This window comes from Streptomyces sp. CA-135486 (assembly GCF_050936555.1).
GTDB lineage: Bacteria > Actinomycetota > Actinomycetes > Streptomycetales > Streptomycetaceae > Streptomyces.
The window spans coordinates 1770258-1825325 of record NZ_JBNJMM010000001.1 but is presented as its reverse complement, the minus strand read 5'-3'; the positions used below and the strand labels follow the sequence as shown (position 1 = coordinate 1825325).

Below are 55068 nucleotides of genomic sequence, written 5' to 3'. Positions count from 1 at the left end.
CGCTCCGCGACCCGCGACCCGATGATCACCTTCTGCCCGGCCCTGGCCAGCCGGTACGCGAGCCCGCGGCCCTGGTCGCCGGTGCCGCCGAGGACGCCGACGACCAGGCCGGACACGTCGGGGAGGTCCCAGGGGTCCTTGGCGGGGGCCTTCGGCGCGGTGCCTGCACTGTCACGAGAAGTCATGGGCTCGACCTTACTTCCTGGTATCGGGCACCCGATCGGGTGAGCGGGCGGCAACCGTCCCCGTCCGGTCCGGCGGTGGTGCAGTATGCGGGGCCATGGATGCCGTACGCGTCGCGCTGCTGCGCGAAGTCCTGGCGGGTACCCAGTGGCCGGCGGCGACCCGGCGGTTCGCGGGGGTGCTGCGGTCGTCCGTGGTGCCGCAGGGCGGCGGGCTGCTGCTGGTGGGGACCGAGGAGTACGAGCCGTGGCATCTGGCCGCGCATCTCGTGGACGAGGCGGCCTGGTCGGGGCAGCCGGAGCTGACGCCGACGCTCGTGCGGCACCGGGTGCGGCCGGCCGATCCTGCGCAGCTGGCGGTCGGCCTCGGCAGGCTGGAGGCGGCGCGACGGGGCGAGACCCTGCTGGTGGTGGCGCCGACGCGGCCGGACGCCGGGCTGCTCGAGCGGGTGCACGACGCCCGGCGGGCCGGGGCGACGGTGCTGGCGCTGGACGGCGGGGACCCGGAGGTGCACGGGCTGGCGCACGAGGCGCTCACGGTGGCCGAGCGGGTGGACGAGGTCGACATAGACACGGTGCAGCATCTGGTGAGCGCGGCGGCCGGGGAGAACAGCGTGCCGGTGGCGCGGGGGCGGCGGCGACTGAAGGACCGGCTGTCGCGGCTGGCGGACCAGCTGACGTCACCGCCGCCCGCGCGCTGGTAGTCCGGGGGCGACCAGCGGGAGGGCCCCAGGGCCCTCGGTTACGCCACGTCGTCGCCGTCCGACCGGGGCGCGTCGTGCCACTTCGGGTCCGTCTCCCACTCCAGGTTCCGTTCCCGCGCGGTCTCCATCGCGTGTTCCGCCTCCTCACGCGAGGCGTACGGGCCGAAGCGGTCCTTTGCCGGGCACTCCGGGCCCTCTTCGACCTTCTGGTGCTCCAGGCAGTAGTACCACTCGCCCGGCTTTGCGACCGTGCGCTTCTTGAACAGGGCCATCGTCGGCTCCTTCCTCTCCCGCCATGCTGCCCCATCGCCCCTGGTTAGACTCGCTGGCATGTCTGGCCAGTCGCTGCTCGTACCAGGGGAGCTCTCTCCCACCCGCTCCGTTCCCGGAAACATCCGGCGCCCCGAGTACGTCGGGAAGCCCGCGCCGACGCCGTACACCGGGCCGGAGGTCCAGGACTCCGAGACCATCGAACGGATGCGCATCGCGGGTCGTATCGCCGCGCAGGCGATGGAGGAGGCCGCCAAGCACATCTCGCCCGGCGTGACCACGGACGAACTGGACCGGGTCGCGCACGAGTTCATGTGCGACCACGGCGCCTACCCCTCCACGCTCGGCTACCGCGGCTTCCCCAAGTCCCTGTGCTCCTCGGTCAACGAGGTCATCTGTCACGGGATCCCGGACTCCACCGTGCTGCGCGACGGTGACATCGTGAACCTCGACGTCACCGCGTACATCAACGGCGTGCACGGTGACAACAACGCCACCTATCTCTGCGGCGACGTCGACGAGGAGTCGCGGCTGCTGGTGGAGCGGACCCGCGAGTCCCTCAACCGTGCCATCAAGGCTGTCAAGCCGGGCCGCCAGGTCAATGTGATCGGCCGGGTCATCGAGTCGTACGCGAAGCGCTTCGGATACGGCGTGGTGCGCGACTTCACCGGGCACGGGATCAACTCGTCGTTCCACTCGGGGCTGATCATCCCGCACTACGACGCGGCGCACGCGACGACCGTCATCCAGCCCGGCATGACGTTCACGATCGAGCCGATGCTCACGCTCGGCACGCACGAGTACGACATGTGGGAGGACGGCTGGACCGTGGTGACCAAGGACCGGAAGCGGACGGCGCAGTTCGAGCACACGCTCGTGGTCACGGAGACGGGCGCGGAGATCCTCACCCTGCCGTGATTCCCACGCTGGCGTGATCCTCTTGCGGCGGCCGCCGAGGGGCGTAGGGTTTTACCGACAGGACGTCGGGAACACATTGACTTAGGTAAGCCTAAGCCGGAAGAGTGGCGTCGGCGACAGCCAGTGCCCCACCGCTTCCGTTCCCGTCCCCACCGGTCCCCTGGAGGCACGCCTTGGACGCCACCGCCACGACCACCGGTACGCCCTTCTCGACGGTCATCCGTGTCGCCTCGCACGCACAGCACACCGAGGCGGAGACCTCGTCCTTCATGAGCGACCTGCTCGGCGACCGGCTGGGGGTGGAGGCCTATGCGCGCTACACCGAGCAGCTGTGGTTCGTGTACCGGGCGCTGGAGGAGCCGGCGGAGGCACTGAGGGGCGACGCGGTGGCGGGGCCGTTCATCCGGCCGGAGTTGATGCGCACGGCGGAGCTGGAGCGCGATCTGGCGCATCTGCGGGGGGCGGACTGGCGCAAGGGGCTCACGCCGCTGCCCGCGACCGCCGCGTACGCCGCGCGGATCGCACAGTGCGCGAGCGACTGGCCCGCGGGCTATGTCGCGCACCACTACACCCGATACCTCGGCGACCTGTCCGGCGGCCAGATCATCCGTGACAGGGCGGAGAGGATCTGGGGCTTGGGGCGCAAGGGCGACGGGGTGCGGTTCTACGTCTTCGAGCAGATCCCGAACCCGGCGGCGTTCAAGCGGGACTATCGGGAACTACTGGACGCGGTGAACGCGGACGACCTGGAGAAACAGCGGATCGTGGACGAGTGCAAGCGGGCATTCCACCGCAACGGAGCGATGTTCCAGGAGCTGGGCGCGGCCACCGCGGCACACCGAAGGGGCCCGCTCAGCGCGTAGGCGGTAGGTGGGCGCGGTGCTCGGCGCGTAAGCCGTACGTGGCGCGCCGCTCAGCGCGAGGCGGGAACGGGGGCCGCGAGGCGTACGCGGCCGCCGATTTCGATCGTGCCGTCGGGGCCCGGGGCGGTCAGGATCTGCGACCCCCGGCCCTGTGTGATGTTCAGGGCCCGCCCGAGCCGGTCGGTGAGCAGCAGCGCGGCGGCACCGGTCGCCTCGTCCTCGTCGATGCCCTCACCCCTCCCGGGGAAGGCGCGCGCCCGGACGCGGCCCGCGGCCTCGTCCTCCCACCCCCACGCGTACACCCACTCACCGGGCGGCGGCACCTCGAGAGCGTCGACCTCGGCGGCCGAGGCGTACTGCCGCAATGTGCGCGGCGGCGCCCACTCAGCGCGTGCGGTGATCCAGGTGAACTCCCCGTCCTGCCGGACCCACACCTCGCCCGCCGGCGGATTCACCGCCTCCAGATCGAGCAGCCAGGCGGCGCCGACGAGCGGATGCCCGGCGAAGGGAAGCCGGAGGCCGGGGGTGTAGATGTCGACGACCCCGCGCTCGGGGTCGTCCACGAACACGGTCTCGCTGAACCCGAGCTCGGCGGCGAGAGCCTGCCGGGACGCCTGGTCGGGATATGCCCGGGGGTCGCGTACGACACCGAGGGCGTTGCCGTACCGGCCGTCGCCCCCGCAGAAGACGTGGAGCACGTCGAGCACGTCACGTTCATTCACTCCAGCATTCAAGCACCAGGCAGGCCTACTTGGTGTTTTCGGCCAACATGGCGGCCGGCGCGGAGGCCGACACGGAGGCGGCGCGGCCCGCGGCAGTCGCACACCGCAGCGCTCCTGGCGGGCCCGAAACGGGCCTTTTGACGCTTCCTTTACCTTTCCATGGGATTGCCACAAGCATACCGCGACCTGCGCGTGACCCTACGAACGGTATGAGAGCTGAATCACTGGACGGGCGGGTATCAGTCAGGTAAGCCTCGGTTAAGTTAGGTCCGCCTCACTTCCTCACCCGTGGAGTCCGCATGCGAGCCGTCCGTCTGTCCGTCGTCACCGCCGCCGCAACCGCTGCGGCCCTGACCGCCGTCACAGGCTGCGCCGAGAAGAGCGATGCCAAGGGCAGCGACAGCGCGATCAAGGTCACCGCGAAGGACGACTCCTGCGAGGTGTCGAAGAAGGAGTTCCCGGCCGGGCACGTCCAGCTCGACGTCGAGAACAAGGGCTCCAAGGTCACCGAGGTCTACGTCCTCTTCCCGGACGATCGCATCGTCACCGAGCGCGAGAACATCGGCCCCGGCACCAAGGCGAACATCACCGCCGAAGTGAAGGCCGGTGACTACGAGATCGCCTGCAAGCCCGGTATGAAGGGCGACGGCATCCGCCAGAAGGTCACCGCCACCGGCAACGGCAAGGCCGCCAAGCGCAGCCCGCAGATGGACGCCGCCGTCGCCGCGTATCGCCAGTACGTGCAGCAGCAGGCCGACGAGACGCTGCCCAAGGTGAAGGTCTTCACCGACGCCGTCAAGGCCGGCGACATCGAGGCCGCCAAGAAGGCGTACGCCGACTCCCGTATCGGCTGGGAGCGCACCGAGCCGGTGGCCGAGTCCTTCGGCGACATCGACCCGAAGGTCGACCTGCGTGAGGACGGCCTGGAGAAGGGCCAGAAGTGGACCGGCTGGCACACGCTGGAGAAGGCGCTGTGGCAGACCAAGAAGCTCGGCCCCGCCGAGAAGGCCCTCGCCGACACGCTCATCAAGGACCTGACCGACTGGCAGAAGAAGGTCGGCAAGGCCGAGATCTCGCCGACCTCCATGGCCAACGGCGCCAAGGAGCTGCTGGACGAGGTCGCCACCGGCAAGGTCACCGGTGAGGAGGAGCGCTACAGCCACACCGACCTGGTCGACTTCAAGGCCAACGTCGAAGGTGCGCAGAAGTCCTTCGAGCTGCTGAAGCCGGTCGCCACCAAGAACGACCCGAAGCTCGTCGCCGAGCTGGACAAGCAGTTCGCGACGCTGAACGCGCTGCTCGACAAGTACCGCAAGGACACCACCTCGTACGAGTTCACCTCCTACGACAAGGTCGGCAAGGACCAGCGCAAGGAGCTCAGCGACGGCGTCAACGCCCTCGCCGAGCCGTTGTCCAAGCTCGGCGCCGCGGTTGCGAAGTAACGGGGGGATCGGCATGTCCGAGAAGACGAACGAGACCAACCAGATCAACGAGACCAACGAGACCACGGAGACCGGCGGCCAGTCCCAGGACCAGGCTCCGTCCCGTCGTTCGGTGCTCGGCTGGGGCGGTGCGGGCCTCGCGCTCGGCGCCGCCGCGGCCGGCGGCGCCGTTGCCCTGAGCCGCGGGGACACGACCGAGCCCGCCGCCTCGGCCGGCGCGGCCGTGCCCTTCCACGGCCCGAACCAGGCAGGTATAGCCACCCCCGTCCAGGACCGGCTGCACTTCGCGGCTTTCGACGTGAAGACGAAGGACCGCGCCGAGCTGGTGCAGCTGCTCAAGGACTGGACGCGGGCCGCGGAGCGGATGACGGCCGGTCAGGCGGTCGGCGAGGGCGCGTACGGCGGTCTCGCCGAGGCTCCGCCGGACGACACCGGCGAGGCGCTCGGCCTCAAGCCGTCCCGGCTCACGCTCACCATCGGCTTCGGCCCGTCCCTGTTCGCCAAGGGCCGCTTCGGCCTTGAGGGCAAGCGCCCGGCGGCCCTGGTCGAGCTGCCCGCGTTCCCCGGCGACAACCTCGACCCGGCCCGCAGCGGCGGCGATCTGTGCGTCCAGGCCTGCGCGGACGACCCGCAGGTCGCGGTGCATGCCATCCGCAACCTCGCCCGCATCGGCTTCGGCAAGGTCGCGGTCCGCTGGTCGCAGCTGGGCTTCGGCAAGACCTCGTCGACGACGCCCGAGGCGCAGACCCCGCGCAACATGATGGGCTTCAAGGACGGCACCCGGAACATCGCCGGTACGGACACGGCCGCACTCGACAAGCATGTCTGGGTCTCCGAGAAGGAGGGCTCGGGCTGGCTGGCCGGCGGCTCGTATCTCGTCGCGCGCCGGATCCGGATGAACATCGAGACCTGGGACCGCACTCCGCTCAGCGAGCAGGAGGACATCTTCGGCCGTGACAAGGGCGAGGGCGCGCCGGTCGGCAAGGCCAAGGAGCGCGACGAGCCGTTCCTGAAGGCGATGCTGCCGACCGCGCATGTACGGCTCGCGCACCCGGACACCAACGGCGGTGCGAAGATCCTGCGCCGCGGCTACTCCTTCACCGACGGCACGGACGGTCTGGGCCGACTGGACGCCGGGCTGTTCTTCCTCGCGTACCAGCGCGACGTCAACAAGGGCTTCGTCCCCGTGCAGCGTTCCCTCGCCGCCAGCGACGACCTCAACGAGTACATCCAGCACGTGGGTTCGGCGCTGTTCGCCGTCCCGCCGGGCGTCCGGGACAAGGACGACTGGTGGGGCCGGGCGCTGTTCTCCTGACCGAAGGGACCCAACGTGTTCGGTAACTATCTGATCGGTTTGCGCGAGGGCCTCGAGGCCAGCCTGGTCGTCTGCATCCTGATCGCGTATCTGGTCAAGACCGGGCGCCGCGACGCGCTGCGTCCGGTCTGGATCGGCATCGGGGTCGCGGTCGCGCTCTCCCTCGGCTTCGGCTTCGCGCTCGAATTCGGCTCGCAGGAGCTGACGTTCGAGGCGCAGGAGCTGCTCGGCGGATCGCTCTCGATCCTCGCGGTCGGCCTGGTGACCTGGATGGTCTTCTGGATGCGGCGCACCGCGCGGCATCTGAAGTCCGAGCTGCACGGCAAGCTGGACGCCGCACTTCAGATGGGCACGGGCGCGCTGGTCGCCACCGCGTTCCTGGCGGTGGGGCGCGAGGGCCTGGAGACGGCGCTCTTCGTGTGGGCGTCGGTCCGGGCGGCCACCGACGCGGGCGGCCCCCAGGGCCCGTTGGCCGGTGTGCTGCTCGGTATCGCCACCGCGGTCGTGCTGGGCTGGCTGTTCTACCGTGGCGCGCTGCGGATCAATCTGGCGAAGTTCTTCAAGTGGACCGGCCTCATGCTGGTGATCGTGGCCGCGGGAGTCCTCGCGTACGGCGTGCACGACCTCCAGGAGGCGCGCTTCCTCGGCGGTCTGGCGAACAAGGCCTTCGACATCAGCGCGACGATCCCGCCGGACAGCTGGTACGGCACGCTGCTGAAGGGCGTCTTCAACTTCCAGCCCAACCCCACCGTTCTTCAGGTCACGGTGTGGGCGCTGTATCTGATCCCGACGCTCGGCCTGTTCCTGGCCCCGGTAGGGTTCGGACGGTCAGTGGGGGTCAAGGAGCAGAAGGCAACCGATGAGAAGGCCGATGCGGGTGGGAAGGCTGCGCCGGGCGGCGACGGGGCTCGCGGCGACAACAGTGCTGTCTCTGACGGCGAGCGCGTGCGTGACAGTGCACGGGGAGCTGGAAGTCGTTCCGTCCGCGACGAAGGCTGAGGCCGCGCAGGCTCTCAAGGAGTTCACCGACGCGTACAACGAGGCCGACAAGGCGTACGACCCGGCACTGGACGCGGAGCATGTCACCGGTGCGCTCGGCGCTATCAACCAGGCCGGCCTCAAGGCGCGCAGCGTCAACTACCCGGACGGCAACCCGCAGCATGTGCCGCTGGAGCTGACCGACGCGAAGTTCACGATCCCGAAGAAGGCCGGCTGGCCGCGCTTCTTCCTCGCCGACGTGGACTCCAACCGCGATGTGGACAAGGGCGCCGGGGACAACCGCTGGGTGCTCGTCTTCGTACGGGGCGGTGCGGACCAGCTGTGGGAGGCGGCGTATCTCACGATCCTGTCCCCCAGCCGGATCCCGGCCCTGAAGACCGACAAGGACGGCTGGGCCGAGCCGGTCGCCCCCGACAGCACGGCGCTGGCGGTCGCTCCCCGCGATCTGAGCGAGGAGTACGCCTCGTACATGCAGAACGGGAAGCCGCCGCACTTCAAGGACGGACCGCACACCTCGGGCTGGCGCACCTCCCGCAAGAAGGACGCGAATCTGCCGGGGATGACCACGCAGTACATCGACCAGCCGCTGGACTCGGACGACTTCGCACCGCTGGGTCTGGCCACCGAGGACGGCAACGCGCTGGTCTTCTTCACCGTGCGCAACTACGAGCGGCAGACGGCGGCGAAGGGTGTACGGCTGAAGGTGCACCCGGACGTCAAGGCGCTGCTGACCGGGCAGGTGACCTCCACGATCACCAAGGAACGGGTCTCCAGCCAGGCGGTGACGGTGCCCACGGGCGCGGTGGGCAGCGGGCAGGTCGAGGTACTGGGCCGCCTGACGGGTCTGACCTCGGCGAAGGGTTCGTAGCGGGGGCTGCGCCCCCTCCCTCCTGCTGCCGGAGATGGCCTAGCGACCGAGCGGCCAGGCCACCTCGTGCTGGTCCAGCCGCTCGTTCTCGCCCGCATACTTCGCGCACGCGTCCGTCAGCGTCTCGAGCAGCGTCAGCGGATCCGGCAGCGGATGCTCGGGGCCGCGCACCCAGCTCACTTCGAGATCACCGGGCAGCCTCGCGGGCGGTACGAGGACATAGCTGCCGCGGCAGTGCCAGCGCAGCCCCGGGTGCTCGTCCATCGTCTCGGGGTGACAGTCGAGCTCACAGGGCCACCACTCGTCCTCGTCCTCGGGGGTGCCGCGCGTGCCGGTGAAGAACAGCATCCTCCCCTCGCTGCCCGCGCCGCCGGACTCGGCGACCGGGCCCACCTCGATGCCCTGCTCGAGCAGCCGGGCCAGGGCGCCGCGGCCCGCCTCCAGGGGGACGTCGAGGACGTCGTGCACCATGCCGGTCGCGGTGATGAAGTTGGCCTGCGGCTGGCCCTGGGCCCAGCGCTCGATCTGGGCGCGATCGGTCGTGGACTGTGTCTGCCAGGCGAAGGAGACCGGGTGCCTGCCCGGGGTCGGACAGCCGATGCGTTCACAGGAGCAGCGGTACGAGACAGGGTGGGCGGCGGGCGCGAGCGGCAGGCTCGCTGCGGCGGCGGCCAGCAGGAGGGTCTCGCGGCGGGAGTCCTCGGCCTCGGTGTTCTTGGGGCGCCGGCGCAGCCACTGGGGCAGCCGGCTCTCCCGGGAGAGCCTGTTCTCCGTACCGCGGTAGCGGCCTTTACCGTCGCCCATCTATCCCCTCACACCTCACGCTCGCCCCAGGTGGACCCTGCCATGGTCCCACCATCCTGCTCCTCGGACGGCCACCGCCCCCAACCGGGGGCTTCTCCGCCTATTCCAGGGGGACTCGGCGCCTCGCCCTGGCACCTTTCGCGTTGAACCACCCGATCGGTTCACAGTGCGCGGGCCCCGCAGACCTCACCATGGGCGGCAGTTGCCCCAGCCCGTCCGTGGTCGGCGCTCCGGGCCTGCACAGCCGGAGGGGTCAGTCCTCCGCCGGCTCCGGCGGCCACGCGTCGCCCCACGCCGCGTCGCGGGCGTCGCGGTACAGCGCGCCCTGGCGTTTGGTGACCGTCTCGCGGCGCAGGCTCTCCGACCGTGTGCACAGGTCGAGCAGCACCAGGCCCTTGCGGATCTGGGGCTTGCGGGTGACCCGGGAGGGGGCCGGGTGGGGCGGGAAGCGGACCGCCGCGACATAGCTGAACTTCTCGTCCTCGTACGGCAGTGAGCCGCCCTTCACCTGGCGGTGCAGCGAGGAGCGGCTGACCCGGGCCGCGAAGTGGCACCAGTCCGCACCGGGCTCGATGGGGCAGTCGGCGCTGTGCGGGCAGGGCGCGGCCACTCGCAGGCCGGCCGCGATCAGGCGGTCGCGGGCCTCGATGACGCGGGCATAGCCGTCGGGGGTGCCGGGCTCGACGATCACGACCGCCTGGGCGGCGCGGGCCGCCTCGGTGACGACGGCCGCGCGGTCCTCGGCGGTGAGCTCCTTGAGGACGTACGACACCGTGACGAGATCACTGCTCTCGATACGGAGCGCCGCGCTGATTCGTGAGCGCTGCCACTGTGCGGCGCGCAGGGCGGGCACCCCCGAGGCGGCGGCCAGTTCACGGCCCAGCGCCAGGGCGGGCTCGGCCCAGTCGAGCACGGTCGTACGCGGACCCCCGGCTTCTCCGGACTCCGAGGCCTCTCCCCCGGACTCCCACGCCTCCGCGACCGCCCAGCTCGCCGCGCCCGTGCCGCCGCCGATGTCGGTGTGCGTGGCCGGGGTCCACCCGGGGGCCGCGGCCCGCAGACCGGCGAGCGCGGCACGTACCGCCTCGAAGGTCGCGGGCATCCGGTACGCGGCATACGCGGCGACGTCGGAACGGTCCCGCAGCACCGGCGCATCGGTCGGGGTCGCCCCCCGGTAGTTGGCGATCAGCCGCTCGACGGCCCGCGCGGCCTGCGTGGGCGGCAGCCCGTCGAGCAGCCCGGCAAGGGTACTGCGCAGGGCTTCCGCGGTGGGGAGTGTGGCGTTCACCGACAAATTCTAGCCAGGTGCGGCTGCCGCAGGCGCAGGCCCCGGGCGTCGGGACCTTCAGACCGCCTCGGGGCGCCGCCGCCAGGGGCGGCACAGACCCAGGAAGCAGCCCAACGATCCCAGGGCACAGATCAGTTGGACCACCGCCATCGGGACGGCCGTCGCCTCGCCCGCGATCCCGACCAGTGGTGAGGCGACCGCGCCGATCAGGAACGAGGACGTGCCGATCAGCGCGGACGCGGAGCCCGCGGCGTGCGGGGTGCGCATCAGGGCCAGGGCGTTGGTGTTGGGCATCGCCAGACCCATCGCGGACATCAGCACAAAGAGACCGGCCGCGACGGGCAGCAGCCCCACCCTCCCGAAGACGCCCGTCGTCATCAGCAGCAGCGCGGTCGCGGCCAGCGTGATCACCCCGAGCCCGAAGCCCAGCGCCTTGTCCAGACTGACCCGCCCCACCAGCACCTTGCCGTTGATCTGGCCGACCGCGATCAGCCCGACGGAGTTGACGCCGAAGAGCAGGCTGAACGTCTGCGGGGACGCGCCGTAGATCTCCTGCACCACGAAGGGCGAGGCGGAGATGTACGCGAAGAGCGCGGCGAAGGCGAGACCGCCGGTGAGCATGTAGCCGGTGAAGACCCGGTCGGCGAGCAGCCCGCGCATGGTGCGCAGTGCTTCGCCGACGCCGCCGCTGTGCCGCTTCTCGCGGGGCAGGGTCTCGTGCAGCCACTTCGCCACGACCAGCGTGAGCAGGAGGCCGACGCCGGTCAGGACGACGAAGATGCCGCGCCACTGGGTGATCCGCAGCACCTGGCCGCCGATCACCGGAGCGATGATCGGCGCGACGCCGGAGATCAGCATCAGCGTGGAGAAGAACCGGGCCATCTCCACGCCGTCGTACAGATCGCGGACCACGGCGCGCGCGATGACGATGCCGGCCGCGCCCGCGAGTCCCTGGAGCAGCCGGAAGCCGATCAGCAGCTCGGCGGTGGGCGCCAGGGCGCAGGTCGCGGTGGCGGCGACGTACACGATCATGCCGATGAGCAGCGGCCGGCGGCGTCCCCATCTGTCGCTCATCGGGCCGACGACCAGCTGACCGAGCGCCATGCCCGCCAGGCACGCCGTCAGCGTCAGCTGGACGGTCGCGGCCGGTGAGCCGAGCGACCTGGTGACCGCGGGCAGGGCCGGGAGGTACATGTCCATGGAGAGCGGCGGGAGTGCGGTGAGCCCGCCGAGTACGAGCGTGACCAGAAAGCCGACGCGGCGGGCTGCCGCGACGGGTGCGGGTGCAGGTGCGACGGCTGCGGCAATGGGTACCGCGGCGGCGGCCGGTATGTGTCCTTCTGTTCTTCCCTGGCCGCTGTCCGGCTTCGGCATTGAGTCTCCATGTCCTTGAATCCCGCCCCATGCTCTCAGAAGGCATTCGCGGATCGGTTCTGCGTCGCCAGGCCCTGTCCGGCCGCACACGGACGCCGACGCGGTCGGGGACCGCATCGGCGTCCGCTCCCGGACGAAGCCGCCGGCTATACCGGCTCGAGGCCGGGGTTACCCGCCTCCGTCACGAACGACGCGACCGTGGTGATCGGCGCGCCCGGCCTGGTGACCGCGCCGACCGTCCTGAAGTCGGCGCGCGCCTGCTGCTCGCCGAGGGTGACGGTCACATAGCCGCGGCGGCCGTTGTAGAACTTCAGGTGCGGGTTGGCCTTGGTGAGGTTGTCCCAGTTGGCGGGCTTGTCGGCGCCGTCCTTGCCGCTGCTGATGGAGGTGGCGACGATCTCGGTGCCGATGGTGCGGGACGCCGGGTCGTTGAAGTCCTTCTTCAGGTCGAAGCCGTAGCCGACGTGCACATCGCCGGTGAGGACCATCAGGTTCTCGATGCCGGCCGCCGCGGCGCCCGCGAGAACCCGCTCGCGCGAGGCGGGGTAACCGTCCCAGGCGTCCATGCTCAACTTGAAGGTGCCGGTGGGGACATCGCGCCGCTGCGCGAAGGTGACCTGCTGGGGCACGACGTTCCAGCGGGCGCGGGAGCTCTTCCACCCGTCGAGCAGCCAGCGCTCCTGCGCGGCACCGGTCAGCGTGCGCGCCGGGTTCTCGGACTCCGGGCCCGGGACCTGCCAGCCGTCGCCGTACGCCTGGTCGGAGCGGTACTGGCGGGTGTCGAGGATGTCGAACTGCGCGAGCCGGCCGAAGTGCAGCCTGCGGTAGAGCTGCATGTCGTGGCCTTCGGGCTGCTGGGGCCTGCGCAGCGGCTGGTTCTCCCAGTACGCGCGGTAGGCGGCGGCCCGGCGCAGCAGGAACTCCTCCGGCGGGACGTCGTTCTCGGGGATGTCTCCCGCGTAGTTGTTCTCGGTCTCGTGGTCGTCCCAGGTGAGGACGAAGGGGTGCGCGGCGTGCGCGGCCTTGAGGTCGGGGTCCGACTTGTAGAGGCCGTAGCGCAGCCGGTAGTCCTCGAGCGTGAGCGTCTCGTGGTTGTAGTGGGCGGGCAGGCGCTGGTCGGTGTAGGCGCGCGCACCGCCGACGGCGTTCACGGCGTACTCGTACAGATAGTCGCCGAGGTGGAAGACGGCGTCGAGCTCTTCCTCGGCGAGATGCTTGTACGCGGTGAAGTAGCCGTCGTGGTACGCCTGGCAGGACACGGCGGCGAGCTTCAGCTCGCTGATGCGGGCCGAGCGGGCGGGGGCGGTGCGGGTGCGGCCGGTGGGACTGATCCACGTCCCGGCGCGGAAGCGGTAGTAGTACGGCCGGTCATGGCCGAGCCCGGCCACCTCGACGTGCACGCTGTGGTGGAACTCCGGGTGGGCGGTGACGGATCCGCGCCTGGCGATGCGGGAGAAGCGGGAGTCATGGGCAATCTCCCAGCGCAGCGGAATCCGGGCGCGGGGCAGTCCGCTGTCGGGCTCGTACGGACGGGTCGCGAGGCGGGTCCACAGCAGTACGGATCCGGGCTGCGGGTCTCCGGATGCGACGCCGAGGGTGAAGGGGTCCTCGGTGATCTTCTTGGCGTCGAGCTCGGCGGCGTGGGCGGAACCGGGCAGATTGACGGCGAAGGCGAGCGCGGCGGCGGCGCCGGTGACGGTGAGAAACCTGCGGCGGCCGATGTGCTGGGCGGCGGCGCGCAGCTCGGGTGCGTGCAGTGCGGGTCTCATGTGCCCCTCCCCTGACGGGTGTTGTCCCTTCGCATTTCAGTAGGGGCCGACGACTCTGCGTTGTCGAGTACACAACATCCGTATGTCGGTCGGATGAGTTCCGCGTACAGGTACGGGGTTACGCTGCGCATCCATGAACGCTGTTGCGAGGATCGCGGTGGTGACGGGAGCGGGTTCGGGCATCGGCCGGAGCGTCGCGCTGACGCTGGCGGGTGCGGGCTGGTCGGTCGTTCTGGCCGGGCGGCGCGCCGAGGCGCTGGAGGAAACGGCGTCGCTGGCGGGTGGGGACGTGCTGTGCGTCCCCACTGATGTGACGTCACCGGCGGATGTCACCACGCTGTTCGCCACCGCGCGTGAGCGCCACGGCCGTGTTGGCCTACTGTTCAACAACGCCGGTACGTCCGGCCCCAGGGTTCACTTCGAGGACATCTCCTACGAGGACTGGCGCTCGGTGGTGGACGTCAATCTGACGGGCGCTTTCCTGTGCGCACAGGCGGCCTTTCGCACGATGAAGACCCAGTCCCCACAGGGCGGACGGATCATCAACAACGGCTCGGTCTCGGCCCATGTGCCCCGCCCGCACTCGGCGCCGTACACCTCGACGAAGCACGCGATGACGGGACTGACGAAGTCCCTGTCACTGGACGGCAGGGCGTACGGGATCGCGTGCGGCCAGATCGACATCGGCAACGCGGCGACGGAGATGACGCGGCGAATGCAGGCGGGGATCCTGCAGGCGAACGGGGAGGTGGTGGTGGAGCCGGTGATGGACGCGGCGGATGTGGCACGGACGTGCTGCATATGGCGGAGCTGCCACTGGAGGCGAATGTGCAGTTCGCAACGGTGATGGCGACGTCGATGCCTTACGTGGGCCGCGGCTGAGCTGCGGCTCGGTTCACCGGGGGCCGGGATCCCCAGTACGACGCGCTCCGGCACGATCCGGTGCGGTTGGGCTGCATGCCGACAACTCCGCGACGGCACCGGCGAATGTGTCGGCTCCGAATATCATCCGGGAACCCTACACAGGACAGGCTGCCGCTATGGATCACCCCATGAACGCCACCATGAACCCCACCCTGGACCGCACCATGGACACCGTGGACCCCATCTGGGACACGGTCGACCGCCTGCACGGATGGCTCGACGCGGAGAGCGACCTGCCGCCCCAACAGGAGACGCTGCTGCGGATGTTGAAGCTGACGGAGGAGGTCGGCGAGGTCGCTCAGGCCATCATCGGCGCGACGGGCCAGAACCCGCGCAAGGGCACGACGCACAGCTGGCAGGACGTCGAGTCGGAGCTGTGCGACGTGATCCTCACGGCGATGGTGGCACTGCGCACGCTCACTCCGGACGCGCCGGAGGTATTCGCGTCGCATCTGCGGGGCGTGGCGGAGCGCTCCCTGAACGCCACGTCACAAGGACGCTCGTGAACTACGGGCCGTCGGCTGCCGGAGGCTCCCAGGGCAGCGCCTCGACCGTGCCCAGCGGCCAGCGGTGATCCCGTTTTCTCGACGGATCGAACTCTTCCGCCTCCCGCGCCTGCTCTTCCCGCCACCGTACTTGCTCATAGTGCAGCGCAGGCCGGGACAGCCTGCCGACTGACGCATGACACGCACCGAGGACCAGCGCCAGCACAAGAGCGGCCTCCGCGTCGCTGCCGGGCTTTCCCTGGCGGTCGTGGGGCACTCCGTACCACTCCGCGACCGTCTCCAATGCCCGGCCACCTGATCGGAAGCGATCAACGTGCCGGTCCAGGACGAGCGGATCGCAGATCGGGAACAGCCCCGCGGGACCACGGTCGGACAGCGCTCGCAGCCCATGGCGCAGCAATTCGGACTCGAGGAAGGTGAGTACGTACGGAGCGTGCCAGGCAACCAGCGGGTTCTTCGTCGCCAGATGTCCGGCGAGATGCGCGGCGAGCTCCTCCATCGCCTGAGGCGCCGGAACGCCGTCAGCGCATGCCCGGTCCAGGGTGATGCCGTGGGTCTTCCCCGGATCGATGGCGAGTCCCGGCCCCGGGTCGATCAGCCAGTCCCGGCTCTGACCGTCGGTGGTGCGCACGGCCACGGCGAGGATCCGGTCGATGGCGGTGCGGTTGCCCGTTGTCGCGATGTCCACGGCCATGAGACGGCGGCGGTGCCAGCCAGGGTGTCTGCCACGGGGCGGCGGAGCGGGTTCGCGCGCATGCTCGCGGTGGTAGACCTCCCAGCCCCCGTGTTTGCCGGGCAGCAGCATGCCCTGTCCGCCGGGCACGATCTTGCCGCACACGAGGCACGGGGCCTCGTACTGGTTGGTCCGGGCGGTTGCGTTCACGGGGGCGTCCTCGGTCGGCCACGTATCCACCCACTGTGACCTGCCTCACCCATACCTGTCCGGCAACCTCACGAACTTCCTGGTCAGCGCCGTTCTCCAGCCGCCGGCGACTGACCGTTGGCCGAAATCGTCAGCAAGCTGTCATTGCGGCCAGTTCGTCCGCGAATACAGGCTGTGACCGTGTTGGAGCGACGAGTTGTGGTGGTGGTGTACTCCGGTGCGCAGGCCCTGGACATCACCGGACCCATTGAAGTGTTCGATACCGTCAATCGGCTGCTGCAGGAGCCGGCCTACCGGATCGAGTTCGTCTCCGTCGATGCGCCACTGGTGCGGACGAGCTCGGGGGTGATGATTGAAGCCGCGCCGCTGGAGGCGGGGCAGGGCCCGATCGACACCCTCCTCGTCCCGGGGGGATGGGGCCTGAACGACGCGCTGGAGGACCCGGCGCTGATCTCGTGGATCGGCCGGGCAGCCGCCCGGTCGCGGAGAGTCGCCTCCGTATGCGGCGGATCCTTCTTGCTGGCCGAGGCAGGCCTGCTCGACGGGCGGCGCGCCACCACGCACTGGGCGTACAGCGAGGAGATGGCCTGCCGCTACCCGAAGGTGACGGTGGACCCCGACCCGATCTTCATCTGGGACGGCCGGTTCGTCACCTCGGCGGGAGTGTCGACCGGCATCGACATGGCGCTCGCTCTGGTGGAGGCCGACCACGGCGCGGCGTTGGCGCTGGAGGTGGCACGGTTTCTGGTGCTGTTCCTCAAGCGGCACGGCGGACAGTCGCAGTTCAGTGCCGTCCTCGACGCCCAGTTGGCCGATCACGCGCCGATCCGGGCCGCGCAGGAGTGGATCCTGGACAACCTTCAGGACCCGCTACCCGTGGCCGAGATCGCCCAACGCGCCAATATGAGCCTGCGCAATTTCGCCCGGGTGTTCCGGCGCGAGGTGGGCACTACACCGGGCCAGTACGTCGAGCGGACGCGCATCGCCCGCGCCCGCGAGCTGCTGGAGACCACCGACCTGACGGTCGGCCAGGTAGCGCGCCGCTGCGGATTCGCGGCCCCCGAGACCTTCTTCAGATGCTTCGGACGAGCCCTCGGGCTCACCCCGACCGAGTACCGGCACCGCTTTCAGATCGTGTCGCCGTCCGGCCTCATCGTCCAGCCCGACCAAGCGGACAGGAGCTCCGCATGACAGCCATGACGGACACAGCACGCGAGATTCCCGGGGAAGGCGTGGTACGCCTTGTCGACTACCTGGCCGCAGAGCTGACCAGGGCCGGTGTCACCCATATGTTCGGCGTCGGCGGTGCGAACATCGAGGACCTGTACGACGCCGTCCACCGCACCGGCACCATCCGCGGCGTCGTCGCCAAACACGAGTTCTCCGCCGTCACCATGGCCGACGGATACGCCCGCGCCACCAGGCGCCTCGGCGTTGTCGCGGCCACCTCGGGCGGCGGTGCGATGAATCTTGTTCCGGGCCTGGCGGAGGCGTACGCCTCGCGGGTGCCGGTGCTGGCGCTCGTGGGACAGCCGCCCACCGGCCAGGAGGGCCTCGGGGCGTTCCAGGACTCCAGCGGAAAGGCGGGCTCCTTCGACGCCCGGGAGGTGTTCACGCCCGTCTCCCGGTTCTGTGCCCGGGTCGATGACGCGGACTCGCTCGTGGAGTTGCTGCCCCGGGCGATCGCGGCGGCACAGGCCGATCCAAAGGGTCCGGCGGTGCTGCTGCTGCCCAAGGACGTGCAGCAGGCGCAGGTCGAGTCGCCCGACCGCGGCCTGACGCCGCCGCCGGTCGTGCCCCTACCGACCGCGTCGGCACCGGGGCTCGAACCCGAGGCCGTGGACGCCGCGTCGGCCGCGCTTCGCGGCGCGAGCCGTGTGCTCGTCATCGCCGGTGAGGGGGTGGCCGCCGCGGATGCGCGCGCGGAACTGGCGGAGCTGGCCCGGCGGCTGGGGGCCTGGGTCGCGGTCACCCCGGACGCCAAGGACGTGTTCGACAACCGGGCCACCCGGTTCGCAGGTGTGGCCGGGGTGATGGGGCATGCCAATGTCGAAGACTGCCTGCGGCGGGCCGACGTGTGCCTGCTGGTCGGCACCCGCCTGCCGTTACTGGCACGCGGCGGTCTTGACCAGGCCCTGGCCGCCACGCCGGTCGTCTGCATCGATCCCGAACCACCGTTCGTGGCCGGCATCGCGCTGGGCGGGAACCTGCGGGACGCGCTGCGTGCGGTGGCCGGCCGGCTCCCGCCGCGCCCGCTTCCCTGCCCGGAGCACGCCGGTCCGCTGCCGACGCTCCCGCCGGCTCCCGTTCCGCAGGCCGGTGCGGGAACCCTCTCCTACGCCGAGGCGGTCGCCGCGGTCGAGGCGGCACTCCCCCAGGACGCGCACGTCTTCGTGGACGCCGGCAACGCGGGAGCCAGCGCGGTCCATCTGCTTCCCGCACCGCGCCACGGCCGCTTTGTGGTGGCGGTCGGCATGGGCGGCATGGGCTACACCTTCGGAGCCGGCATCGGCGCCGCGCTCGCCACGGGCCGACGCACCTACGTACTCGCGGGCGACGGTGCGTTCTTCATGCACGGGATGGAAGTGCACACCGCGGCAGAGTACGACGCACCCGTGACCTTCGTGATCTTCAACAACAACGCCCACGCCATGTGCGCCGTCCGCGAAGAGCTCATCCAGGGCGGAGTCCGCAGCGACGACCTGTTCGCGCGGACCGACGTCGCCGGCGGGGTGGCCACCGCCTTCCCGGCCCTCGACGCCGGCCGGGCGGGCGACGGTGCGCAGCTGCGCCGGGCGTTGCTGCGCGGCAACGCGAGCAGCGGTCCGGCGTTCGTCGCGGTGGACTGCGACCCCCGCGAGATCCCCCCGTTCCTTCCCTTCCTGTCCTTCACCGCAAGCGCAGAGAACACCGAAAGCACCGAGAGCGAGGAGAGTTCCGATGAGCGCGGACCCGTCCACGTTGGCTGACATCCCCGGCTTGATGCGGATCGAGAACACCGGCAAGGAGGAGCTGGCCGCCCACTGCATGGACCTCACACACGCGGTCTACCCGCACCACCAGGTCTACGGGCAGTACTGCACCATCCACGAGTACGTCGACTGCCCGCCGGAGCAGGCCTATGACTACCTGCGCCAGGGTCACCACCTGGAGGAGTGGACCTGCAGCCTGCGGGACTTCGCGCCCACCGGCACCCCGGGGCTGTGGGTCGGTCTCGACCGGCTGGAGGACGACACCAGGATCTACTGCGAGGTGGTCGCCAACCCCGAGGCCATGACGGTGGATTACCACTGCTCATGGGACCAGGGCGACAAGCTGTGGATGATTTACCTGATGCGCGTCGTCCCCGCCCGGCTGGTGCTCGACAAGCCGGGGTCGGTGATCACCTGGACCAACTGCAAGCACCCGTACTACGACGACAATCCGCACCCCGAGCTGGCGTCCCGCCCGGACCGGCCGTGGGTCGGCGACTACTGGGATCTGTTCTACGCGGGCCACACCGTGGAGATGCAGAACCTCAAGGCGATCCTGGAGCACCGCCATCGCGGCGGCCTGCCCGTCAGCGCCCCGCCCGCGACGGCGGTGGTGAGGTGAACACGGTCAGCCTCACCGATGTCGCAAGCTACCTTCCCGGTGAGCCGGTCCCCGCGGAGTTCTACACCGAGTACCCCGGGGCGGAGGACAAGCTCCGCGACCACCCCATGTTCAGGATCCCGCCGTTACGGCACCACGTGGCCGCGGACGAGACCAACGCGGACATGGTCGAGCGCGCGGTACAGCCCCTGATCGAGCGGCACGGCAGGGACGAGATCCGCGACGTGGATGTGCTGTTGGTGCACAGCCAGCTGCCGGACCTGCCGTTCGTGGGCGCGGGCACCGAAGTGGCACGCCGGCTCGGCCTGCACCCGGAATGGCTGATCGATGTGGCCAACGCGGGCTGCGCGTCCTTCGTGTACATGCTCAAACTGGCCCGTCGGCTGCTCACCACCACCGATGCGAGGACCGCCCTGATCTGCAACGCACAGAGCGCGGCCGGCCAGTGCTTCACCCAGTCCGAGGTGCGCAGGCTCGCCCAGGCCGCGATCCCCGGCGACGGCTGCGGCGTGGGATATGTGACGACGTCGGCCGATACGCCGGTGCTGGACGTCGAGACCCGGCACATCGGAGAGTACGCCGGTGACATGACCGTGGCCGTCGACGACGGCCGCAAGTACTGGGAGCCAGGAGAGTCCCAGCTGCGGATCGGGTTCACCGACGCCAGCGTCGCCAAGGTGCTGGCACGCGGGAACCGCCTGGTGCCGGAGGTGGTCACGGACCTGTGCGGGCGGCTCGGGGTGCCCACCACCGACATCGACGTCCTGATCACCAACCAGCCCAACCGCACGTTCCTGCGCAACTGGCGAGAAGCGCTGCAACTGCCTGTCGAACGGCATCTGCACACCTTCGATCAATGCGGGAATCTCTTCGGAGCGGCAATCCCGATCACCTTGGACCGCGCCATCAGCTCGCAGCAGGTCGAGGACGGCGACCTGGTGGTGCTGGGGGGATTCGCCCACGCCGGCGACTTCGCCGGTGCCGTCGCCATCCGCTGGCACGGCGGGCGGGGCTGACCGATGGACATCCCCATACTGCACCGGCTGGCCCTGAACGAGAGCCCGTACCCGCCGCTGCCGTCGGTACGCAAGGCGATGCGGCGTGCCGTCGCACAGGCCAACCGGTACCCGCAGTTCCACCCGGACCGGCTCACCGAGCGGATCGCCGACTGGTGCGGGGTCGCCCCTGACTGCGTCGCGGTCGGCAGCGGATCGGTGGGCGTGGCGCTGCAGTTGCTGCAGGCGGTGGTCCGGCGCGGCGACACGGTGGCCTACGCCTGGCGCACCTTCGACGCCTATCCCCTGCTGGCCACCATGGTCGGCGCCGAGCCGGTTCCGGTACCCCTGCTGCCGGACGGCCGCCAGGACCTTGCCGCCCTGCTTGCGGTGCTCGACGCCCGCGCCCGCGTCGTGGTGCTGTGCAATCCGCACAACCCCACCGGAAGCCTGATCACCGCGGACGCGCTGTCCGCCTTCCTGCGGCAGGTCCCCGAACATGTCACCGTGCTGCTCGACGAGGCGTACATCGAGTTCGCCCGCGACACCGACCTGCCGGATTCTCCCGCGCTCCTGGGCGCGCACCCGAACCTGCTGGTCCTGCGCACCTTCTCCAAGGCGTACGGCCTGGCGGCCCTGCGGGTGGGCTACGGGCTCGGCAGCCCCGACCTGGTGGCCCGGATCCGCCGGCAGCAGCTGCCGTTCGGGATCAACGGGGTGGCAACGGCGGCGGTGGAGGCCTCACTCCGCGCCGGCCACGAGTTGCGCCGACGCGTGGACACCGTCGTCGCCGAACGCGAACGACTCCGCCGCGGACTCCTCGGCCTCGGCCGGCACATACGCCCGAGCCACGCCAACTCCCTCTGGCTCACCGCCCCCGACCCGATCGGAGCCTGCGCGGCCGCGCTGACCGCCGACGGCGTGGCGGCCCGGCACTACCCCGGCGAGGGGGTCCGGCTGACGGTCGGCAGCCGGGAGGCGAATGACGCCGTGCTCGCGGCGCTGTCGGGGGTGGGCGGGCGTGGACCGACCACATCGGTGGACGGGGCGGTCGCCACGTACCGCCGACTACGGATCTGCGGAACGCCGACGGCGTGATCCGGTGGCTCGCCGTCCGCAGCGGGAGAGCCACCTGATCACGTGCGCCGTAAATCCGCTCTGAACTGCGGAAATGCAAGCGGCAGACGAGTCGGGCTGTACGCCGGGTTCTGTCGCCCGGTCGCCTCGCGGCGGCCGGGGAGACGGCCATCCATCTAGGACCGGCGTTGCCGCCGGCCTCGTGCGGTCTACCCGCGGACTCGGGCGGGCAGCCCTCGAACGTCCGCGCAGGGCCGCGTTCTACCGCGGCCCCTCTTGACCTTGCTCCAGGTGGGGTTTACCTAGCCGCCTGGGTCACCCCAGGCGCTGGTGGTCTCTTACACCACCGTTTCACCCTTACCGAGGACCGAGGTCCCCGGCGGTCTGTTTTCTGTGGCACTGTCCCGCGGGTCACCCCGGGTGGGCGTTACCCACCACCTTGCCCTGTGGAGCCCGGACGTTCCTCGAGGAGATCCAGAAGATCTCCACGCGGCCGTCCGCCCGGCTCGTCTGCCGTGGTGACCATGCTACCCGGCGGGCCCGGGGGCGAAGCTCACGCGGGTGCGAACAGCACCTTCGCCGAACCCGGGTCCGCCTGGGTGAGCCTGACCCGCAGCCGCTCCCCCAGCGGCAGTTCCGCCCCGTCGCCCTCGATCCGTGCCACCACCGCCGGGTCCTCCAGGTGCACCGTGCCGACCGCCGGTTCGTTCTCCTTCACATCCACCACGAACGCGTCGAAGACCTCGCCGACCCGCTCCCTCAGCAGCGCCGCCTCGACGATGTCGATGCACTCCCGCTCCACCGTGTTGGCGCGCTGCGCGCCCGCCGCCATCTCCTTCGGCAGCACGTGCAGCGCGGCCAGGGCCCACTCCGGCGGCTCCTGGCCCGCCACCGCCGCCACGCAGAGCTCGCCCGTGTACCGGTCGACGAGCCGCCGCAGCGGCGCGGTGCAGTGCGTGTACTCGTGGGCCACGGCCGCATGGACCGCGGGCGAGGGCAGCTCGCCGCCGGTGAAGGCGCTGTAGCCGGCGCCGCGCAGCAGGGTGGTGCAGTCCTGCAGGAAGGCGGCGTGGCGGGGGTTCTCCGGGTCCAGGGAGCGGACCAGTTGGGCGTACGAGACATGGTGCGGCCAGTCGATCCGCAGGGCCTCGGCCGAACGGCGCAGCCGCGCCACCGCGCCGCCCGGGGCGGTGGGCAGCGTACGCAGAATGCCGGTCCCGGCCGCGATCATGAGGTCGGCCGCGGCCATGCCCGTGAGCAGCGAGATCTGGGCGTTCCAGCCGTCGGCGGGGAGCGGGGAGCGGTATTCGAGGGAGTGCGTGCCGTCCCGCTCGACGATCTCCTGCTCGGGCACGTTGAGCGAGATCCCGCCGCGCTCGATCTCCAACTGCTCCCGCAGCAGCCCGATGTCCTTGAGCAGCGCCAGCGGCTCCTCGGCGGTGCCCGTGTCGATCTGCCGCTGCACACCCGCGTAGTCGAGCTTGGCCCGGCTGCGGACCAGCGCCCGCCGCACCTCGGTCGCGACCGTGCGGCCCTCGGCGTCGAGGTCGAACTGCCAGAGCAGCGCGGGTGCGGTCCGGTCGGGCAGCAGGCTGGCCGCGTCCTCGGAGAGGACGGCCGGATGGAGCGGAACCTTCTCGTCCGGGAAGTAGAGGGTCTGTACGCGGCGGTGTGCCTCGGCGTCGAGCGCGCCGCCGGGTGCGACGAAGGCGGCGACGTCGGCGATCGCGTAGTGCACCCGGTAGCCGTGGTCGCGGCGGGCGAGGTGCATCGCCTGGTCGAGGTCGCTGGAGGCCGGCGGGTCGATGGTGAAGAACGGGATGTCGGTGGCGTCGTGGTCGGGCAGGCGCGGGTCCCTGGCGGCGGCTTCCGCCTCGGCGAGAACGTCGGGCGGGAAGTCCTCCGGCACGCCGAGCGTCGTACGCAGCGCCCGGAGGGCGGCCCGCAGCGGAGCCTCGGCTGCGCCGGTCATGTGCACATGGCGGCGGGGCATGGACCGAGCGTATGGCGGGGTGGGGACCTTGGCACCCCGTACGCTGGCGCGGGGGCCGCACCCCCTGCCCCCCGTACGTACGAAGGAGACTTGCCGTGCTCGTGCTGTTGCCGCCGTCGGAAGGTAAGGCCGCTTCCGGGCGCGGGGCTCCGCTGAAGCCGGAGTCCCTGTCGCTGCCGGGTCTTGCCGGAGCGCGCGCCGCGGTGCTGGACGAACTGGTCGAGCTGTGCGCCGCCGACGAGGACAAGGCGCGCGAGGTCCTCGGGCTGAGCGAGGGGCTGCGCGGCGAGATCGCGAAGAACGTGGAGCTGCGGACCGCGGGAACCCGGCCTGCCGGGGAGATCTACACGGGTGTGCTGTACGACGCGCTCGGCCTGGCCACCCTGGAGCCGGACGCGCGCCGCCGGGCCCGGCAGTCGCTGCTGGTCTTCTCCGGGCTCTGGGGTGCGGTGCGGATCGGCGACCGGATTCCGTCGTACCGCTGCTCGATGGGGGTGAAGCTGCCGGGTCTGGGAGCGCTGGGCGCGTACTGGCGTGAGCCGATGGCGTCCGTCCTGCCGGAGGCGGCGGGTGACGGTCTCGTACTCGATCTGCGTTCCTCCGCGTACTCGGCGGCCTGGAAGCCGAAGGGCGAGGTCGCGGGGCGTACGGCGACGGTCCGGGTACTGCACTCGCAGCTGGTCGACGGGGTCGAGAAGCGGTCGGTGGTCAGCCACTTCAACAAGGCGACGAAGGGCCGGATCGTACGGAGCCTGCTGGAGGCGGGGGCCGCGCCGAAGTCTCCGGAGGCGCTGGTGGAGGCGCTGCGGGAGCTGGGCCATGTGGTGGAGGCGCAGGCTCCCCTGAAGGCCGGGAAGCCATGGGCGCTCGACGTCGTTGTCTCGGAGATTCACTGACGCGTTGCAGGGTGTGCAACGCTCGTTGCGTGGTGCGCAGTAGGAACGGCAGGATGGGGACATGACCTCCGTGCCCTCCGTCCTGGACCTTGCACCCGTCGTTCCCGTCGTCGTCATCGAGGACGCCGCGGATGCCGTACCGCTCGCGCGGGCTCTGGTCGCGGGCGGTCTGCCGGCGATCGAGGTGACGCTGCGGACGCCGGCCGCGCTGGATGCGATCCGGGCGATCGCGGCCGAGGTGCCGGACGCGGTCGTCGGCGCGGGCACGGTCATCTCGGCCGAGGGCGTCGACGCGGCGGTGGTGGCAGGGGCGCGGTTCCTGGTGAGCCCCGGGTGGACCGAGCGGCTGCTGGACGCGATGACGGCGTCGGGCGTGCCGTTTCTGCCCGGGGTCTCGACGACCTCGGAAGTCGTGGCGCTGCTGGAGCGCGGAGTGCGCGAGATGAAGTTCTTCCCCGCCGAGCCCGCGGGCGGCACGGCGTATCTCAAGTCCCTTGCGGGACCGCTGCCTCAGGCCCGCTTCTGCCCGACGGGCGGGATCTCGCTCGCCTCCGCGCCCGCGTATCTGGCGCTGCAGAACGTGGGCTGCGTCGGCGGTACGTGGATGCTGCCGACGGACGCGATGGCGGCCGGGGACTGGGCGCGGGTCGAGACGCTGGCGGCAGAAGCGGCCGAGCTCATTCGCTTCGGTCGGCGTTGACGCGTCTCTTCTCGGGGGTGGCGTTCTCGCTTGCCGGACAGGCGGCACCCCCGGTCGGCAACTGCCGGCCGGGGGCGCCTTCTTGAGCTCACCGTTCGCCGGGGGATGCGTTCTCCGAGGGCCGCGGAGCTTTGGCCCTCTCGTCGGCGGTGAGGCTGCCCAGCAGGGAAAGAGCCTGTTCGGACGGGCTGCCGGGGGCGGCCTGGTAGACGACCAACTGCTGGCCGGGGGCGCTGTTGACGGTCAGCGACTCGTAGTCCAGCGTCAGCTCCCCGACCAAGGGGTGCCGGAAGCGCTTGGTCTCGCGGGTCTTCTGGCGGATGTCGTGGCGGGCCCACAGCCGGCGGAACTCCTCGCTCTTCAGCGACAGTTCGCCGACCGTTTCGATCAGCCGGGCGTCGTCGTGGTCGGCACCCGCTGCCGATCGCAGCGCGGCGACGGTGTTGACCGCCACCCGCTCCCAGTCCGGATAGAACTCCTTCGCGTCCGGCTCGAGGAACACCAGCCGCACCAGGTCCCCGCTGTAGACGTGACCGTCGAACAGGGCCCGGCCCAGGGCGTTGTGGGCCAGCACGGTCACGCAGCGTCCCAGCACCACCGCCGGAGTGCTGTGCCAGCCCTCCATCATGCGCAGCAGGGTCGGACTGACCCGCTCCCGCCGTGTGCCCGGACGGCGTCGGCCGGAGGCCGGGCGCGCCAGCCGGTGCAGATGGGCTGCCGCTTCCTCGTCCAGACCCAGCGTCCGGGCCAGTGCCTCGATCACCTGCGCCGACGGATGCCGTTCGCGGCCCTGCTCCAGGCGCATGTAGTAGTCGGTGCTGACTCCCGCCAGCACCGCGACCTCTTCCCGGCGCAGCCCGGCGACCCGGCGCCGGCCTCCGACCGGCAGCCCGGAATCCTCGGGCCGCACGAGCGCACGGCGGGCACGCAGGAACTGCCCGAGCAGGTTCTCGCTGTCCATGTCCTCGACACTAGATCCGGTGCGAGGGGTACGGAAGCGCGGAAGGTGGGCGCGATACTCCTACGATCGCCGCAGGGATGGCCCGTACTGTCGCCGCAGGGATGGCCCGGCGCGGGCTGCGCGCCGGACCGTACCTCTCAGCGCAGGTGCGATGTGTCGTTCAGCAGACGCAGCGACGCGGTGCCGTCCTTGTAATACGCCACCGCCGAGATCGACGCCGCCGAGAGCTCCATCCGGAACAGGGACTCCGGCGGGGCGCCCAGCGCCAGCCGGACAAAGGTTTTGACCGGTGTGACATGGGTGACCAGCAGGACCGTACGGCCCGCGTAGCGGGCGATCAGCTTGTCGCGGGTCGCCGCCACCCGGCGCGCCACGGTGGCAAAGCTCTCGCCGCCGCCCGTCGGAGCCACCTTCGTGGAGGCGAGCCACGCGTCCAGGTCGTCGGGGTACCGCTCCTGCACCTCCGCGAACGTCAGCCCTTCCCAGGCGCCGAAGTCCGCCTCGCGCAGGCCGTCCTCGATACGGACATCGAGGTTCAGGCGGACCGCGACGGCCTCCGCGGTCTCGCGGCAGCGCTTCAGCGGGGAGCTGACGATGTCCTGGATCGTGCCGCGCGCGGCGAGCGCGGACGCGACGGCCTCCGCCTGGTGGCGGCCGACCGGGGAGAGCGAGGGGTCGGTGCCGCCGCTGCCCGAGAAACGCTTCTCGGGGGTGAGCGGGGTCTCGCCGTGCCGCAGGAGTACGAAGTTGGCGGGGGTGCCGAGGTCGGCGGGCCCCCAGCCGACGCCCGTGGTCTCCTCGGTGGCTTCGGCCGCCGCGGATGCTATTTCGGCCTCGGGCAGGGACGACCGCCCATCGCCCGCCGCAGTCGCGGATCCGGCCTCGGCCAGGGCCGGCCCGGCGGACGGACGGCCCAGCGCCGCCCTCGCCTTCGCCGCGCCCGCCGCCGCGTCGCCCACCACACGCGCCGCCCCGGCATCACGCGTGTCGAGCTCCGCCGTGGAGCGCGACGGCTCCCACTGCTTGCCCTTCTTGCCCGCGTCCATGGCCTCGTTGGCGAGCCGGTCCGCGTGCTTGTTCCGCTCGCGCGGGATCCACTCGTACGTCACCCGGTCCCGCGGAAAGATCCGTCCAGCCTCCGCCGCCAGCGGCTTCATGTCCGGGTGCTTGATCTTCCAGCGGCCCGACATCTGCTCGACGACCAGCTTCGAGTCCATCCGCACCCGGACCGACGCCTCGGGGTCGAGCGCCTTCGCCGCCTTCAGCCCGGCGACGAGGCCCTTGTACTCGGCGACGTTGTTCGTCGCGATGCCGATGTACTCCGCCGCCTCCGCCAGCGTCTCCCCCGTCTTCGGGTCGAGCACGACCGCGCCGTATCCGGCCGGTCCCGGATTCCCCCGGGAACCGCCGTCGGCCTCGACGACGAACTCCCGCAGTCCCGGCACTACAGCCCCGATTCGGAGGTACGGACCAGAATCCGGCGGCAGTTCTCGCAGCGCAGCACCGCGTCGGGAGCCGCCGCGCGGACCTCGTTCACCTCGGTGATGTTCAGCTCCAACTGGCAGCCCTCGCAGCGCCGCTGGTAGAGGCGGGCCGCGCCCACGCCGCCCTGCTGGACGCGCAGCTTCTCGTACAGCTTCAGCAGATCCGCCGGTACCGAGCCCGCCACGACCTCGCGCTCCTTGGTGGCCGACGCGACCTCGGCGTCGATCTTTTCCTGCCCGGCGTCCCGGCGCGCGGTGGCGTCGTCGACCTTGGCCTGCACGGAGGAGACCCGCTCGGTCAGCTCGGCGACCCGCTCCTGCGCGGACTCGCGGCGCTCCATGACCTCGAGGACGACGTCCTCCAGGTCGCCCTGGCGCTTGGCCAGCGAGACGATCTCGTGCTGCAGGTTCTCCAGGTCCTTGGGCGAGGTGACCGCGCCCGAGTCGAGGCGCTGCTGGTCGCGCACGGAGCGCTGGCGCACCTGGTCGACGTCCTGCTCCGCCTTGGTCTGCTCGCGGGCGGTGTCGCTCTCCTCGGTCTGCGCGGCGACCAGCAGGTCGCGCAGCTGTGTGAGGTCCTTGTTGAGCGACTCGATCTCGGCGTGCTCGGGCAGCGACTTGCGCTTGTGGGCAAGCTGCGACAGTCGTACGTCGAGTGCCTGGACGTCGAGAAGTCGGATCTGGTCGGCGGGCGCGGCGTTCAGTTGGGGGCTCCAGAGGAAGAGTGGTGGGAAGTCCAGGGGTCGGTGACCGTGCGCGAGACATGGACCCGAAGGCCCCAGCCGTGCCGGTCGGAAATCTCGTCGAGCTGGGCGGCGGCCTGCTCGCACCAGGGCCATTCGGTGGCCCAGTGGGCGGCGTCGACCAGCCCCAGCGGTGAGTGCTGGGTGGCCTCGGAGGCCGGGTGGTGGCGCAGGTCGGCGGTGAGGAACGCGTCCACGCCCGCGGCGCGTACGACGTCGAAGAGGCTGTCTCCGGAGCCACCGCTGACCGCGACCGTACGCACCACGGCGTCCGGGTCGCCCGCGATGCGGATGCCCTGCGCGGTGGTGGGCAGCCGCTTGGCGGCGCGCGCCGCGAACTCTCGGAGCGTTTCGGGGTGGTCGAGCTCGCAGATCCGGCCGAGGCCGCTCTCGGGTACGAGAGGGCCGGTGACCCGCAGGTCCAGTGCGCCCGCGAGGGCGTCGGAAACACCGGGGTCGGCGGTGTCCGCGTTGGTGTGCGCGACATGCAGCGCGATGTCGTGCTTGATCAGGCCGTGCACGACCCGGCCCTTGAAGTGGGAGGCGGCGACCGTCGTCGTACCGCGCAGATAGAGCGGGTGGTGCGTCACGATCAGCTGGGCGCCGAGCTTGATCGCCTCGTCGGCGATCTGCTGGACCGGGTCGACGGCGAACAGGACGCGGCTGACCTCGGCGTCGGGGTCGCCGCAGACCGTGCCGACGGCGTCCCACTGTTCGGCCCGCTCGGGGGGCCACAGGGCATCGAGCGCGGCGATGACTTCAGACAGACGGGGCACGGAGGAAAGGCTACCTGTCCCCCGCGCCCCGGTGGCCTGGGCTCCTGGGGCGCCCTTCCGGCCGGGGACGCCTGCGCTCCCGGCGCGGCTTCTTGACCAGGCCTCCAGAGCACAGTCGCCCGCTCCTCCTCAGGCGAATCCCGTCATGGACACCCGTATGTGTGAAGTGACGGTTCTTCTGTTGTTCGGCAGGAAGTGCGAAACCTAGCTTCGTCGCCGGAGGTGACCAGTCGATGACAGCCTGTGCCATTGAGACCGCCGCGGAGGACGGAGCCGTGGGGATGACGGGGATCACGGCGAGTACGCGGCTCACGATCACCGCGAACGGCGCATACGCGGCCCGGCTCACCGGGGTCGGTGAGGCCCTGTACCCGGAACGCTGGACGCTGGACGGGCCCGAGCCCTATGCGGTGCCGCTGCCGCTGGACCAGCCCGAGGAACGCGACACCGAGGTGCTGCCGCTGGCCGACGGAAGGGTGCTGATCCGGCGGCGGGTGGCGGGACAGCACGCATTCTCGCTGCTGTATCCGACCGGGCCGGGGACGGGTGAACTGCCGCTCGGCGCCATCGAGTCGGCCGAGCTGACGCTGCTCCCGCCGTCGCCGGACGGCGTGCGCGCGTACGCGCTGGCGCCGGGGGCGACGTCGACCTCGATCTGGCTGGTGGCGGGCGGGACGTTCGGTCCCGAGCACGTCGCCGAGGTGCCGGGGCGCTGTTCCGGCGGGGTGTGGCTGGACCGTACGGGACGGATGCTTGCCCTCGACGGGCAGGTGGACGGCGGCCCGGTGAAGGCGGTGGCGGTCGATCTGGAGCGGGGCGGGGAGGTGACGCCGCTGCTGCAGATCACCGAGGAGAGCGACGACCGGCTGCTGCTGGCCGACGCGGACAGCGGGCTGCTGCTGATCCGCTCCAACGCGGCGGGTCACGACCGGCTGGGCTGGGGGGTGCTGGGGAGTCTGCGGCCGGTGCGCTTTGCGGAGTGCCTGCGGCTCCCGGACTGCGCGGTGACACCGTTCGCGGTGCAGCCGGGCCAGGTACTGATGCCGGAGAGCTGCGCGGTGGCGCTGCGGATCGACGGGGCGGCGGGATGCTGGCTGGGCGTCTGGCGTCCTTCCCAAAAGAGGCTGCGTCAACTGCCGGCGCCGGCCGGGTGGCTGGCGGGGGCGGGGGTGTGGAGCCGCGACGGGGTGCTGCAACTGCCGTACGCGACGCGGGCGGTGTCGTGCGGGGTGGCGAGGATCGACGCGCACACGACGATCACCGATGGGAACGACGTGATCACGGAACCGGCACATGCGGAATGCGCAGGTGGGGAACCGTCGGGGGGTGCCGGGGCTCCCGCTGTGTGCAGGCCGGTTCCTTTGCAGCAGGCGCCTTTCACCGGCCGTGCTGCCCCTGGTTAAACTCTCGGCTTTGCGACACGTAACTCAGCGATCTCAACGGGGGACTTCTCACATGTCTGAGGCTCGAACCGACACCGTCCAGGAGCGGATGCAGGGGGCGACCGAAGCCGGGGGTGCCGGCAGGCACCGGGGTGGTGCGGCCAAGGAGAATGCGGCGACGCAGGCGCACGGCCGCCATCGCCGCCCTGCTCAGTCCGCGGCGGCCTGACCCGACGCCGGGGCTCCGCCCCGGACCCGCCCCCTACGCCCTGCGGGCGTGGGGGGACCCCCGGCGCCTCAATCGCCGGCGTGGCTTGATTTTCGCTTCAGGGCCAGCACCTCCGTCGCCGCGAACGTCTCGTTCTCCGCGCGGCCCGCGTAGTGCGACGTGAGCAGCCCGTCCAGCTCCTCGTAACTGAACGCCTCCTTCGAGGTGTCGAACTTCGCCGCCACTCTCGGCCGTTCGACGATCGCCACCATCCCGCCGTGCACCACCAGCAGCTGGCCGTTCACCCTGGCCGCCGCGGGCGAGGCCAGATAGCCCACCAGCGGGGACACATGCTCCGGTGCCAGCGGGTCGAGACCGCCGTTCGCCGGTTGGGCGAAGCCCGCGAAGACGTCCTCGGTCATCCGGGTCCTGGCGCGCGGGCAGATCACATTGGCGGTGACCCCGTACTTGGCCAGCGCCAGCGCCGTCGAGGTGGTGAGGCCGACGATGCCGCCCTTGGCCGCCGCGTAGTTCGGCTGGCCCGCCGAGCCCGCCAGGAAGGCCTCCGAGGAGGTATTGACGATCCGCCCGTAGACCGGCCCGCCCGCGGCCTTGGAGCGTTCGCGCCAGTGCACGGATGCGAAGTGGGTCGTGTTGAAGTGGCCCTTGAGGTGGACGCGGATGACCGAGTCCCATTCGCTCTCGGTCATCGAAAAGACCATCCGGTCCCTCAGGATGCCCGCGTTGTTGACGAGGATGTCCAGCTTTCCGTAACTGGTGACGGCGAGTTCGACGAGTCCGCGGGCGGACGCGAAGTCGGAGACGTCCCCGTGGTGGGCCACGGCGGAACCGCCCGCCGCGCGGATCTGGGCGGCGACCTCCTCGGCCGGCGTCGCCGACGCCTCCCCCGAGCCGTCGCGGCCCGGCCGTCCGTAGTCGTTGACGACAACGCTCGCGCCCAGGCGGGCGAGTTCCAGCGCTTCGGCGCGCCCGAGGCCACGGCCCGCCCCGGTGACGATCGCGGACAGGCCGTCGAGTGGCAGTGACATCGGAGCCCTTTCAGATCTCGATGCAGGTGCGCAGCGCCTCGCCCGTGCGCATCTGCGCCAGCGCGTCGTTGATCTCGGCGAGCTGCACCCGATGGGTGATCAGCCCTTCGAGGTCGATACGGCCCGCTCGCCACAGCGCGATGGCCCGTTCGTACGACGTGAGCACGTCGCCGCCGCCGTACATGGACGGCAGGATCCGCTTCTCGTCGAAGAACAGCTCGAACATGTTGAGCTGGAGGAAGTCGTCCATGGCGCCCGCGCCGACGATGCACAGGGTGCCGCCGCGCCGGGTCGCCTCGTACGCCGTGCGGGCGGTGGCGGACTTGCCGACGACCTCGAAGACGTAGTCGAAGCCCTCGCCCGCGGTGATGCGCTGCTTGGCGTCGGACAGCTCGTCCGGCGAGACGGCCTCCGTGGCGCCGAACCTCAAGCCGGCCTCGCGCCGGTTCGCGACGGGGTCCACCGCGACGATCTGGGCCGCGCCCTTGAGCCGCGCGCCCTGGATCGCGGAGATGCCGACGCCGCCGCAGCCGATGACGGCGACCGACGAACCGGCGGTCACGTCCGCGGTGTTGATGGCGGCACCGAGGCCCGTGGTCACTCCGCAGCCGATCAGCGCGGCGATGTCGAAGGGCACGTCGTCGGGGATCGGCACGGCGCATCCGGCGTCGACGACGACCTCCTCGGTGAAGGTGCCGGTGCCGGCGAAGCCGAAGACGTCACCGCCGGGGCGTTTGAAGTTGGGGCTCCCCGCGTTCATGAAACCGGCCAGACAGAGCTCGGTCTGGCCGCGCTTGCAGGCGGGACAGACGCGGCAGGCGGGCAGCCAGCACAGCAGCACCCGGTCGCCCTGCTTGAGGGTGCTCACGCCGTCGCCGACGTCGACGATCTCACCGGCGCCCTCGTGTCCGGGGACGAAGGGCGCGGGCTGCGGCAGCACGCCGTTCATCGCCGAGATGTCGGAGTGGCACAGCCCGGTGGACCGGACCCGGATCTTCACCTTCCCCGGGCCGAAGCCCACCGCCTCCACATCGTCGAGGACTTCGAGCTTGTCCTGCCCTATCTCGTGCAGTACGGCTGCGCGCATGGTGCGGCTCCAATCACGAATGTTCGACGATGGTGTCGGCGAGCACCGGTGCGTCGTCCCGCTCGACCGCGGTGACCGACACCTGGACCTTGCTGCCCAGCTGCCACATCCGGATGCGCAGGGTCTCGCCGGGGAAGACCACGCCGGCGAAGCGTGTGGTGTACGAGCGGACCCGGCCGACGTCCCCGCCGAGCACCGTGTCGACGACCGCCTTGAGCGTCATTCCGTACGAGCAGAGCCCGTGCAGGATGGGCCGGTCGAAGCCCGCGCGCGCGGCGAACTCCGGGTCCGCGTGCAGCGGGTTGTAGTCGCCGGAGAGCCGGTAGAGCAGCGCCTGGTCCTCGCGGACACCCTTCTCGATCGTCTTGTCGGGCTCGCGCGAGGGGAGCTCGAGGCGCGAGGAGGGGCCGCGCTCGCCGCCGAAGCCGCCTTCTCCGCGTACGAAGATCTGGGCGTCGCTCGTCCACAGCGGGCCTTCGTCGTCGGCGGCCTCGGTGCGCAGGACGAGGATCGCGGCCTTGCCCTTGTCGTAGACGGCGGCGACGCGCGAGGTGGAGACCGCCGTGCCGCTGACCGGGATGGGACGGTGCAGCTCGATCGTCTGTCCGCCGTGCAGTACGGCCGCGAGGTCGATGTCCAGGCCGGGGCCGAAGAGCCCGCCGACCACGCCGTGGCCCGCGCCGGCGACGGTGGCGAAGCTCGGCAGCACATGCAGCTTCGACTCGAACGTGTAGCGCAGCTCGTCGGGGTCCGTTGCGGGGACACCCGCGCCGAGGCCGAGGTGGTAGAGCTGGACGTCCCTGTGGCCCCAGTGGATCTCGGTGCTGCGGGCTTCGGCCGCGACGGCTTTGGCGGCATCAATGGGCATGTGGAAGCTGCTCCTTGATGAGGGGAAGACCTCGGCGCGGCCGTCCGCACCGTCGGCCGCACCGAGGTCGTACGGGACCGGCCCGGGCGCCCCGTTCTAGAACGCGTTCTAGGGTCGGTTGGCCCCTATGTATAACGCAGCCCCCAGCACTTGTGAAGACTACTGACGGCATGTCAGAAGTGGCGGCCGACTGTCCCGGGCGCCCGGGACATTTGTCACTGCCGAGTCCGTACATGCGCATCTGCCGGGGGCCCGGCCCCGCTCCGTAGCGTGATCCACATGACGCAGACGCATCCTCGGACACCGGACACCGCGGGGGCGGTGAGCTTCACCGGAGCGGCCAAGGCCTTCGGCGACGTACACGCCGTCGACGGCATCGACCTTGCCATCCGGCGCGGTGAGACGGTCGCCCTACTCGGCCGCAACGGTGCGGGCAAGTCCACCGCCATCAGCCTGATGCTCGGCCTGAACGAGCCCGACGCCGGCCGGGTCGAGATCCTCGGCGTCGCACCGGAGCAGGCGGTCGTCGCCGGCCGCGTCGGCGCGATGCTCCAGGACGGCCGGCCGATCCCGCGGGTGACCGTGCGCGAACTGGTCACCTTCGTGGCCCGCGCCTATCCGCGGCCGCTGCCGGTCGCCGAGGCGCTCGCTCTTGCCGGGCTCAGCGAGCTCGCGGACCGCCGCGCCGACCGGCTCTCCGGCGGCCAGATCCAGCGCGTACGTTTCGCCGTCGCGCTGGCCGGCAACCCGGAGCTGATCATCCTCGACGAGCCGACCGCGGCACTGGACGTCGAAGCACGACACGCCTTCTGGACGTCCATGCGCGGCTATGCGGCGCGCGGCAACACCGTGCTCTTCTCCACCCACTATCTGGAGGAGGCCGACGACAACGCCGACCGGATCGTCGTCATCGACCACGGCCGGGTCGTCGCCGACGGCACCAGCGACCAGCTCAAGCGCTCGGTCGGCGGCAATCTCGTCTCCTTCGACCTGGCCGGACGGGGCACCGAAGGGCTGACCCTGCTCCCCGGCGTCGTATCGGTGGAGATACGCGGGGACCGTGCCCGGCTGCGTACGGACGACTCGGACGCGACCGTCGTCGCGCTCGCAGGTCTGGGCGCGATCCGCCGCCTCGAAGTCGCACCCGTCTCCCTCGAAGACGCCTTCCTCACCCTGACCGCCACGCCCGAACTGGAGACCGTGCGATGATCCTCGCCTACGTCAAGCTGGAAGTCCGCCGCACGCTGCGCGACACCGGATTCGTGGTCTTCGGCATCGGAATGCCGGTGCTGATGTATCTGCTCTTCACCAACATCGGCAACGACGCCTCCGACTGGAAGACGGCCTCCATGGTCGGCATGGCGGCATACGGTGCGCTCGGCGCGGCCCTGTCCACCGGCACCGGTGTCGCCGAGGACAAGTCGCTCGGGTGACTGCGCCAGTTGAGGATCACCCCGATGAGACCGCGCCAGATCGTCGCCGGGCGTGCGATCACCGGCTCGGTGGTGGTCCTGCCCTCCATCGTGGCCGTCCTCGCCGCCGGCGCGATCGTCAACGGCGTCCGCCTGGACGCCTGGCAGTGGGCGGCCCTCGCCGTCGCGCTCTGGCTCGGCGCGCTCCCTTTCACCTTCCTCGGCATCGGCAACGGCTACCGGCTCTCCGCCCAGACCACCGGCGTCGTGAACGTCGCCTGCAACGTCGGGCTCGGGGTCGTCGGCGGCCTGTGGTTCCCGGTCCAGTTGTTCCCCGGCTGGCTGCGCGCCCTGTCCGAGTACACCCCCACCAACCGGTTCGCCGAGCTGGGCCGCGCCATGACCGACGGCAACGCCCCCGCGCTCACCACCGTGGCCGTGCTGATCGCCTGGGCCCTGCTGTTCGGTTCGTACGCGGGGGTCTCGTACCGTCGGTCCGCGAGGACGGCGTGACAGGAGCGACCATGTGCAGGAAGAAGTGGGACTGGCGGAGCCAGGCGTACACCGAGCGCATGGCGGCCTGCAAGGCCGAGTGGCCGGCTCGGCGGGACGCCTGGCGCGACGGGAAGACGCGGCGTAAGGACGCCCCCGAAGAAGGGGTTCCGCCCAACGGCTTCGCCATGCTGCCGTGGCTGCTGATGGGCATGGGAGCCTTCTCCAACCTTCTCCAGGGCAAGACCCCGAACCCCTGGATCGGCGGCCTTGGTCTGCTCGCCTTCAACTCCCTCTACATCTCGGTGGTGTTCCGCGCCTTCGTCAAGGAGGCGAGGGAGGCACCCTCCACCCGATGGATGCTTGTCGCCATGGCCTGTGTCACCTCCTTCCTCGCCATCGCCTACGGCGGCGAGTGGCTGCTCTTCTTCCCGCTGCTCGGCCTGGCCGTCGGCTCGGTCCTGCGGGGACGCAGGCTTCCCCAGGTGGTCTTCCCGCTCTGCCTCGCCGCCGGGGGCATCGCCGCCTGGCGCGACGGATGGGGCGCGGTCAACGTCGCGTACGGCACCTTCATCTCCTCGATGGTCACCGCGGCCGTTCTCGCCCTCTCCGAGACGGTCAGGGAACTGCGGGCGACGAAGGAGGAGTTGGCCCGTACCGCCGTCGAGAAGGAACGGCTGCGCTTCTCGCGCGATCTGCACGACCTGCTCGGCCACACGCTGTCGGTGATCGTGGTCAAGTCGGAGGCCGCCCGCAGGCTGGCTCCACGGGATCTGGACGCCGCGATCGTCCAGATCACCGACATCGAGTCCGTCGGCCGCCAGGCGCTGACCGAGATACGCGAGGCGGTGACGGGCTACCGCGAAGGCAGCCTGGCCACCGAGCTCGACCGGGCTCGCGACATCCTCACGACGGTCGGCATCGAGCCGGTCGTACGGCAGTCGGGGCCGCCACTGGAGCCCCAGACCGAGGCGCTGCTGAGCTGGGTGGTCCGCGAGTCCGTCACCAACGCCGTGCGCCACTCCAAGGCGTCGCGCTGCGAGATCGAGGTCACCGGGACCCCCGGCCGGGTCCGCCTGGTGATCATGGATGATGGCCGGGGCGTTGGCTCGGGCACGCCCGGCAGCGGGCTGAAGGGTCTGCGCGAACGGGTCGCGGCGGCAGGCGGCTCCCTGGAGGCGGGCCCATCCCCGCGCGGCGGTTTCCGGGTCCGGGCCGAACTCCCCGTGGATGCCCGGCAGGGACGCGGAGCAGAACCGGCACACGCCGAATGAGCTGGTCGGACGTACTCTTACGCCGTGGAAGAGATGCCCCGGGACCACCGGCCCGCCAAGTCCGTACGGGTCCTCCTCGCCGAGGATCAGGGCATGATGCGCGGCGCGCTCGCCCTCCTTCTCGGCCTTGAGGAGGACATCGAGGTCGTCGCCCAGGTCGGCCGGGGCGACGCCATCGTCGACGCCGCGCTCACCTCGCGGCCCGATGTGGCCCTGCTGGACATCGAGTTGCCCGGATGCAGCGGTCTCGACGCGGCCGCGCAGCTGCGGGACGAGGTGCCCGACTGCCGGGTGCTGATCCTCACCACCTTCGGACGGCCCGGCTATCTGCGGCGGGCGATGGAAGCCGGGGCCGCGGGGTTCCTCGTCAAGGACGGACCCGTCGAGGAGCTGGCCGAGGCGATCCGGCGGGTGCTGACCGGGGAGACCGTGATCGATCCGGCGCTCGCCGCGGCCGCGTTGAGCGCGGGGCCGAGTCCGCTGACCGCGCGGGAGCGAGATGTACTGAACGCCGCGGTGGACGGGGCGACCGTCTCCGACATAGCGGGGACACTGCATCTGTCCGAGTCCACCGTACGGAACTATCTCTCGTCCGCGATCGGCAAGACGGGCACCCGCAACCGTATGGAGGCGGTCCGGGCGGCACGTCAGCAGGGCTGGCTGTGACGGCGACGCGCCGCCGACCCCCTCGCTGCCCGGCTCAGTGCCGGGAGACGACCTTGCCCTCCTTGTCGTAGACCGTCATGTGCAGCGCGCCCGCCTTCTCGGGCATGGCCAGCGCATAGAACTTCTCCGCGACTCCCGGAACGGAGATGAGCCTGGGCCTCACTTTGGCCTGCTTGCCCCAGCCGATCTCCACCGCGCCGTAATCGCTGCCGATCGAACCGACCCACACTCCGATGTGCTTGCCGCGAATGGAGTATGCACCGCCGCCAACGCTGCCCTTGGAGCTGCTGCCCTCAGGACTGGCGGAGGACGATGCGAACATATGCCGCTCGCCACCCTCCACGTAGGAGGAGGCGTACCACATGGTGCCGAGGTGCAGGTCGGAGGCCCGAGGCGAACCGAGCTCCACCTTCTTGGCCGCAATGGACCACCCCCGTGGCACGTCCCCGCGTTCCTCCGCGAGCTGGATCTGCCGCAGCGACTCCTCCTTGGTGCGCGGCGCCCCGTACACCGTGACCTCCGCCTTCCGCACCGCCCCGTCCGGATACTTCAGCGTCCCCAACGTCACCGTCACCGGCGTCAGCAAGCCAGGAACGGCCGGCCGAGCCGCCACTTTGTCCGCGCTCCTGATCTTCTCGCCGTCCGTCGCCACCGCCACCGCGAAGCCGCCCGCCGGCAGCAGCACGGCCAGTGATGCCAGCGCTGCCACTCCGGCCCGGCGGCGCGCCCTGCGACGGCGGCCCCCGGCCATCACCGCCGCAGTGGGCAGGGGCCCGATCCATACGCTGTCCGCCGCCTCCGCCAGCGCCACACCCAGCTCCATCTCCAACGCGCTCTGCCGCTCTTCTTCCATCACCAGGTCCCTCGGCTTCCGACTGCGTTCGCCAGCGCGGGTATGGCGCGCAACTTCGCGATCCCTCTGGCCGCATTGCTCTTCACGGCACCCACGGAGCACCCCATGCACTCCGCCGCCTGTACCTCGCTCAGGTCCTCCCAGTAGCGCAGGACCACCGCCTCGCGCTGACGCGGCGGCAGTTGGACCAGTGCGCGCAGCAGCGCCGCCCGGTCGTCGGCCTGTGCGATCCGGTCACCGCGCTCGGGCAGATCGGTGCCGATTCCGGTGTCGTCGGTCGCCGACAGGTACTCCTTGAGGCGCTTGCGGTGCTTGCGGGCATGGGCGTTGACCATGACCCGTCTGACATAGGCGTCCCGGTCGTCGGCCGCGCTCACCTTGCGCCAGGCCACATAGACCCGCTCCAGCGACGACTGGACCAAGTCCTCCGCCGCGTGCTGCTCCCCCGTCAACAGATAGGCCGTGCGCAGCAGTTTGGGCCATCGAACGGCCGCGAATTGCTGGAACTCCTCGTCCAGCGTCTGCTTCTCCCCCATGGGCACCTCCTCACACACTGGAGTCCCCGAGGGATCGAAACCGTTGCCTCTCCCCGCAGCGCCTCACCCCGCCGCGAGGCCTCACCCCGCCGAAGTGCCCTGCGCGGATTCCTTCGCGGCAGCGGCGCCGGGCAGCCACAGCAGCATCAGCACCGCCGCCGCCAGCAGCACCCCCGCCCCCGTGCGGAACGCCAGCGCGTAACCGGCCGTCAGCGCCTGCGGATCGGTGCCGCCCGCAGTGCGGGCCGCCGCGACCGTGGAGAGGACGGCCAGACCCAGCGCACCGCCCATCGTGCGGGAGGTGTTGATCAGTCCCGAGACCAGGCCCGCCTCGCCCGGTGCCGCGCCCCCGGTGGCCAGGGCCGCGAGCGGAGTCGCGGCGAGGCCGACGCCCACCATCATCAGGATGCCGGGGCCGAGGATCGAGGCGGAATAGCTGCCGTCCGCGGTCATCGTGGACTGCCAGCCGAAGCCGGTCGCGGCGACCAGCGCCCCGATGACCGCTATGGTCCTGCCACCGGCCCGCACCATCAGGCGGGGCGCGAGCTTCGAGCCGACGATGACGCCGGCCGAGCTGGGGATGAGCGCCAGGCCCGCCTGCAGCGGGGTGTAGCCCAGCACGTTCTGCGCGTACACCGTCATGAAGAACCACATGGCGAAGGACGCCGAACCGCACACCAGCATGGCCACGTTCGCCGCGGAAACCGACCGCGACCGGAACACCCGCAGCGGCATCAGCGGCACCCCGGTCCGCGCCTCCACGGCCACGAACGCCCCGAGCACGGCGAGCCCGCCGAACAGCGGCAGCAGCGTGGCGGGCGCGGCCCAGCCCGCCTGTTCGGTCTGCACGATGCCGTATGCGACCGTCGCGAGGCCGCCCGTGACAAGCACCGCCCCCGGCAGGTCGAGCCTGCGGCCTCCCGCACGGCCTTCGGCGTGCGAGGTACCCCCACCCGTGAGCCAGACGGCCGCAGCCGCCATCACCAGCACGCCGACCGGCACATTGATCAGGAACACCCAGCGCCAGGACAGCAGATCGGTGAGGGCACCGCCGACGAGTCCGCCGGCCGCGCCGCCCGCCGCGCCCACCGCCGTCCAGGTGCCGATCGCCCGGGTCCGCGCCGGCCCCGGCGGCGCGGCCGCCGTCACGATGGTGAGGGTCGCCGGCGCGAGCACCGCCGCGCCGAGCCCCTGGACGGCCCGCGCGGCGAGCAGCTGCCAGCCCTCCTGGGCGAGCCCGCCCGCGACGGACGCGGCGGTGAAGAGCCCGAGCCCCACGAGAAACATCCGCTTGCGGCCGAAGATGTCCGCGGCCCGCCCGCCGAGCAGCATGAACCCGGCGAACGCGATGGAGTACGCGTTGAGGACCCACTGCAGGCCCGTCGTGGTCAGCCCGAGGTCCGCGCGCATCGATGGCAGCGCCACATTGACCACGGACACGTCGAGCACAACCAGGAACTGCCCCGCGCACGCGGCAAGGATCACCGCCCAGGTACGGGCGGGCCGGGCGGTGGTTGTCGGGATGAGGGGCCGGCGGGCGTCTGAGCGGGCTTGGACCATGGGCGTCATGGTCGCAGCCGCCCAGCAGTCCGTACATCAGGAATTCGACGTACGAGACGGAAGCCCGGAGACCTAGGTCCTAGGACCGCCGCAGCAGGGTGACCACTGCCGCCCCTCCGAGCCCGATGTTGTGCGCGAGCCCCACCCGCGCGCCTGTCACCTGCCGCGGGCCCGCCTCGCCCCTCAACTGCCGTACCAGTTCGGCCGTCTGTGCAAGACCGGTCGCGCCCAGCGGATGCCCCTTGGAGATCAGGCCGCCCGAGGGGTTGACCACCCACCGGCCGCCGTAGGTCGTGGCACCGGACTCGACGAGTTTGCCGGACTCGCCGTCGTCGCACATGCCCAGGGCCTCGTAGGTGAGGAGCTCGTTGATGGAGAAGCAGTCGTGCAGCTCGACGACGTCGACGTCCTCGATGCCGAGCCCGGACTTCTCGTACACGGCCCGTGCCGCCGCCCGCGACATCGGCTTTCCCACGACGTCGATGCACGAACCGGAGGCGAAGGACTCCTCGGTGTCGGTGGTCATGGCCTGGGCGGCGATCTCCACGGCCCGCCCGTGCAGCCCGTGCCGGACGAGGAAGCGTTCGGAGACGACGACGGCGGCGGCCGAGCCGTCCGATGTGGGCGAGCACTGGAGCTTGGTCAGCGGCCGGTGGATCGTCTTGGCGGCCAGGATCTCGTCGACCGAGTAGACGTCCTGGAACTGGGCGTCGGGATTGTTCGCCGAGTGCCGGTGGTTCTTCGCGCCGACGGCGGCGAGCTGCGCCTCGGTCGTCCCGTACCGCTCCATGTGCTCGCGGGCGGCGTTGCCGAAGATCTGTGCGGTGGGCGGACTCATCTCGAAGCCGTGCGCAGCCGCCATCACTCCGTAGTGCCGGGCGACGGGCGACGTCGTGAAGTCTCCCCCGTCGGAGCTCGCGCCCAGCGCCCCGCGGGTCATCTTCTCGAAGCCCAGCGCCAGTACGCAGTCGCTGATACCGCCCTCGACGAACTGCCGCGCCATCATCAGCGCCGTCGAGCCCGTCGCGCAGTTGTTGTTGACGTTGTAGACGGGCACGCCGGTCAGGCCCAGTTCGTACACGGCCCGCTGGCCCGCCGTCGAGGCCTGGAAGCAGTAGCCGACGGGCACCTGCTCGACGAGGTCGTACGAGATCCCCGCGTCGGCCAGCGCCTGTGTCCCCGCCTCCCTCGCCATGTCCCAGTACTGCCAGTCGCGGGTCTCCGGCTTCTCGAACTTCGTCGTACCGACGCCGACGATGTACGCCTTCATGATGCCGCCCCTCTGCCAATACCTGACGATACGTCAGATACTGGCAGGGGTGGACCGCCGACGGAAGGCCGCGCGCGCCGCCAGACCCCCGCCGGGCCCCGCCAGACCCCGTCAGACCCTCGGCCGGATCACGGCAGGGGCTGGAAGGGGACTCCAAGGCCGCACTCCGGGAGTTCTGGGACTCCCCGGAGTACCAGCCGCTGAAGGAGATTCGCCGCAGGTACTCGACGGTCAAGGTGGTGGCCGGCGAAAGCGTCTGACGGCGCGCTCCAGGAAGGGCGCTCGCTCCGGGAGGCGCGCGCCCCTCCCGGACACGGCGCCCCACCCAGGGGGACGGAGCTGCTCAGTCTCTCGGCAGCCCGAGAATCCGTTCCGCGACGACACCGCGGCAGCGCAGGCCCCGCCGCCGTGCCTGCGCGAGCGACACCGCGGAGTCCACGGAAACCCTGCGGGCGGCTGGCAGAACGCACGGGCTCTCAGTCGGCTCGGCGCGCGGGCCACGCCGCATCCGCTGGCTCGACCTGGACGACCGCACCGGCCTCCGCCCACCTCGCTCCTGCGACCTGGAGGTCACTCCGTACTTGTTCGCGGAGATCCGTCGCACCGGGCAACGTATGTCCGGATCACCTTGCGAAACGTTGCCCCGTTCCGCTGCCGAACGGAGAACGTCCGATCGCACCAGCCGCGGCTACGGCCTCGGCGAAATAGTCCGGTGCCTCCATCGGTACGAAATGTCCGATCCCGTCCAGGTGCCGAAGCTGGAGGTCCGCGAAGTACTGGTCGAGCTGGTCAGACCAGGCTGGCGGAAACAGCGGATCACGGTCCGGCCAGAGCACCGTGGTCGGTACGGCGATCCGCTCCGCGGGCGGCGGCGGTCGCTCGGCCACTGCCCGAGCCAACGCGCCGACGTTGGCTCGATACCAGCCGAGCAGGGCAGCAGCCCTACCCGGCTGGGAGTACACCGAGACCAGGTGGTCGAGGTGTCCGTCGGGCGGCGCGAACCCCGGGCCGGCCCAGTGGGTCCAGAAGTGCCGCAGGAACACACGCATCGCATCCGGCCGGCCGTCCAACAGTTCCACCGCGATCGGGAGCTGGTTGAACGACAGGTACCAGAATTCTGGCGCCGCCTGCGGGCCGAGGATCCGCTCACCCATGCCCGGCAGCGGCGGCGTCAGCACCAGGGCGCGGACTAGATCCGGTCGCAGCCGGGCGATCGCGACCGCGATCCGGCTACCGATATCGTGTCCGGCGACCACCGGCCGGTCCAGGCCCAGCTCTTCGATCAGGCCAACCACGCTGCGTGCCTGCCCGTCAGCGCCGTACGACGTCGGATCGCCGGATCGCCAGTCCGAACCGCCGAACCCACGCAGGTCCGGCACCACGACGTCCATCGCCGGCAATTGGGCGACGACCCCGCGGTACTCGCTGCGGTCCCCCGGCCACCCATGCAGCAACACCGCAGCGACCCCACTACCGACGCGGTCGTAGCAGAGCCGGAATCCATCGATGGCGCTCGTCCAACTCACCCGACCCAGGGTAGGCGGCGCAACGCCAAAGACCAGTGGCGGACTGGCAGCTTCGCAGCGCCAGCGCACGGACCCGCCACAGCCGCGCAGCCGGGAAACCGCAAGGCAAGTCCGGACAACCACGATCCATGACGTCCACACCGACCTTGCGAATCACTGGTCGGCGCGTTGGCCATCCGCACGGTTGGACTGGACGTGACAGATCGCCGCGGGAGCCGCCCCTTCCTCTCACCCGTTCAGGTCCGAGCAATGGCAAGGGGACATACACCCCCTTAGCGTTACAAACCACATGATCGATCCGCTACAGATCGCGGATCGCCCCCTAACAGGAGGTCTGGAGTTGAAGCGCTCCATAGTTCTTGCTCTGGCAAGCGTCCCGATGATGCTCGCAACCGGCATGGCGTCCACGGCCCACGCGGCCGACGACCCGGAGGGATCCGACAAGGGCGGCAGCAAGGTGACCGCCACAACCTACGTCGGCGACCCCGTCGACCTCGTTCCGAACGAAAATGCGACCGCGACGGTCCAGTGCCCGGAGGACGAGACCGCGGTTGGCGGCGGCGGCATCACCAACGCCACCGACGCCGTCACTGCCTACCTCACGGACTCTTACCCCATTGACGCCAACGGCGACCCCGCCGCCGAGGGAACCAGCGCGACCGGCTGGGCCGTCTCGGCGACGTATTCCGAGCCCGACGCCAGCCTGACGGCGTACGTCGTCTGCCTGGACAAGAAGCGGGACTGACTCAGCACTGCGGAGGGCGTGCCCAGCACGCCCTCCGCACAGTGTGACGCCGGATCAGGCCCCTCAGAGGCCACCCACGGCTGCGGCCGTGACGAATGCCGCGAAGGCGGCGGGGGTGACGGCGAAGGCGGGGCCGTCGGGGTTCTTGGAGTCGCGCACGGCGATACGGCAGGGCTGGGTGGCGACCTCGATGCACTGGCCGCCGGTGTCTCCGCTGTACGAGGACTTGCGCCAGACGGCGGCGCCGAGCGGGGCGCATTCGATGCAGTCGCCGCCGGTGTCGGAGCTGTGCGACGACTTACGCCACCGCGCGCCCGTCAAATCCTGGTTCGTGGCCATAACGCTCCTCCATTACGCGGGCGATCAGTGCCGCCGAATCCTCCACGGAGAGCGCGGCGGCCTGCAAGTGATCGTAACGGAGCGAACCTTCCCTGAAAGCTTGCGGATTGGCCGTCATATGGCCCTGGACGAAGTCCTCGGTATAGACGAGATCGGGGTCGTCCTCGAACCGCAGGAGGTTGAACGTACCCGGCAGCCCCCATGGGCGCCCGCCTCAAAGGGCAGGATCTGCACCTTCACCCACTCGCGCCCGCGCAGACCCAACAAGTGGGCGAGTTGATTCCGCATGACGTCCCGGCCGCCGATCTCCTGATGCAAAACGGCCTCGCTCAGCACCACCCAGCTCAACGGCGGATTCTCGCGCTCCAGGATGCGCTGTCGCTCCATCCGGGCGGCCACCCTGGCATCGAGGCCATGGTCGGTCCGTACGCTCAGCACCGCCCTCGCATACCCCTCCGTCTGCAACAGCCCGTACACCAACTGCGGCTGAAACGTGGAGATGTACGCCGCCCGCGCCTCCATCTCCGCATACGCCTGGAACCAGCTCGGCAACTGACTCCGCAGCACCAGCCCCACCAACCGTGAGAACACCCCGCCCGTCCCCAGCGCCGCGTCCACCCGTTCCGAGAAATCCCTCGTCGGCACCTTCCTCGCCGTCTCGATCTGGCCGATCAGCGACGCCGTACAGAAGACACAGCCGCCGAGCTCGCCCTGCTTCAGCCCGGCTTCCTCTCTCAGGCGGCGCAATTCGGAGCCGTAGTAGTCCAGCGGCGATGCGCTGGGATCGAGGTCGCGGATATTGACCACGCGGGCGGTCACCCCCAAGCTCACGCCTCGCGGCGTTCGTTTCCGTTCGTAGCCGAGCGTAACCACTCCACCGCACGCTGGTGACATGAATCACGCAACTGACTGCTCACCAGCGGCAATTAGCGACTGCTACCGCACGGGCTTCACCCTCGGTGAGCACTCTGCGCGCCATCTCCGCCGCATCCTGCGGACGTTCCTGACCCGCTGGGAGATGTCCGCGCTGACCGACGCCGCCGAGCTGGCGCTGACCGAGCTGGTCGCCAATGTCGTACAGCATGTGCCCGGCAGGCGCTGCACGCTGCTCATCCTGCGACGGCCGGACGGGCTGCGGGTCGAGGTCGCGGACGAGCACCCGCACTGCCCGCGCCCGGTGCGCCCCGAGTGCGGAGGCGACGAGCTCGACGAGGGCGGGCGGGGGCTGCTCCTCGTCGAGGCCGTGACCGACCGCTGGGGCACGGTGCCACTGCCAGGAGGCAAGACGATGTGGTTCGAGTGCGACGTGTGAGGCACGATGGCGGCCGGACACCCCGTACGACCAGGAGGAACCATGGGCGCCGCCCCCAAGCCGGAGACCCTCGCCGCCTTCGAGGCCGCCAAGGGCTTCATGCCCGTACGGGAGGGCCTTGCCCTGTACGCGGCAGCGGCCGAGGCGGGCGCGCTCGGTCTGCCCCTGCTGGAGGTGGGTACGTACTGCGGGCGGTCGACGATCCTGCTCGCCGACGCCGCCCGTGAGGCGGGCACGACGGCCGTCACGGTCGACCACCACCGGGGCAGCGAGGAGCAGCAGCCGGGCTGGGACTACCACGACCCGGAGACCGTGGACCCCGAGATCGGCCACATGGACACGCTGCCCACCTTCCGCCGCACCCTGCACAGGGCCGGCCTGGAGGAGCACGTCATCGCGATCGTCGGCCGCTCCCCGCAGGTGGCGCGGGTCTGGGGCACTCCGCTCGGCCTGGTCTTCATCGACGGCGGCCACACCGACGAGCACGCGGGCGGCGACTACGAGGGCTGGGCGCCGCATGTCGCCGACGGCGGCCTCCTCGTCATCCACGACGTCTTCCCCGACCCGGTCGACGAGTGGACCGGCCAGGCCCCGTACCGCGTCTACCTCCGGGCACTCGCGTCCGGCGCGTTCACCGAGGTCTCAGTGACGGACTCGCTGCGCGTCCTGCGTCGTACCGGGCCGGGGATCTGAGCTGCCGGGCAAGCGGTGCCGGGGAAGTTCGGGTGGGAGAAGGAGGGGGTCGAAGGAGGGGGTCGAAGGCCGAGTCCGGCAAGGCGGAGGAAGGAGCCCACGCGGAGCGTAGGCGACTTACGACAACGCAGCCAGGCGACAGCCATCGGCGCGCGACGCCGCCCGAACTTCTTCGGGACCGCTTAGCATCGCGAGGGTGTCGTACGACGAGAACCAGCCTCCCGCCCGCCCGCGCCGCCCAGGACGCGGCAATCTCACCATCGCGGTCGCCGCGCTGGTGCCGACCGCCCTGGCGGGCTGGCTGGTCTGGCAGTCGATGAACGGCCCCGAGAAGAACGAGCCGCCGAAGGTGCTGCCCCTGCCGAGCGGACAGACCACCGCGGGTAAGCCGGGCCCGGGGGCCTCCTCGCACACCGACTCGGCCTCACCCTCCGCCTCGCCCTCACCGTCACCCACTCAGGGGTCGAAACGACCGGACGCGAAGGGCAGCGCGTCGGGTCCGCTCTCGGGCAAGGTCGTGGTCGTCGACCCCGGGCACAATCCCGGCAATTTTCGCCATTCCGCAGAAATCAATAGACTCGTCGACATCGGCACGAACCGCAAGGAATGCGACACCACGGGCACGTCCACCAACGACGGTTACACCGAAGCCGAATTCACCCGCGATGTTTCACAACGTCTTCGCACACTGCTCGAAAAGCAGGGCGCAACGGTCGAATTCACTCATGACAACGATCGCCCGTTCGGTCCCTGCGTCGACGAACGGGCCAGGATCGGCAACAAGGCCAAGGCCGACGCGGTCATCTCCATCCACGCCGACGGAGCCGGCATCGGCGACCGCGGCTTCCATGTCATCCTCCCGGCCCTGGTCAACGCGGGTGCGGCGGACACCACAGAGATTGTCGGCCCCTCGCGCGAACTCGGCGAGCGCATCGCCGGCAGGTTCGTACGCGCCACGGGCAGCGCCCCCTCCAACTATGTGGGCGACGGCACCGGGTTGGACGTACGCAAGGATCTGGGCGGCCTGAATCTGTCCACCGTGCCCAAGGTGTTCATCGAATGCGGCAATATGCGTGACCCGAAGGACGCGGCCCTGCTGAAAAGTTCGGCCTGGCGCCAGCAGGCCGCGCTTGGAATGGCGGAAGGCATCGCCGGTTACCTCAAGGGCTAACTGCGATACCCGGCAGACGGCCGGATCGGGCAGACGATAGATTCACCTCTACGATGGGGAGTCACCCCCGAGCTCCGCGCCGTGCACACCGCCCGCAACGGCGGCAGCGACGACCGCCCCGATGAGACGACCTACGAAGGACTTTTACGTGAACATCCGCTCCCTCACTCGAGGCGACGGCGTGGTGATCGGAGCAGCGGTGTTGCTGTTCATCGCCTCGTTCCTCGACACGTTCGACTGCTCCGGCAGCAACTGTGGCGACGTGCCGAACGCCTGGGACAACGGCTCGCTGCTCCTGGGCGTCTACCTGGCCGGCATCATCGGCGCGGCTCTGATCGTCGTCGCGCGTGCGCTGCCGCAGCCGCCGAAGGTGATCGGCCTCGACCTCGGCCAGGTCGGCGTCGCCTTCACCGTCTTCACCGCGTGGAGCTCGCTCGGCGCCATCTTCGACCCGGCCGGGTCCCTGGACCTCGGCAGCAGCGTCGACGCGGGCACCGGCCTCATCCTCGGCTTCATCGCCGCGCTCGTCCTCGCGGCCGGCGCGGTCTCCTCCCTGATCGTGCCCGCCCTCAAGGCCCCGCTGATCGGCGCCCCGAGGCCGGCCGCCAGCCCGTACGGCGCCCAGCCCGGCGCCCCCGGTGGCTACGGCTACCCGGGCGCCCAGCAGCAGCCCTACGGTGCGCAACCGGGTCAGCCGCAGCCCGGTCAGCCCCACCCGTACGGCGCCCAGCAGCAGCCCGGTCAGCAGCAGCCTGCTCCGGCCGGGCCGCAGCAGGCCGGCGCCACGGCCGACTTCACGCCGTTCTGGTTCGCGGTGCCGGTGGCCCGTCCGCTGTACGGCGAGGACGGTTCGCCGGCCCCGATCGCCGAACTCGCACCCGGCACCTGGTACCTGGCGGTCGAGCAGCGCGGCCCCGGCCTGGTGGCCCAGACGCAGGACGGCCGTCGTGGCGTGCTGCAGGACACCAGCGGCATCCAGCGCGGCTGATACGTACAGCGCCACAGTGCGGCCCCTCGCCCTTCCGGGTGGGGGGCCGTTGGCGTACCCTGACGCACCGTCAGAAATACGGGACCGGAGGGGAGCCGGCATGCGACTCGGACTCGCGCTCGGCTACTGGGGCCGCGGCCCCGACCCCGGCCATCTCGAACTCGCCCGCGAGGCCGAGCGCCTCGGCTACGACTCCGTGTGGACGGCGGAGGCCTGGGGCTCCGACGCCTTCACCCCGCTCACCTGGATCGCGGCGCACACCAGCCGGATCCGCCTGGGCACGGCCGTGGCGCAGATGGCCGCCCGTACGCCCACCGCCACCGCCATGCACGCGCTCACCCTGGATCATCTCTCCGGCGGCCGGATGATGCTGGGGCTCGGGCTTTCGGGACCGCAGGTGGTGGAGGGCTGGTACGGCCGCCCGTTCCCCAAGAGCCCGCTGACCGCCACGCGCGAATACGTCGACGTGATCCGCCAAGTTCTCCGGCGCGAGGCCCCGGTTGAGCTGGCGGGCCGCTACCACTCCCACCCTTACACCGGTGAAGACGGCAGCGGTCTCGGCAAACCGCTCAAGCCCATCACGCATCCGCTGCGTGCCTCACTTCCCGTCCTGCTGGGCGCCGAAGGCCCGAAGAACATCGCCCAGACGACGCGCATCGCCGACGGCTGGCTCCCGTTGTACTGGTCCCCGCTGCGCACGGACGTCTACGAGGCCTCGCTCACCGAGCTGCCCGACGGCTTCCTGATCGCGCCGATGGTCCGCGCCAAGGTCTGTGACGATGCGGCCGAAGGCCTGCTGCCCGTCAAGGCGATGCTCGGCTTCTACATCGGCGGCATGGGCCATGCGGCCCGTAACTTCCACGCCGATCTGATGGCGCGCATGGGGTACGAGTCCGAAGCCCGGCACATCCAGGCGCTGTTCGCCGACGGCCGCCGTGAGGAGGCCGTACTCGCCGTCCCCGACGCCTTCGCCGACGAGATCTCGCTGGTCGGTCCGCGTGAGCGGATCGCGGAACGCCTGGAGTTGTGGCGCAAGGGCCCGGTCACGGACCTGCTGGTGACGGCCCCGGACCCGCACACCCTGCGGGTGCTCGCCGAGTTGAACGGCCAGAGCCGGGACAGGGCCTAGTCATCGCCGAGCGGGCTCCATGGGTTTCACACGCTCACAAGCGGCAATCCGATCCACATGAGTCCTCTTCATCGCAGCAACGGAACGAATCAGGCCGCAACGGTCATAATGATCATTGCCGATGTCATGGCCGTCATCCTCGGCCTGTGGATCCTGATGTATCTACTGGACGCCAACCGGGCCAATGACCTGGTGAGCTTCATCCAGGATGCGGCGCGCTGGCTGGCGGGGTGGTCGTACGACCTGTTCACCTTTGACGAGGCGTGGGCGCGGGTGGTGGCGGGTTACGGCCTGGCGGCGGTGGTGTACCTCTTCGTGGGCCACGCGGTCGCCGGTCGCCTGCGCCGCCACTAGGGTTTGTCGCCGCCGCGACGCCCGGTACCCGTGCCGGTGAGAACGCGGATCTCGGTCTCCGTGTAGTCCGCGCCGCCCGGCTGGCGCCGGTCGAGGACCGAGCCGGCCCAGCCCAGCAGGAATCCCACAGGAATGGAGATGAGACCGGGGTTTCTCAGGGGGAACACCGCGAACTCCGCGTCCGGCAGCAGCGCCGTCGGGTTCCCCGAGACCGCCGGGGACAGCGTCGTCAACAGCACAGCGACCAGCAGGCCGCCGAACATGCTCCAGACCGCTCCCCTGGTCGTGAAACCCCTCCACCACAGGTTGAACAGCAGCGCCGGCAGGATCGCGGAGGCCGCAATGGCGAAGGCGAGACTGACCAGGAAGGCGATGTTGAGATGCTGGGCGTTCATCGACAGGGCGATCGCCGCCACACCGATCAGCCCCACGCCCAGCCGCGCCACGACAAGTTCACTCTTCTCCGACGCGGTGCCCCGCATGATCGTCGCACCGTAGATGTCGTGGGCCAGGGACGCCGCCGCGGTGAGCGTCAGAGCGGCGACGACGGCCACGATCGTGACAAAGGCGACACAGGAGATCATGGTCAGCAGCAACGATCCGCCCAGGTGCTCCGCCAGCAGGAGCACGGCCGTGTTGCCGGAGGGAGCGTCTGCGGCGATGGCCTTCGAGCCGACCAGTGCCGCGGCCCCCAGCCCCGTCACCACCTCGGCCAGGGTGAAGAAGATGACCAAACAGGCCGCCCACGCGGCCGACTTGCGGGCTCTGCGTCCGCTGGAGACCGTTCCGATACGCATCAGGATGTGCGGCAGGCCGGCAGCACCGAGCACGAACGCCAGTTGCAGGCTGAGGGAGTCGATCTTGCTGGTGCGGTTGTCGAAGCGAATGCCGGGTTCCAGGAAGGCGTCACCGAAGCCGCTGTGCGGGGCGGCCGCCTCCAGCAGGTCCGCCGGGCTCCAGCCGAACTTCGACAGCACCGCCAGCACGGCGAAGAGACCTGTGCCGAGGAGGGCTATGGCTTTGACGCCCTGCACGAGGGTCGCCGCCCGCATACCGCCGATGAAGACGTAGAGGACCATCAGAAAACCGAGACTGGCCACAACGACCCGCTGGGCGCCCGGTCCGTCCATGCCGAGGACTGTCGCCGCGAGCGCTCCGGCGCCGACGAGCTGGGCGGTCAGATACAGCAGGCAGACGACCACGCTCGTGATGCCCGCCGCCAGATGCGCGGGCCGGGCGTGCAGCCGCAGGGCAAGAGAGTCGCCGATGGTGAACCGTGAGGTGCTGTGGAACGGCTCGGCGACCAGCAGCACCAGTAGGGACCAGGCGACCATCGGCGCCAGCACGTAGGCGATGCCGTCGTAGCCGGTGAGCGCGATCAGACCGGGATTGCCCAGCATCCCTGCCGCGGACATGTAACTGCCGAAGATCGCCAGCCCGTTGACGACCGACGACAGCCGTCGCTGACCGAGGTAGAACTCGCTCAGTTCGTTCTCTCCGGAGGAGGCCGCCCCGATCGAAAGGAGCAGCGTACAGACGACGCAGAGGAAGAAGACAGTGAGAACGGGGAAGGCGCCGCCGGAACCGGAGAGCGCGAGGATGGGGTTCAACGGCTCTCCAGGTGCGCGAAGGAGGCGCTGTGACGCTCGACCATGGGCTCCAGCGAGTTCCTCGCATACCGTGCGTACCACACGACCGCCCCACCGGTGATCACCAATTGCAGCAGGACCAGGGTGAGCCCGATGTTCAGCGGACCTGCCCAGGAGTACGCCATGAAACCGGGTGCCTCGTTGGCCAGGCAGACGTCGGCTGTCTGGACGCCGATGACCGCGGCGGCGACCTGGGCCGGGCGGCGGCGTGCGGCACGCAGTTCGCGCAGCGCCGTGGTTGGCCTGGGACCGGGAAATGCCCCCGGGTCCGCCCGACGGGACGGTGACACGTCCGCGGACGGCGCGTACGCGAAGGTGGACGGCTCGGACAGGGCCGTGACCGGCTGCTCCCAGGCCGCCGGCGTCGACGACACGGCCTGGGACCGGTCATCGTCGCGGGCCAGGCGCGCGGCCGTGCGCAGCGCCCATGATCTTCGTTCCGCCCGGACATCGCGCTCGGCGGTATTGGCGCCGCGCACGGACAGCCGGTACCGGTCCAGGAGTGCGGCCTCTCGGTCGAAGGCCGCGCAAGCGCGGGAGATGGCCAGCCGCAACTCAGCGGCGGAGTAGAAGTCTTCGTGGTCGAGAGCGCTGAGATAGAGCGCGGCAGCCGTGGGAGGGTCTTGATCGGGCAAGGGATCGCGGGAATCCATGAGTCGTCCTCGGCAGGAGTGGCGCGGATATGAAGAGCGCGCCATACGCGGGCTTGTGGCGCCGCACGCGTTCTCCGAGCCCGCAGATGGCTGGCCGAGCCGTCCGGGGATCTTCTGGCGTCCTCGTCATCGGCGCCAACCGTGCCGCAGCGATCACTGACCGACAAGGGCGTGAACAGCAACGATCCGAGGTACTTGCGTACGTTGCGTACCCCGCGTCGCGGAATATCTGGTGCCGGTACCCGCCGCGAGCCGCGGTCATGGTGGGTCGAACTTGCCACCCGTGCGGGGCCGTTCAGTCCGTCGCCCGGTCGGGAAGCGGCTGTTCGGCCCAGATGACCTTGCCGTCGGCGGTGTATCGGGTGCCCCAGCGGGCGGCGCACTGGGCGACGAGGAACAGGCCCCGCCCGCCCTCGTCCGTGGCAGCCGCGTAGCGCAGATGGGGCGCGGTGCTGCTGCCGTCGGACACCTCGCAGGTCAGCTCCCGGTCGAGGATCAGCCGCACGCCGATCGGACCGGTGGCGTAGCGGATGGCATTGGTGATCAGCTCGCTGAGGATCAGCTCAGTGATGAAGCCGGTTTCCTCCAGGTCCCAGTCGGCCAGCTGACTGGCGACGACGGCACGCATACGTCCCACGGCGGCGGGGTCGCGCGGCACGTCCCAGCGCGCGACCTGATTCCGCGGCAGTACGCGAGTCCGGGCGACAAGCAGGGCGATGTCGTCGCTCGGGCGAGAGGGCAGCAGGGCGTTCATCACCGCGCCGCACGTCTCCTTTGGCCCTCCGTCAAAGCCGCGCAGGGTGGTGCGCAGGACTTCAAGGCAGCTGCCGATGTCCCGCTCCCGGTTCCAGATGAGGCCGTCCGTGTAGAGGACGAGCTTGCTGCCTTCGGGCAGCTCCAGCTCGGCCGCCTCGAAGGGCAGACCGCCCAGGCCGAGCGGTGGACCGGCAGGCAGCTCGAGAAACTCGACGGTGCCGTCAGGGCGGACGAGCGCAGGCAGGGGATGGCCGGCCCGCGCCATGGTGCAGCGCCCCTCGATCGGGTCGTAGACGGCGTACAGGCAGGTGGCCCCGATGATCTCGTCAGTGCTTTCCCCCGCCGGTTCACCGCGATCGATGAGGGCGGCCAGTTCGTCGAGACGCGCGAGAAGCTCTTCGGGCGGCAGGTCCAGAGCGGAGAAATTGAGGACGGCGGTGCGCAGACGGCCCATGGTCGCGGCAGCATGCAGGCCTTGGCCGACCACATCCCCCACCACCAGCGCGACTCGCGCGCCCGGCAGGGGGATGACGTCGAACCAGTCGCCGCCGACCCCGGCCTGTGCGGGCAGATAGCGGTAGGCGACCTCGAGGCCGTTCTGCTCGGGCAGGCCGCGCGGCAGCAGGCTGCGCTGCAGCGTCACCGCCATGGCGTGTTCCCGGGTGTATCGGCGGGCGTTGTCGATGCAGACCGCGGCGCGGGCGACCAGCTCCTCGGCCAGGGACAGATCGTCCGCCTCGAAGGGCTCGGGCTTCTGCGAGCGCCAGAAGTTGGCCACTCCAAGAACCACGCCCCTGGCGCGCAGCGGGGCCGTGATGAGGGAGTGGATTCCGTAATCGAGGATCTGGTGCGCGCGCTCGGGGTCCTGAGCCTGCCACCCGGGGGCACTGCGCAGTTCGGGTTCGACAACCGCCCGCCCCATGGTCAGCCCCCTCACCTGCGGCGTGGAGGAGACAAACCTGATCAGTTCGTTCGTGGGATAGAGCGGATGGTCGTCCCGGATACCGGTGGTGGCGATACGACGCACCTCCGGCTCCGTACCCCCCGGCTCTTCGCCGCGCAGCACCGACTCGGCGAGGTCCACAGTGACGAAGTCGGCGAACTGCGGTACGGCCGCCTCGGCCAGCTCCTCGGCGGTCCGGGTCACCTCGAGCGTGGTGCCGATGCTGACACTGGCGTCGTACAGCACTTTGAGGCGGCTCCGCGCAGCCTCCACTGTGCCGGACAATGCCTGAAGCTCGGTCGAGTCCCGGAGTGTCGCAACGCTGCCCGGGGTACCTCCGTACCGGTCGATCGGGCGTTGGTTGACCACAAGCAGTCGGCTCCCCGCCGGATGCACCTCGTCGGTGGCCTCACGGCCCGACGCCAGGAGCTCGGTGGTGAGCGGGCCGAGGCCGAGCTCACCCACGTGTCTGCCCTGGGAATCCGGGACGAGATCGAGCAGGCGCTGCGCTTCATCGTTGGCGAGCAGCAGCCGGCCATCCTGTTCGACAATCAGGACGCCTTCCTTCACCGAGTGCAGGACCGCGTCATGGTGCTCGTACATCCGCGTGATCTCACTGGGGCCGAGGCCGTGGGTCTGACGCCACAGTCGTCTGCTCAGCAGCGCCGCTCCGCCTGTGGTGACGGCCACCGCGGCGGCCGCGGCGCCCAGCACGACCGGCAGCTGCTGTGTCACCTCGCCACCGACCTTCTTCAACGTGATCCCGGCAGCCACCAGGCCCACCACCGAGCCACTGGGCCCCTTGACGGGAACCACGGCGCGAACGGAAGGCCCGAGCGTTCCTTCATAGGTCTCCATGACCGTCCCGCCGGCCTGCGCAGGCGCAATGGTGCCGACGAAGTGTTTCCCGATACGGTCCGGCACGGGATGCGTGTAGCGGATTCCGTCCCGGGTCATGACGACGACGAAGTCGACACCGGAGCGCTCCCTGACCGCTTCGGCCCGCGGCTGCAGCACCGCGGAAGGATCGGGGGACTGCAGGGCCGCCACGATCCCCGGGGAGTTGGCAACACTCTCCGCAACGACGAGTGAGCGATCTGCAG

52 protein-coding genes, 1 other RNA gene and 3 pseudogenes (2 of these 56 running past the window's edge) are annotated in these 55068 nt (G+C 70.5%); 29 read left to right on the top strand and 27 right to left on the bottom strand.

Annotated elements, in window-relative coordinates:
* A protein-coding gene (npdG, locus tag ACQEVG_RS08275) for an NADPH-dependent F420 reductase (protein WP_432979225.1) crosses the window boundary here: on the bottom strand, nt 1–185 show its start. 529 nt of this gene lie to the left of the window's left edge; 185 of the gene's 714 nt are visible here — the first part of the coding sequence; its start codon is at nt 183–185; the stop codon falls past the left edge of the window.
* A gap of 95 nt (nt 186–280) precedes the next feature.
* On the opposite strand from npdG, the gene ACQEVG_RS08270 reads away from it, so the two are divergent.
* Nucleotides 281–886: a hypothetical protein gene (locus ACQEVG_RS08270; RefSeq protein WP_432979222.1), complete on the top strand. Its 606-nt coding sequence runs from the start codon at nt 281–283 to the stop codon at nt 884–886.
* A 38-nt stretch (nt 887–924) separates the two neighbouring features.
* Here the strand turns inward: ACQEVG_RS08270 and ACQEVG_RS08265 are convergent, their stop codons facing one another.
* Nucleotides 925–1158 carry a hypothetical protein gene (locus tag ACQEVG_RS08265; RefSeq protein ID WP_432979219.1) on the bottom strand — a complete coding sequence of 78 codons (234 nt, stop codon included), beginning with the start codon at nt 1156–1158 and terminating at the stop codon, nt 925–927.
* 58 nt (nt 1159–1216) lie between these two features.
* On the opposite strand from ACQEVG_RS08265, the gene map reads away from it, so the two are divergent.
* Both map and ACQEVG_RS08255 read left to right on the top strand, forming a co-directional pair.
* Nucleotides 1217–2074: a type I methionyl aminopeptidase gene (map, locus tag ACQEVG_RS08260; protein ID WP_432979216.1), complete on the top strand. Its 858-nt coding sequence runs from the start codon at nt 1217–1219 to the stop codon at nt 2072–2074.
* A gap of 173 nt (nt 2075–2247) precedes the next feature.
* Nucleotides 2248–2937: a heme oxygenase (biliverdin-producing) gene (locus ACQEVG_RS08255; RefSeq protein WP_432979213.1), complete on the top strand. Its 690-nt coding sequence runs from the start codon at nt 2248–2250 to the stop codon at nt 2935–2937.
* Between the two features lie 50 nt (nt 2938–2987).
* Here ACQEVG_RS08255 and ACQEVG_RS08250 read toward each other — a convergent pair whose 3' ends face one another.
* Nucleotides 2988–3659 carry a PhzF family phenazine biosynthesis protein gene (locus ACQEVG_RS08250; protein WP_432979210.1) on the bottom strand — a complete coding sequence of 224 codons (672 nt, stop codon included), beginning with the start codon at nt 3657–3659 and terminating at the stop codon, nt 2988–2990.
* A 299-nt stretch (nt 3660–3958) separates the two neighbouring features.
* Here ACQEVG_RS08250 and efeO point away from each other — a divergent pair, with 299 nt between their 5' ends.
* From efeO to ACQEVG_RS08230, 4 genes are read left to right on the top strand one after another with little or no spacing between them, the layout of a single operon-like run.
* Nucleotides 3959–5101, top strand: a complete 1143-nt coding sequence (gene efeO / locus ACQEVG_RS08245) for an iron uptake system protein EfeO (RefSeq protein ID WP_432979207.1) — start codon at nt 3959–3961, stop codon at nt 5099–5101.
* A gap of 13 nt (nt 5102–5114) precedes the next feature.
* Nucleotides 5115–6416, top strand: a complete 1302-nt coding sequence (gene efeB / locus ACQEVG_RS08240) for an iron uptake transporter deferrochelatase/peroxidase subunit (protein ID WP_432979204.1) — start codon at nt 5115–5117, stop codon at nt 6414–6416.
* 15 nt (nt 6417–6431) lie between these two features.
* Nucleotides 6432–7415 carry an iron uptake transporter permease EfeU gene (gene efeU, locus ACQEVG_RS08235; protein ID WP_432979201.1) on the top strand — a complete coding sequence of 328 codons (984 nt, stop codon included), beginning with the start codon at nt 6432–6434 and terminating at the stop codon, nt 7413–7415.
* Nucleotides 7366–8283: a hypothetical protein gene (locus tag ACQEVG_RS08230; RefSeq protein WP_432979198.1), complete on the top strand. Its 918-nt coding sequence runs from the start codon at nt 7366–7368 to the stop codon at nt 8281–8283. The genes efeU and ACQEVG_RS08230 overlap by 50 nt, the downstream gene beginning before the upstream one ends.
* Nucleotides 8284–8322: 39 nt before the next feature.
* Here ACQEVG_RS08230 and ACQEVG_RS08225 read toward each other — a convergent pair whose 3' ends face one another.
* From ACQEVG_RS08225 to ACQEVG_RS08210, 4 genes are all read right to left on the bottom strand, one after another.
* On the bottom strand, nt 8323–9087 hold the full coding sequence (locus tag ACQEVG_RS08225) for a bifunctional DNA primase/polymerase (protein ID WP_432979195.1): 765 nt from the start codon (nt 9085–9087) through the stop codon (nt 8323–8325).
* A 253-nt stretch (nt 9088–9340) separates the two neighbouring features.
* Nucleotides 9341–10375 carry a small ribosomal subunit Rsm22 family protein gene (locus tag ACQEVG_RS08220; RefSeq protein ID WP_432979192.1) on the bottom strand — a complete coding sequence of 345 codons (1035 nt, stop codon included), beginning with the start codon at nt 10373–10375 and terminating at the stop codon, nt 9341–9343.
* A 57-nt stretch (nt 10376–10432) separates the two neighbouring features.
* A complete protein-coding gene (locus ACQEVG_RS08215; RefSeq protein WP_432979189.1) occupies nt 10433–11749 on the bottom strand; it encodes a multidrug effflux MFS transporter in 1317 nt (438 codons plus the stop codon).
* 146 nt (nt 11750–11895) lie between these two features.
* Nucleotides 11896–13518: an alkaline phosphatase D family protein gene (locus ACQEVG_RS08210; RefSeq protein WP_432979186.1), complete on the bottom strand. Its 1623-nt coding sequence runs from the start codon at nt 13516–13518 to the stop codon at nt 11896–11898.
* A 133-nt stretch (nt 13519–13651) separates the two neighbouring features.
* On the opposite strand from ACQEVG_RS08210, the pseudogene ACQEVG_RS08205 reads away from it, so the two are divergent.
* A pseudogene (locus ACQEVG_RS08205) lies at nt 13652–14400 on the top strand (SDR family oxidoreductase).
* 170 nt (nt 14401–14570) lie between these two features.
* Nucleotides 14571–14948, top strand: a complete 378-nt coding sequence (locus ACQEVG_RS08200; RefSeq protein WP_432979183.1) for a MazG-like family protein — start codon at nt 14571–14573, stop codon at nt 14946–14948.
* Nucleotide 14949: 1 nt separating this feature from the next.
* Here the strand turns inward: ACQEVG_RS08200 and ACQEVG_RS08195 are convergent, their stop codons facing one another.
* Nucleotides 14950–15831, bottom strand: coding sequence for a 3'-5' exonuclease (locus ACQEVG_RS08195; protein WP_432979180.1), 882 nt, complete (start codon nt 15829–15831; stop codon nt 14950–14952).
* Nucleotides 15832–16011: 180 nt separating this feature from the next.
* Here ACQEVG_RS08195 and ACQEVG_RS08190 point away from each other — a divergent pair, with 180 nt between their 5' ends.
* From ACQEVG_RS08190 to ACQEVG_RS08170, 5 genes are read left to right on the top strand one after another with little or no spacing between them, the layout of a single operon-like run.
* The gene (locus ACQEVG_RS08190) at nt 16012–17022 is read left to right on the top strand and encodes a GlxA family transcriptional regulator (RefSeq protein WP_432979177.1); all 1011 of its coding nucleotides are present in this window, start codon (nt 16012–16014) and stop codon (nt 17020–17022) included.
* A complete protein-coding gene (locus tag ACQEVG_RS08185; protein WP_432979174.1) occupies nt 17019–18800 on the top strand; it encodes a thiamine pyrophosphate-binding protein in 1782 nt (593 codons plus the stop codon). The genes ACQEVG_RS08190 and ACQEVG_RS08185 overlap by 4 nt, the downstream gene beginning before the upstream one ends.
* On the top strand, nt 18772–19425 hold the full coding sequence (locus ACQEVG_RS08180; RefSeq protein ID WP_432979171.1) for an SRPBCC family protein: 654 nt from the start codon (nt 18772–18774) through the stop codon (nt 19423–19425). Before ACQEVG_RS08185 ends, ACQEVG_RS08180 begins: the two co-directional genes overlap by 29 nt.
* On the top strand, nt 19422–20441 hold the full coding sequence (locus tag ACQEVG_RS08175; protein ID WP_432979168.1) for a 3-oxoacyl-ACP synthase III family protein: 1020 nt from the start codon (nt 19422–19424) through the stop codon (nt 20439–20441). Before ACQEVG_RS08180 ends, ACQEVG_RS08175 begins: the two co-directional genes overlap by 4 nt.
* Before the next feature lie 3 nt (nt 20442–20444).
* A complete protein-coding gene (locus ACQEVG_RS08170; protein WP_432979165.1) occupies nt 20445–21518 on the top strand; it encodes a histidinol-phosphate transaminase in 1074 nt (357 codons plus the stop codon).
* Nucleotides 21519–21601: 83 nt separating this feature from the next.
* Here ACQEVG_RS08170 and rnpB read toward each other — a convergent pair.
* Both rnpB and ACQEVG_RS08160 read right to left on the bottom strand, forming a co-directional pair.
* An RNA gene (gene rnpB / locus ACQEVG_RS08165) (RNase P RNA component class A) lies at nt 21602–22006 on the bottom strand.
* 44 nt (nt 22007–22050) lie between these two features.
* Nucleotides 22051–23490: an RNB domain-containing ribonuclease gene (locus ACQEVG_RS08160; RefSeq protein ID WP_432979162.1), complete on the bottom strand. Its 1440-nt coding sequence runs from the start codon at nt 23488–23490 to the stop codon at nt 22051–22053.
* Between the two features lie 95 nt (nt 23491–23585).
* Between ACQEVG_RS08160 and yaaA the strand changes: the two genes are divergently transcribed.
* Complete coding sequence (gene yaaA / locus ACQEVG_RS08155; RefSeq protein ID WP_432979159.1) at nt 23586–24386, top strand: peroxide stress protein YaaA; 801 nt, start codon at nt 23586–23588, stop codon at nt 24384–24386.
* A 61-nt stretch (nt 24387–24447) separates the two neighbouring features.
* Entirely contained in the window at nt 24448–25086 is a 639-nt protein-coding gene (locus ACQEVG_RS08150) for a bifunctional 4-hydroxy-2-oxoglutarate aldolase/2-dehydro-3-deoxy-phosphogluconate aldolase (protein ID WP_432979156.1), read from the top strand.
* Between the two features lie 88 nt (nt 25087–25174).
* On the opposite strand, the gene ACQEVG_RS08145 is transcribed toward ACQEVG_RS08150, so the two are convergent.
* The 4 genes from ACQEVG_RS08145 to ACQEVG_RS08130 form a co-directional block, all read right to left on the bottom strand.
* A complete protein-coding gene (locus tag ACQEVG_RS08145) occupies nt 25175–26047 on the bottom strand; it encodes a helix-turn-helix transcriptional regulator (RefSeq protein ID WP_432979153.1) in 873 nt (290 codons plus the stop codon).
* 137 nt (nt 26048–26184) lie between these two features.
* Entirely contained in the window at nt 26185–27483 is a 1299-nt protein-coding gene (locus tag ACQEVG_RS08140; protein WP_432985176.1) for a bifunctional RNase H/acid phosphatase, read from the bottom strand.
* Nucleotides 27484–27491: 8 nt separating this feature from the next.
* Nucleotides 27492–28235 (bottom strand): zinc ribbon domain-containing protein, encoded by a 744-nt coding sequence (locus ACQEVG_RS08135; RefSeq protein ID WP_432985173.1) that lies wholly within the window; start codon nt 28233–28235, stop codon nt 27492–27494.
* Nucleotides 28232–29050 carry a Nif3-like dinuclear metal center hexameric protein gene (locus ACQEVG_RS08130; RefSeq protein WP_432979150.1) on the bottom strand — a complete coding sequence of 273 codons (819 nt, stop codon included), beginning with the start codon at nt 29048–29050 and terminating at the stop codon, nt 28232–28234. The genes ACQEVG_RS08135 and ACQEVG_RS08130 overlap by 4 nt, the downstream gene beginning before the upstream one ends.
* A 233-nt stretch (nt 29051–29283) precedes the next feature.
* Here ACQEVG_RS08130 and ACQEVG_RS08125 point away from each other — a divergent pair, with 233 nt between their 5' ends.
* Entirely contained in the window at nt 29284–30453 is a 1170-nt protein-coding gene (locus ACQEVG_RS08125) for a hypothetical protein (protein ID WP_432979147.1), read from the top strand.
* A 52-nt stretch (nt 30454–30505) separates the two neighbouring features.
* Nucleotides 30506–30661, top strand: coding sequence for a hypothetical protein (locus ACQEVG_RS08120; RefSeq protein WP_432979144.1), 156 nt, complete (start codon nt 30506–30508; stop codon nt 30659–30661).
* Between the two features lie 68 nt (nt 30662–30729).
* Here ACQEVG_RS08120 and ACQEVG_RS08115 read toward each other — a convergent pair whose 3' ends face one another.
* From ACQEVG_RS08115 to ACQEVG_RS08105, 3 genes are read right to left on the bottom strand one after another with little or no spacing between them, the layout of a single operon-like run.
* Nucleotides 30730–31689, bottom strand: a complete 960-nt coding sequence (locus ACQEVG_RS08115) for a 3-oxoacyl-ACP reductase (protein ID WP_432979141.1) — start codon at nt 31687–31689, stop codon at nt 30730–30732.
* A 10-nt stretch (nt 31690–31699) separates the two neighbouring features.
* On the bottom strand, nt 31700–32776 hold the full coding sequence (locus tag ACQEVG_RS08110; protein WP_432979138.1) for a Zn-dependent alcohol dehydrogenase: 1077 nt from the start codon (nt 32774–32776) through the stop codon (nt 31700–31702).
* Nucleotides 32777–32789: 13 nt separating this feature from the next.
* The gene (locus tag ACQEVG_RS08105) at nt 32790–33644 is read right to left on the bottom strand and encodes a MaoC/PaaZ C-terminal domain-containing protein (RefSeq protein WP_432979135.1); all 855 of its coding nucleotides are present in this window, start codon (nt 33642–33644) and stop codon (nt 32790–32792) included.
* Between the two features lie 279 nt (nt 33645–33923).
* On the opposite strand from ACQEVG_RS08105, the gene ACQEVG_RS08100 reads away from it, so the two are divergent.
* The 4 genes and pseudogenes from ACQEVG_RS08100 to ACQEVG_RS08085 all read left to right on the top strand — a co-directional run bounded on the left by ACQEVG_RS08100 (nt 33924) and on the right by ACQEVG_RS08085 (nt 37488).
* Entirely contained in the window at nt 33924–34853 is a 930-nt protein-coding gene (locus tag ACQEVG_RS08100) for an ABC transporter ATP-binding protein (protein WP_432979132.1), read from the top strand.
* Nucleotides 34850–35569: pseudogene (locus tag ACQEVG_RS08095) on the top strand (ABC transporter permease). Before ACQEVG_RS08100 ends, ACQEVG_RS08095 begins: the two are co-directional and overlap by 4 nt.
* Nucleotides 35570–35580: 11 nt before the next feature.
* Nucleotides 35581–36822 carry a sensor histidine kinase gene (locus ACQEVG_RS08090; protein WP_432979129.1) on the top strand — a complete coding sequence of 414 codons (1242 nt, stop codon included), beginning with the start codon at nt 35581–35583 and terminating at the stop codon, nt 36820–36822.
* A gap of 33 nt (nt 36823–36855) precedes the next feature.
* A complete protein-coding gene (locus tag ACQEVG_RS08085) occupies nt 36856–37488 on the top strand; it encodes a response regulator (RefSeq protein WP_432985170.1) in 633 nt (210 codons plus the stop codon).
* Nucleotides 37489–37522: 34 nt separating this feature from the next.
* On the opposite strand, the gene ACQEVG_RS08080 is transcribed toward ACQEVG_RS08085, so the two are convergent.
* The 5 genes from ACQEVG_RS08080 to ACQEVG_RS08060 form a co-directional block, all read right to left on the bottom strand.
* Nucleotides 37523–38341 carry a hypothetical protein gene (locus tag ACQEVG_RS08080; RefSeq protein WP_432979126.1) on the bottom strand — a complete coding sequence of 273 codons (819 nt, stop codon included), beginning with the start codon at nt 38339–38341 and terminating at the stop codon, nt 37523–37525.
* Entirely contained in the window at nt 38341–38877 is a 537-nt protein-coding gene (locus ACQEVG_RS08075) for a SigE family RNA polymerase sigma factor (protein WP_432979123.1), read from the bottom strand. Before ACQEVG_RS08075 ends, ACQEVG_RS08080 begins: the two co-directional genes overlap by 1 nt.
* 81 nt (nt 38878–38958) lie before the next feature.
* Nucleotides 38959–40446 (bottom strand): DHA2 family efflux MFS transporter permease subunit, encoded by a 1488-nt coding sequence (locus tag ACQEVG_RS08070; protein ID WP_432979120.1) that lies wholly within the window; start codon nt 40444–40446, stop codon nt 38959–38961.
* 70 nt (nt 40447–40516) lie between these two features.
* Nucleotides 40517–41707: a lipid-transfer protein gene (locus ACQEVG_RS08065; RefSeq protein WP_432979117.1), complete on the bottom strand. Its 1191-nt coding sequence runs from the start codon at nt 41705–41707 to the stop codon at nt 40517–40519.
* Between the two features lie 623 nt (nt 41708–42330).
* Entirely contained in the window at nt 42331–43233 is a 903-nt protein-coding gene (locus ACQEVG_RS08060; protein ID WP_432979114.1) for an alpha/beta fold hydrolase, read from the bottom strand.
* 289 nt (nt 43234–43522) lie between these two features.
* On the opposite strand from ACQEVG_RS08060, the gene ACQEVG_RS08055 reads away from it, so the two are divergent.
* Nucleotides 43523–43978, top strand: a complete 456-nt coding sequence (locus ACQEVG_RS08055) for a hypothetical protein (protein ID WP_432979111.1) — start codon at nt 43523–43525, stop codon at nt 43976–43978.
* Between the two features lie 63 nt (nt 43979–44041).
* Here the strand turns inward: ACQEVG_RS08055 and ACQEVG_RS08050 are convergent, their stop codons facing one another.
* Both ACQEVG_RS08050 and ACQEVG_RS08045 read right to left on the bottom strand, forming a co-directional pair.
* Nucleotides 44042–44317 carry a DUF397 domain-containing protein gene (locus ACQEVG_RS08050; RefSeq protein WP_432979108.1) on the bottom strand — a complete coding sequence of 92 codons (276 nt, stop codon included), beginning with the start codon at nt 44315–44317 and terminating at the stop codon, nt 44042–44044.
* Nucleotides 44277–45124, bottom strand: a pseudogene (locus ACQEVG_RS08045) (helix-turn-helix domain-containing protein). The gene ACQEVG_RS08050 and the pseudogene ACQEVG_RS08045 overlap by 41 nt, the downstream one beginning before the upstream one ends.
* A gap of 85 nt (nt 45125–45209) precedes the next feature.
* Between ACQEVG_RS08045 and ACQEVG_RS08040 the strand changes: the two are divergent.
* The 6 genes from ACQEVG_RS08040 (at nt 45210) to ACQEVG_RS08015 (ending at nt 49964) form a co-directional block, all read left to right on the top strand.
* Nucleotides 45210–45629, top strand: a complete 420-nt coding sequence (locus ACQEVG_RS08040) for an ATP-binding protein (RefSeq protein WP_432979105.1) — start codon at nt 45210–45212, stop codon at nt 45627–45629.
* Nucleotides 45630–45671: 42 nt separating this feature from the next.
* Nucleotides 45672–46322, top strand: a complete 651-nt coding sequence (locus tag ACQEVG_RS08035) for a class I SAM-dependent methyltransferase (protein WP_432979103.1) — start codon at nt 45672–45674, stop codon at nt 46320–46322.
* 196 nt (nt 46323–46518) lie between these two features.
* Complete coding sequence (locus ACQEVG_RS08030; protein ID WP_432979100.1) at nt 46519–47493, top strand: N-acetylmuramoyl-L-alanine amidase; 975 nt, start codon at nt 46519–46521, stop codon at nt 47491–47493.
* Between the two features lie 148 nt (nt 47494–47641).
* Nucleotides 47642–48481 carry a hypothetical protein gene (locus tag ACQEVG_RS08025; RefSeq protein WP_432979097.1) on the top strand — a complete coding sequence of 280 codons (840 nt, stop codon included), beginning with the start codon at nt 47642–47644 and terminating at the stop codon, nt 48479–48481.
* 100 nt (nt 48482–48581) lie between these two features.
* Nucleotides 48582–49610, top strand: a complete 1029-nt coding sequence (locus ACQEVG_RS08020) for an LLM class F420-dependent oxidoreductase (RefSeq protein WP_432979094.1) — start codon at nt 48582–48584, stop codon at nt 49608–49610.
* Nucleotides 49611–49667: 57 nt separating this feature from the next.
* Complete coding sequence (locus ACQEVG_RS08015) at nt 49668–49964, top strand: hypothetical protein (RefSeq protein ID WP_432979091.1); 297 nt, start codon at nt 49668–49670, stop codon at nt 49962–49964.
* Here the strand turns inward: ACQEVG_RS08015 and ACQEVG_RS08010 are convergent.
* From ACQEVG_RS08010 to ACQEVG_RS08000, 3 genes are all read right to left on the bottom strand, one after another.
* On the bottom strand, nt 49961–51574 hold the full coding sequence (locus ACQEVG_RS08010; RefSeq protein WP_432979088.1) for a solute symporter family protein: 1614 nt from the start codon (nt 51572–51574) through the stop codon (nt 49961–49963). The two genes, ACQEVG_RS08015 and ACQEVG_RS08010, sit on opposite strands and share 4 nt — an antisense overlap.
* Nucleotides 51571–52266 (bottom strand): DUF485 domain-containing protein, encoded by a 696-nt coding sequence (locus ACQEVG_RS08005; protein ID WP_432979085.1) that lies wholly within the window; start codon nt 52264–52266, stop codon nt 51571–51573. The genes ACQEVG_RS08010 and ACQEVG_RS08005 overlap by 4 nt, the downstream gene beginning before the upstream one ends.
* A gap of 295 nt (nt 52267–52561) precedes the next feature.
* A protein-coding gene (locus tag ACQEVG_RS08000) for a SpoIIE family protein phosphatase (protein ID WP_432985167.1) crosses the window boundary here: on the bottom strand, nt 52562–55068 show its 3' portion. The gene runs 94 nt beyond the window's last position; 2507 of the gene's 2601 nt are visible here — the last part of the coding sequence; the start codon falls outside the window, past its right edge; the stop codon is at nt 52562–52564.

What these genes read in the sequence shown, in the direction of transcription:
- ACQEVG_RS08015 (WP_432979091.1), top strand. Translation starts at nt 49,668, where the DNA reads ATGAGTCCTCTTCATCGCAGCAACGGAACGAATCAGGCCGCAACGGTC.
- ACQEVG_RS08105 (WP_432979135.1), bottom strand. Translation starts at nt 33,644, where the DNA reads ATGCCCATTGATGCCGCCAAAGCCGTCGCGGCCGAAGCCCGCAGCACC.
- ACQEVG_RS08080 (WP_432979126.1), bottom strand. Translation starts at nt 38,341, where the DNA reads ATGGAAGAAGAGCGGCAGAGCGCGTTGGAGATGGAGCTGGGTGTGGCG.
- ACQEVG_RS08170 (WP_432979165.1), top strand. Translation starts at nt 20,445, where the DNA reads ATGGACATCCCCATACTGCACCGGCTGGCCCTGAACGAGAGCCCGTAC.
- efeO (WP_432979207.1), top strand. Translation starts at nt 3,959, where the DNA reads ATGCGAGCCGTCCGTCTGTCCGTCGTCACCGCCGCCGCAACCGCTGCG.
- ACQEVG_RS08120 (WP_432979144.1), top strand. Translation starts at nt 30,506, where the DNA reads ATGTCTGAGGCTCGAACCGACACCGTCCAGGAGCGGATGCAGGGGGCG.
- ACQEVG_RS08115 (WP_432979141.1), bottom strand. Translation starts at nt 31,689, where the DNA reads ATGTCACTGCCACTCGACGGCCTGTCCGCGATCGTCACCGGGGCGGGC.
- ACQEVG_RS08225 (WP_432979195.1), bottom strand. Translation starts at nt 9,087, where the DNA reads ATGGGCGACGGTAAAGGCCGCTACCGCGGTACGGAGAACAGGCTCTCC.
- ACQEVG_RS08075 (WP_432979123.1), bottom strand. Translation starts at nt 38,877, where the DNA reads ATGGGGGAGAAGCAGACGCTGGACGAGGAGTTCCAGCAATTCGCGGCC.
- ACQEVG_RS08035 (WP_432979103.1), top strand. Translation starts at nt 45,672, where the DNA reads ATGGGCGCCGCCCCCAAGCCGGAGACCCTCGCCGCCTTCGAGGCCGCC.
- efeB (WP_432979204.1), top strand. Translation starts at nt 5,115, where the DNA reads ATGTCCGAGAAGACGAACGAGACCAACCAGATCAACGAGACCAACGAG.
- ACQEVG_RS08055 (WP_432979111.1), top strand. Translation starts at nt 43,523, where the DNA reads ATGATCGATCCGCTACAGATCGCGGATCGCCCCCTAACAGGAGGTCTG.
- ACQEVG_RS08270 (WP_432979222.1), top strand. Translation starts at nt 281, where the DNA reads ATGGATGCCGTACGCGTCGCGCTGCTGCGCGAAGTCCTGGCGGGTACC.
- ACQEVG_RS08125 (WP_432979147.1), top strand. Translation starts at nt 29,284, where the DNA reads ATGACAGCCTGTGCCATTGAGACCGCCGCGGAGGACGGAGCCGTGGGG.
- map (WP_432979216.1), top strand. Translation starts at nt 1,217, where the DNA reads ATGTCTGGCCAGTCGCTGCTCGTACCAGGGGAGCTCTCTCCCACCCGC.
- ACQEVG_RS08200 (WP_432979183.1), top strand. Translation starts at nt 14,571, where the DNA reads ATGAACGCCACCATGAACCCCACCCTGGACCGCACCATGGACACCGTG.
- ACQEVG_RS08265 (WP_432979219.1), bottom strand. Translation starts at nt 1,158, where the DNA reads ATGGCCCTGTTCAAGAAGCGCACGGTCGCAAAGCCGGGCGAGTGGTAC.
- ACQEVG_RS08110 (WP_432979138.1), bottom strand. Translation starts at nt 32,776, where the DNA reads ATGCGCGCAGCCGTACTGCACGAGATAGGGCAGGACAAGCTCGAAGTC.
- ACQEVG_RS08100 (WP_432979132.1), top strand. Translation starts at nt 33,924, where the DNA reads ATGACGCAGACGCATCCTCGGACACCGGACACCGCGGGGGCGGTGAGC.
- ACQEVG_RS08020 (WP_432979094.1), top strand. Translation starts at nt 48,582, where the DNA reads ATGCGACTCGGACTCGCGCTCGGCTACTGGGGCCGCGGCCCCGACCCC.
- ACQEVG_RS08085 (WP_432985170.1), top strand. Translation starts at nt 36,856, where the DNA reads ATGCCCCGGGACCACCGGCCCGCCAAGTCCGTACGGGTCCTCCTCGCC.
- ACQEVG_RS08040 (WP_432979105.1), top strand. Translation starts at nt 45,210, where the DNA reads ATGAATCACGCAACTGACTGCTCACCAGCGGCAATTAGCGACTGCTAC.
- ACQEVG_RS08210 (WP_432979186.1), bottom strand. Translation starts at nt 13,518, where the DNA reads ATGAGACCCGCACTGCACGCACCCGAGCTGCGCGCCGCCGCCCAGCAC.
- ACQEVG_RS08145 (WP_432979153.1), bottom strand. Translation starts at nt 26,047, where the DNA reads ATGGACAGCGAGAACCTGCTCGGGCAGTTCCTGCGTGCCCGCCGTGCG.
- ACQEVG_RS08215 (WP_432979189.1), bottom strand. Translation starts at nt 11,749, where the DNA reads ATGCCGAAGCCGGACAGCGGCCAGGGAAGAACAGAAGGACACATACCG.
- ACQEVG_RS08090 (WP_432979129.1), top strand. Translation starts at nt 35,581, where the DNA reads ATGTGCAGGAAGAAGTGGGACTGGCGGAGCCAGGCGTACACCGAGCGC.
- ACQEVG_RS08070 (WP_432979120.1), bottom strand. Translation starts at nt 40,446, where the DNA reads ATGACGCCCATGGTCCAAGCCCGCTCAGACGCCCGCCGGCCCCTCATC.
- ACQEVG_RS08160 (WP_432979162.1), bottom strand. Translation starts at nt 23,490, where the DNA reads ATGCCCCGCCGCCATGTGCACATGACCGGCGCAGCCGAGGCTCCGCTG.
- ACQEVG_RS08180 (WP_432979171.1), top strand. Translation starts at nt 18,772, where the DNA reads ATGAGCGCGGACCCGTCCACGTTGGCTGACATCCCCGGCTTGATGCGG.
- ACQEVG_RS08050 (WP_432979108.1), bottom strand. Translation starts at nt 44,317, where the DNA reads ATGGCCACGAACCAGGATTTGACGGGCGCGCGGTGGCGTAAGTCGTCG.
- ACQEVG_RS08005 (WP_432979085.1), bottom strand. Translation starts at nt 52,266, where the DNA reads ATGGATTCCCGCGATCCCTTGCCCGATCAAGACCCTCCCACGGCTGCC.
- ACQEVG_RS08185 (WP_432979174.1), top strand. Translation starts at nt 17,019, where the DNA reads ATGACAGCCATGACGGACACAGCACGCGAGATTCCCGGGGAAGGCGTG.
- ACQEVG_RS08150 (WP_432979156.1), top strand. Translation starts at nt 24,448, where the DNA reads ATGACCTCCGTGCCCTCCGTCCTGGACCTTGCACCCGTCGTTCCCGTC.
- ACQEVG_RS08065 (WP_432979117.1), bottom strand. Translation starts at nt 41,707, where the DNA reads ATGAAGGCGTACATCGTCGGCGTCGGTACGACGAAGTTCGAGAAGCCG.